This is a genomic window from Levilactobacillus sp. LN180102, from assembly GCF_050106635.1.
In the GTDB taxonomy this organism is placed as follows: Bacteria; Bacillota; Bacilli; order Lactobacillales; family Lactobacillaceae; genus Levilactobacillus; species Levilactobacillus brevis.
Genome location: NZ_JBNIIX010000010.1, coordinates 57,672 through 105,476 on the forward strand (window position 1 = coordinate 57,672; position 47,805 = coordinate 105,476).

Below are 47,805 nucleotides of genomic sequence, written 5' to 3' on the forward strand. Positions count from 1 at the left end.
TGGTAAATTGCTGATATCCAATCTGATAGTGAGATGGGACAGTGGTTGAATAAATAGCTATCATTTTGTCTGCTCTAAGGCAATCGCAGCTCTGTAGGTAGGCCATCAGGTGTAATGTCCAGATGCTGACAGATAGCCGTGAGAATATCCGTTGTGCGGGTTAAAGTGGTGAGACTCTTTAGGTGCAGTCGAAAGGCAATCTTTCGTTGCAACCAGGCTGGTACGGGAAGCTGACCGGCTTCCATTTGCCAGTAAGCCATCGGGGAAACATTCAACAGTGCACTGACTGCGGTGACTGATTGATCCTCAACCTGGGTGCGGACGCAGTATAAGACGTCCGCATAGGTGTGCTTGGCTAACGGGTCGGAGTTCGTAATCAACGGTGTTACCTGGGTGCTGTCCGGCCAGGGCTGATCTGGCAAGTCGTTAGGTGTCTCATACGTTCGATATTGCTGGATGGTCATATGCACAATTGCTTCGGGTAGGTCCGCAGCGGCGGACAACATTAACAACTGATCGACGGTTAGTTTATAACAAGAACAAATTAAGGTCAGCGTATCACCGTCAGCTACGGTAATATGGTCAGCTTCGAGTTCTAAAAGGTACCAAACTGGCACGTCAATGTCCTTTAAGACGGCTTCTGGCGTGGCATCGGCGGCCAAAATATGGCGCAAAGCTTTAAGGATGGTACCTAAACTGTGTGGGGGTGTCTGCATAAAAGGCCTCCTAGCCATTTTGTCCCATTATAGCAAGTGATTATGGGATAGACGTGAAAATATTATGAGAATATACGAATTATAAATAAATAAATAAAAAAATTATTCGTATATCAACCTGCAAATCATATTTGGTCAACATGATTTCATTGCGAATTTGTTGCGCAAATAAAGCGATCGGTGAATTAATTAGGTGATACGTCCTTCTTGCTATAATTCGTGTTTTGTGAGAATCTATAGCCGAATCAAAGAGGGGAAGACGGTAACTGAATGAGGGTGAGGGGATGTCAACCGCATGTTTGAACGGATTAACGGCGACGTATCGTCAACAAGTAGTCGCAACGAATACCGTTGATTTCACCAAATTACAGCCACAAGATGTCGAACGGCTGGTGCCAACGAATCAACTAGACATTGATTGGTCGGCGGTCATTTTTATTAAGAATTGTCGACGACGTAAAGCTATTGCCGATACCGTAGTTTGGACGGAGCAAGGTGGTTTTTATCGAACGCGTCAGTCGCCCCGAGCACTAATCAATCAAGTAGTCGAGACGAGCCTCGTGCAGTGGCTAGACATGCGGGCCATGGTGGATTATCTAGAATTGAGTGGACCATTGCCCTACGTGATGGGGCGAATCATGTTAGTCTCTACGGAGCGACCGGCCGATGGCAATCAGACCAGTTGGGTTGGCTGTTGGAGTGTGAGCCACATGAATCCGACCACCCGCCAGCATCAAGTGAGCTTGCTGTTAACAAATGGAATGACGATGATTATTCGCGATACGGTGTCACGTTTGCGTAAGAAGATCGCTGAAGCACATCAGATTTTAGTATTTCAGCAGGCAAACCAAGCATACGCGACGTATCAGTACCAGCCCATCTCGGACGTCTACCGACCGTTTAATCAGGAGCCATTGGCCTTTTGTCATTATCGAGATTGGCGGTTGGTTAGCGGTGTTTTACGTAAGGCAGGCTATTCACTACCGGATGAAGTCGTTAAACAACTGGTCACCGAAATTTATCGGGGAGATTGGCACCCACGACATTTAGATGACGAATGGGTGTCGTCACAGTATTGACGGTAGTTGGTATCCGTGGGAGAAGTCAAAAAATTAACAAAATAATATTAAATTCGCCCGACATATAATTTGTTTATAATATAGTCGTAAACATATGTTAGTATGAATATTGTAAGTGCGTTAGGGATTAACCTTTTTAACCCAGAACGAACTAATTCGCACGAGGACTATGTTAGACGCCTTGACGGAACATAGGCCGTTGAGATGTCACGAGGAGGAAGAGAATCATGATGGAAGCGAAAAAATTAGCGGTGGACGTTGAACGGATTCACCAGCTGAATTCGCTCTTACGGCCCTTCATCAAACGGCCAAGTGTTGGCGATACCATCACGTTTGAACAGTACCGGATTTTACATGAACTGGTTGCTGAAAAGATTAGTACCAGTGAGTTATCCCGGCGGTTAAACGTAGGTCAATCCATGGTATCAATTCAAATCAGTCGGTTATTAAATGGTGGATTCATTAAAGATGAAACCTTGCCGACAGATCGGCGCTATCACGTCTTTCAGATCACGACTCAGGGGCGACGGGTTGAAGAACACGTTAACGGTGCCCTAGAAGTTGAATTACCGGAGTTAATGAAGCAGGTCAATACGATCTTGAAATAACGAAATAGCTGTGATGAACCGTTATTAGCGACAGACAAAGAGGACCCCCAAGAATTGGTTAAAATTCTTGAGGGCCCTCTTTGAGATTAATAACGAGTTTTACGCTTATTCAGCGGCTTCTAATTCTTCTGCTGGTTCTTTGAGTGGATTACCCGCCTCGTCAACTAATTGCAGTTCACTCAAGCGAATAACAACCAGGTCGCCGAAAGAGTCAATCTTATCGGTTTCCTTCTTGGTGAGTTGGTTAGGTTCAACCTTAACCAAGGCCGCATGTTCGTAGATCTTAGTAATGGTTCCGTAAAATGAGTCAGAGAAGAGTTCAGTCTTCTTACAAAAGACCCGATTATTTTCGTGTAATGCCATTGGCGATCGTCCCCCATAAAAGTAATTTATAACAGAGTAAAGGTCATGGGCCGAAATGTCAAGAAGTTTCCACTAAAAATATTGTATCTGTGTAAAAGATTGTGGGTCTGGTTTAATAAGCGAGTAAGTAAACTAGTTGTGTCGCAGCTGATCAATCTTAGATTGCGTCGCAAAATTTTGTAATAATTCGTTTTGCTTGGTGACTTGAGTGGCAAATTCCGTAAGAAAATTAATGTCTAGATCGCGCAGGGGACGCTGTTGCTGAGCGGCAATGAGGAGGTCGTCAATTTGTTGGTTCAAGGACTGACTGGTTTGTTGCAATACGGCAAAAGCGGGAATGGCAGTGATTCCGGTTGAGGTGAAGGTCGACGTAACAGTCGGGGTACCGGTTGTGGTGATCGATGTCGTTGACACTGGTTGCATTTTTTCAGGTGTTGCCGTGCTGGCATCGAAGTAATAATAGACTTCGCGCGGTTTTAACGCAGCTTTCTTAATACGATGATCAATTGAAGGCGCGGCTGAGACGGCCCCCATGACGACGGTTGTGGCGAAGCCTAATTCACCTAACATCTGGCGTAACTTGACCGCCCGAATTCCGTGAATCCCTGGAAATTTTTCTGCCGAGACAGCCTCGGTTTCGTGTTCATCTTGTAGCCAAGTGATAATTTGCTGGCGAATCTTTGCCGCTTGACTGTTTTTAGTATTTGCCATGTCCATGCCCTCCATACGCGTTTTAATGATTAATTAAGTTGTTATTAATTATTGAAACATGTTTATTGTGGTAGTGACAAGGGCCAATGGAGAAAATAACAAATTTCTTAGGACTTTTACCCGCCACTAATCTTTTCAAGATAAGTATGGTACAATCAGGGTACATAGAGGAATAATTCTGGTGATACTGCCCATTACGGGTGGCCAGGCAAACATCACTGTGCGCATGAGGGTTAATCATTGGGGGTCTTCCCTGTGGTTGTCTTAGTCGCGGCGGAGTTTCGGACCCTTTGATTGAGCAAATGCCGATATCGAGGAAGAGGCGCGCTGGCGACCCTTCCTTTTTGTTTATCATCAGTGCGTCGGTGGCAGTTCTAATCAATATAGGAGTGAACAATTTTGCATATCTTTAGAGATGAAAACGGGATTCGGCTGGTCGTATCCCACCAGCTCGGACATTACGCCGTCCATTTCACGAACTACGCCCCAGAACAGGAATTCGTTAATTACGAATTAAAACGAGATCGGCACGGCCGTTATCATCTAAACATTGAGAAAACGAACCTGACAGAACTGGATCAACCAGTCTTTAAGCAGGAATTGGTTTTTGGTGACTTAGGTGACAGCTTAACGCCCATTGCCGGCGTAACCCTGATGCTGATCTAGTTCGGGAAATAGGTTGAAATTAATTACGGGAGTCTGGGACAGAAGTCTCAGGCTCTTTTTGTGTTCCCGGATATCGGGTGCTGAAATGAGCGTCAAAAGTGGTTTAACTTGATAAATGTAATTATAGGAGTTACAGTATAGGTGTTCATTTAAAACGAAGAGGTGCTTGTGATGACAAAAGTTTTAGTATTAGGGGCTAACGGGAAGATTGCGAAGCTAGCTACGGTGCAACTATTAAATAATCCTGACAATCAACTTACCTTGTTCTTGCGTAAGGCACAACGGCTGGCAGGGGCTGCCGGTCCCCGAGTGAAGGTCGTGGAAGGCGATGCTAGTCAAGTTGCTGATTTGACAGCGGCGATGGCTGATATTGATGTTGTGTACGCAAACTTAGCTGGTCGGAACATTGAAGACGAGGCGCAAGCAGTGGTCACTGCCATGCAGGCTAGTCACGTACAACGGTTAATTTGGATCTCAACGCTGGGCATTTATGATGAAGTTCCGGGCAACTACGGCAAGTGGAATCATCAGATGTTAGATGGCGGTTACTTGGAAACTTATGCAGCAGCGGCGAAGGTAATCGAAGCCAGTGATTTAGCCTATACCATTATCCGGCCAGCCTGGTTGACGAACCATGACGAGGTCAGCTACGAGACAACTCAAAAGGGAGAACCGTTCAAAGGAACGGAAGTCTCACGGAAGAGTATTGCGGCATTAGTGGCAAAGCTAGTCACTGATCCAACGCAAGCGGTACGGGCTTCGCTGGGCGTCAATAAGCCCAACACCGATGGGGATAAGCCAGCTTGGTACTAAACACCGGTACGTCGGCGTTTGGCGGTTATTTCTTAAATTAAGGATTCAAAAAGAGTGCAATGTCAGTGATTTCGCGGTATAACTAACGTGTGTGTTGAGTAGACTCCACACGACCTGTGTTCGGGCTTTTATTACCTTTGGAATCAATTTACTGAGCTCATTCTGTGAAACTTTTCCTCCAAACAAGAACCATGGATTTGCCTGGAATTGATTCATGTATCGTCAAATGCCGTCGACAGTTAGCCTGTCGGCGGTATTTTTATGGCCAATGAAAACCGGTCAAATTTAGAACATAATTTGGTGTATTTTGGTTGCAAACGCTTACAGTCGGTGTTATTATAATAGTGCGGAAAGGTCATAAAGGTTGTGACCGAGTTCCATGAGTTAGTATTAGATGTAAGTGTTTGTAACACCTGATTTCCGTTTTGCACGTAAGTCAGATTTACCAGCAAGTTTAAGATTCTGAAAGACAGATAGATGACAACTCCGATAAACCTTCTAACGAGCTCTGGTAGTTCTAGGTAACAGAATCAGATTTTCAGTTTTACAATTGAATAGTGTTTTGAAACATCATGCTTCTTGTAAGCAAGTGTTGATAGACTTGAAACAGTTCCAGGCAGTTAACTAGAGTTCGGATGTTGCGTCGGCAAGACCATGTGAGGATTTCAAGAAGAATCGTTAAAATGTGGCCGGTTAGATGTAATGAGGGAATTAAGATTTACAAGTAACACGCTGAAAACGGCAGCCAGAAATTGTCAATGAATGAATGTAGTGGTTGTGGCAGCTCAGCGAGAGAAATGTTCTAGTTATGAGGCGATTAAGAATTAGCAAGAAAACGAAACGGGAATTTTGCACGACTCACAACAGCCTTTCCGCGAGTTAGCAGACTTCAAGTTATTCGCAACTCAACTTGAAGTCTGTTTTTATGTCGCGACTACTCTTGTTGTTTGGCATAACTCAGCTTTAGCTGTTTTAGTTGGTACATAATCGGTTGGGTGGGTTGTTAGAAACTTACCTAACTTAGTGGTCTTCTGCCACGTCGTTGTTCTTTGAAATTAGGATATTTGTCGAAAGTAAATCCTTTTAGCAAGAAAACAGAATATTCAAAGATGTTCTGAATAGGCCGGCCCCTACAGGTGGTTCAGGGTGATAATGTTCGGAAATAGACTTTTTACGTTTTCCTTAAATCGACCATTTACAGGGCGGCTGGGAAAAGGTATATTATTACTAGACCGAAAAATACTTGGGGGATTTTTACCTAAATGTTTATCGAAGGAGTGAGCAACGGTGGCATTTCATCGCATTTTCGTGGTTGATTTTGCGGGAGTCGGATTGGGCGAAGCGCCTGATGCGAACCGCTTTCAATCAGTTGGCGCCGATACACTGGGGCATGTGGCAGTTAGTTGGCCAGATAAACTAAATCTTCCAACATTACAGCAACTTGGGCTTGGTAATATTCGGGTTGACCATCCTATTCCGGGAGTTGAGCCAATTGACCAGCCCAGTGGCTTCTATGGACGCTTGCACGTTCAAGCACAAGACAACCGACGAGCTACTGGATTACGCGAGATGTGGGACTTTACCGGTGAGAACCGGACAGAGACCGTGTTTGCTAGTCTACCAGCGGCGGGGTATGCCGTGAGTTTAGCGGGACCATTCCTGAGTTATCTGCAAACGCAGAGTGCGGCGCAACGCTTCCAAATCGGTAGTAATCAAGATGCATTTCGCGTGCTGTATGATCGTTTGTATCAACCAGCGTCCGGCTTGGCTTATGTGGTGCTCCCAGACTTCCGCTTTGCGGGCGAGCAGCAAGATGTTCATGCATTTGCTGAGGCGTTGACTAGTGCCGATCATTATCTGGCCCAGGTTCAACATGACTTGGGAGCCAACGATCTTTTGATCGTGACGGCCACACATGCTGATGATCCGACTGTTAGTGCAACGCCAACACGCGAGTATTTACCGTTATTAGCTTATTCGCCATCGCGGCCAGTTGGGCACGCCTTAGGCATTCGGCGGACATTAGCGGACGTTGGTGCAACCGTCCTTGAGAACTTCGGTTTGGCAGGTCATGCTGCCGGACATAGCTTTTTAAATGAGATTACACAATAGAAACTTGAACGAGCCTTGAAGGGAGGTGAGGGGGCATCAAGATTGAGATACTGGCTTGGGGTTGCAAAGGTCAGCGAGAGACAACGGATAGTTTCATCAGATATTATTTACCGTTTAAATTCACCATTTACCGTTGGCTGTCGTTGAAATTCCAAACAAGTAGATCGATAATCGTTCGTTCGTAACAGAAGTTATGCGATACATAATTTCTGCAGCCACATCGTGTCAACTTTTGTATGGCAAGTGGCCATACATCAAAGAATAATATCGGAAAGAGGTATTTTGACCAATGCTAGTCGCAGTCAATGTTTTAGGGGTAATTGTTTACCTCGCAATCGCTTTCTTATTCTCTAAGAATAAGAAGATGATCAACTGGAAATCAACTGGAATTGTCTTAGTTATTAACTTGATTTTGGCTTGGTTCTTTACCAGCTTCTCCATTGGACAAGACATCGTTAAGGGTGCCGCTGATGGATTCAACTGGTTAGTCCAAGTGGCTTACCAAGGAATCGTGTTCGCCTTACCAAACTGGGTAACCCCAGAATTTGGTGGGACGGCGAAGTCCATGAACTTTATTACAAGTTCTCTTCTTCCAATCCTGTTAGTTGTGCCAATGTTTGATATCCTGACTTACATCGGGGTTCTACCTTGGATCATCAAATGGGTTGGTCGTGGCCTTTCCTTCATTACCGGACAACCTAAGTTTGAATCATTCTTCTCTGTTGAAATGATGTTCTTAGGGAACACGGAAGCTTTGGCCGTTTCTCAATTACAATTGAAGAGCATGCGTAAGGAACGTAACTTAACGCTGGCTATGATGTCCATGTCATGTATCACGGCTTCGATTTTAGGGGCTTATACGCAAATGGTTCCTGGTCAATTCGTTTTGACGGCCGTTCCAATTAACATCTTGAACGCCATCATCGTTACCAACATGCTGAACCCAGTAGAAGTGACACCTGAAGAAGACACGATTGCTAAAATCGGTGGTTCTAGTGCCGTTGCTGCTGAAGAAGGCGAAGTTGAAGACGATGGTAAGAAAGAACCATTCTTCTCATTCTTGGGTGACTCCATCTTGGGTGCCGGCCGTTTGATCTTAATCATTGCTGCCAACGTTATCGCCTTCGTTGCTTTAGCTGCGTTGATCGATAAGATTTTGGCACTCTTCAACCCATGGTTATCTTTGGAACACATCTTAGGGATCATCATGTTCCCATTTGCTTGGTTAATGGGTCTGAACGTCCACGACGCTTTCGGCTTTGCCCAATACATGGGGACTAAGTTAGTTACGAACGAATTCGTTGTTATGGGTAAGATTTCATCTACCATTAACACCGGTGCTTTCTCTGCCCACTACCGGGCAATCTTGACGGTCTTCTTGACTTCATTCGCTAACTTCTCAACAACTGGGATGATTATCGGTTGTTTCAAGGGTATCGTCGATCGTGAAAACAACGAACTTATTTCTAAGAACGTTGGCTACATGCTCCTTTCCGGGATCCTGGTTTCCTTGCTATCAGCCGGAATCGTTGGCTTGTTTGTTTGGTAAAAATAATCGCCTCATGTTAGCATGAGACTAACGGTAGCCCAGGGGCGTTGTTCCTGGGCTATCCGTGTCGCTAGGGTATGTTAAACTAGTGATTGACTGACGGGAGAACCAGTCAGTCCGTACGGGTGCCGACCTTCCTGAACGGAAGTGAAACCCAGCCGAACGGGTGAAAGCGTCCGGTTGCAAAGCCCGTGAAGTCTGTGTATCGATTGATGATACACCGAAAGATAGGGATTTTTATGGATAAGCAACAATCGCAAGTGGACTTAGCCAATAAGTTGACGCTAAGAGAAGCTTTGCGGCATAAGGATGTCGTCCGCAACGAACTGATTGCTGGGGTAACTGGCTTCTTCGCCATCTCATACATCATTATTGTTAACCCGTTGATTCTGAAAGATGCGGGGATTCCAACTGATTTGAGTGTATTTGCGACCATCTTTTCTTCAGTGATTGGGTGTCTGATCATGGCTTTTTGGGCCAATGCACCGATCATTCTGACGCCAGGGATGGGGGTTAACGCCTTCTTTACCTACACCATTGTGGTGAACATGGGACTCAGTTGGCAAGAAGCGTTGGGTATTGCAGCCGTGGCCAGTTTTGTCTATATGCTGATTGCCTTTACGAAGGTGTCGACAATTTTATCGGAGGCAATTCCAGAGTCGCTGAAGAGCGGGATTACCGCTGGGATTGGGTTGTTTTTGGTTGAGATCGGTCTCGAAAAGGCTGGCTTAATTGTGGCTGGCAAGTCGTCACTGATCGTCTTAGGCGATTTGACCAAACCCACTCCGTTGTTGGCCTTGTTTGGACTAGTGCTCAGCTTAATCTTGTATATTCGCAAGGTTAAAGGGAACTTCTTCATTGCCATTATTGCCACCAGTTTGTTGGCATTTTTCCTTGGCGTGAAGGATAGTGATACGCCGAGTGTCGACTTAGCGCGGCTGGGACAGTATCACAAGATCGCTTTTCAAAACGATTTTTCCCATTTGCTGAGTACGCCATTTATTCTGGCAGCCTTCTCGATGACTATGATTTTGGTATTTGAGTCGATGGGCCTTCTACAAGGCTTATTGCCGAACCAAAAGAAGTTTAAGAAGACTTTTGAGGGCAGTTCGGTGACGACCTTCCTGTCCAGTTTCTTGGGGACCAGTCCAACGGTAGCAGCAGCCGAAAGTGCTTCTGGTATCGAAAGTGGTGGCCGCACGGGGATTATGGCACTAACCGCCGCCGTGTTGTTCGCCTTGTCGCTGATCTTTGTGCCCCTCTTGGCCTACGTGCCGTCTGCTGCCATTGCACCTGTGATTGTTATTACGGGGGCGTTAATGATGGCAGCCATCGGTAACATCAAGATGGCCGATTTTTCCGAATGGTTTCCAGCCTTCTTGATTATTGTGCTGATTCCATTTACCAATAGTATTTCCACTGGGTTAGCCTTTGGTTTTGTGTGCTACCCGATTATGAAACTCGCGTTAGGGAAGGGGAAAGACCTGACCTGGCCAGTTTACTTACTGGGCGTCTTGTTCCTATGTGACTTGGTCTTTAGTGCCATGTTATAAGCGGAACTTTTCGCTGGGTAAAAACGTAAGCGGTTTTACCGCACGTTAATTCAAAATTATTTGGGAGGAAATTACAATGACAATTAAAATTATTATGGATACTGATCCTGGGATTGATGACGCAGCTGCTTTGACGATGGCGATCAACGATCCTAAGTTAGACCTGAAGTTAATCACCACGGTGGCGGGAAACGTGACGGTTGATAAGACGACCATCAATGCCCAAAAGATCGTTCGGTTCTTCAATGCCGACATTCCCGTGGCAGCTGGTGCTGAACAACCCCTTTTCAAAGACTTTGAAGATGCTGCTCGGATTCATGGGGCCTCTGGAATGCCAGGTTATGAATTTCCAACGGACTTACCACGGCCTTTGAACAAGACGGCTGTTGAAGCTCTCCATGATGAAATCATGGCAAGCTCTGACCCAGTAACGTTGGTCCCAACGGGTTCATACACCAACATTGCCTTGCTCTTCTCAGAATATCCAGAAGTAAAGAGTCATATTGACCGAATCGTTGCCATGGGTGGTGCCTTGGGCAAAGGGAACATGACCAGTGCCGCTGAATTTAACGTCTTCACTGATCCAGATGCCGCTGCTATTGTGTACAAGTCTGGTGTGCCAATTGTGATGGTTGGTTTGGACATTACGATGAAGGCGCTCTTGACTCACGAAAGCATCGAAGAATTACCAAAGATTAGTGAAACGGGTAAGATGCTTCACGATATTATCGTCAATGATGGTGATAACAGTGACGATGGCATTGCGATGCATGATGTGAACACGATCTTCTACTTGTTGCACCCAGAAGCCATCAAGACGGAAGATATGTGGATTGACGTTGTCACTGACGGCCCAGCAATTGGGGAAACGGTCGGTGATATCCGTGGCGCTTACCACAATGGTAAAACCAATGCCAAGGTTTCAACAGATATTGACGCGGTAGCTTTCAACAAGTGGTTCCTTGAAGAAGTTCGCGCAATTAAGAACTAAATAGATTGAACAAAAAGGCCAGCAACGGCGATGTTGCTGGTCTTTTTGTATGAGTAAATCTGCGAAAATTTTACATAACTAAGGGTGATTCTATACGAAAACGATACATTCCCCTGCTATGATGAGGATAAATAGGGGAAGAAGATGATCACATGTCAGTAGCAGATTGGGAAACCTTAATGTTGTTAGTTGTGGTCTGGTTACCAATGATTTGGGTGGGGCGGCCACCTAAGCGGCATGGGTAGCCATCAAGGGGGCAGTATACCGCCCACTTTTATGCGAAAAATTGTAAAAAATTTACAAGATGTTGACAGAGATAACATCAATAATTTACATGAATCCGCTATGCTAGAACCTAACTTAGTAATAGTCGAGAACTATTGCCGGGGGCGCTTCCGGTGAGGGGTCTCGAGTGATGGGGGCATGGGGGATGAATCGATTTACAATTGTTCACATATCGGACATTGATTTGACGATGGATGATAATCAGCGATTGGCGACACAGCCGTTACAGCGGATTTTTGACGATCTTGAAGATCATCAAGTAGCGGCCGACTTAATCGTACTTAGTGGTGACTTACTGATTGGTGGTGACCAGCAGGGGTATCGGCAATTACACCAGTATTTACAACAACAAGAACGCCGATTACAAGTGGCGATTCAAGTGATGCTAGGTGATCGTGATGATCGGGAAGCCTTTAATCGGGGATATTTAGCAGTCGCACATCAGCCGTATTATGCCGATAAACAAGTGCATCAGAACATGGATTTTTATTTCTTAGATTCTAAGTGGGAATTAAATAAATCGGCTGGGTGGCTGGATCGACCACAGTTGGACTGGTTAAATAAGAATTTGCATTTAGCCCCGCGGCGACGGGCCTTCATTTTCCTGCACCATCCACTAGATGCGCCGGCTCTACGCGATATGCGTTACACCTTGTTGCAGAACAACCGGGAATTGTTGGCGATTCTACATGGACATAATATTGGGGGAATCTTTACCGGGCACCTGCATTTTGATGCCAATTACGTAGTGGATAGCGTTGTTCCGGTTACCGTAACTGGATCGGCAGCAACCTATATCAATTGTCAAGATCCGTACCAGCACGATGTGTATACAGGAACCACTTACAATGTGATTACTATTCAGCGCGGGATTGCCAGTGTCATTACCCATCCGCTGGCCCTCGGGCAGACAGTCATTCAGACGATTCCCGTCAACCGCACTGGCTTTGTTAAACATCGCCCCCGCGCTATACCAGTTCGCCGACCACTGCCTTAGGTAACGGGATTGGCGACCAATCTAAAAAGAATTCAGTATAGGCGATGCCCCGTCAACCAACGGGTATCGCTATTTTTGCGTAGTTGTTATTGGAATAGGCGTTTCATGTGGCCCTAATTTTCGGTATAATAGGAAACGTTAGTGCGAGCGTTCAGTTGCGTTTCGCCGGTAAGTAAGGTAAAGTATACTCAAACGTGAAACAATTGTGTTTCACAGAAACGAACTGGGAGATATTGCATGAATCCAGAAGAATTTCGGGCCGCGCTCGCTGCGCAAGGCATCGATTTAACCGCAACACAGGAACAACAATTCGCGGATTACTACCAATTTTTGGTGGCCACGAATGAGCACGTTAATTTAACCACGATCACTGCGGAGCCAGACGTCTATTTGAAACATTTTTACGACTCGTTGACCCCCGCTTTTTACGTCTCTGCATTACGAACAGAGCCTTTAACGCTCTGCGACGTTGGTGCCGGTGCCGGCTTTCCGTCATTACCCTTGAAGATCGTCTTTCCCCAATTACAGGTAACCATTGTGGATTCCCTGAACAAGCGGATTACGTTCTTAAATGAACTGGCGGCAAAGCTTAACTTGACGGGAGTGGCATTTCATCATGCGCGAGCTGAAGAATTTGGTGGCAAGCGTGCTGCTAACCGTGAAGGCTTTGACTTAGTGACGGCGCGGGCCGTGGCGCGGATGTCAGTGTTGAGTGAGCTGTGTCTTCCCCTAGTTAAGGTCGGGGGCCAATTTGTCGCTTTGAAGGCCGCACAGACAGAAAATGAATTGGCGGTTAGCCAAAAGGCCATCACGACATTAGGTGGCAAGTTGCAAGCCGATGAGGCCTTTAACCTGCCTGTTTCAAATGATCCGCGGCATATCGTCGTGATTGATAAGGTTAAGACAACGCCAAAGCGGTATCCACGTAAGGCGGGTACACCAAATAAAGAACCATTAGAAGATTAATGGGATGGGGGTAAGATAATTGCCATTTTCATTATTTGGAAATAATCGGGATAAGGCGGCACGACAACCAGCACATCCTGTGAAACAGACTGTGGTGATGATTCCAATCGCCCAGATCATTCCTAACCGATTCCAACCCCGGCAACGGTTTGACGCAACGGCGATTACGGAGCTGGCCCAAACCATTCAGGAACACGGGTTGTTACAACCCATTGTGTTACGTGAATATGAGCCGGATCATTACGAAATCATCGCTGGTGAACGTCGGTTTCGAGCAGTTTCTAGCCTGAAATGGGAAACCGTTCCGGCAATCGTTGAAAAAATGAACGATGACGAGACGGCTTCCATGGCCCTGATTGAAAACCTCCAACGTGAGGAACTTACGGCCATTGAAGAAGCGCACGCTTACCAACAATTGATGACGTTAAACCAGCTGACCCAAGCCCAACTGGCCCAGGGTATTGGCAAGAGCCAAGGCTTTGTGGCTAATAAGTTGCGGTTGTTGAAGCTAGCGGAACCAGTCCGAACGGCGATCTTGAACCGGGACATTTCAGAACGGCACGGTCGCGCCTTGCTGGCACTCTCGACAGACCAACAAGAGGCCATGTTGCAGACGATCGTAACGGATCACTTAACGGTTAAAGAAACCGAAGCGTTAATTGCCAAAGGTCACCAGCAACCGAAACGGCGGCGTAAAGTGACGAAGCACAGTGTGTCTGGTGACACGCGGGTGGCCGTCAACACGATTCGTCAGTCGGTGAAGATGGTGACGGACGCGGGCATGACGCTAACAACCAAAGAAGAAGAGACGGCGGACGGTTACCGCATTATCATTGACATTCCCAAAGAAAGTTAGAGGTGGAACGACATATGGGCTATATCATTGCATTGGCCAATCAAAAGGGCGGCGTGGGTAAAACCACGACCGGCGTAAATTTAGGGGCAGCTTTGGCCTCCGCGGGCAAGCGGGTCTTGCTAGTTGATACGGATGCGCAAGGAAACGCGACTAGCGGTGTGGGGATTCAAAAAGCAACGATCGAACGGGAAATCTATGATGTTTTAGTCAACGAAACGCCGATTAAAGAGGCCATTTTGCAAACGGAACATCCTGATTTGGATATCGTGCCAGCCACTATCCAACTCTCCGGTGCGGAAATCGAATTGACGCCAATGATGGCACGGGAGACGCGCTTGAAAGCAGCTCTCGATGAGGTGCGGGATCAATACGATTACATATTAATCGATTGCCCACCATCGTTGGGCCTGCTGACGATCAACGCGTTTACCGCAGCAGATTCCATTTTAATTCCCGTGCAAAGTGAGTACTACGCTTTGGAAGGACTGACCCAGTTGTTGAACACGGTCAAGTTGGTCCAAAAGCACTTCAATCGTAACTTGAAGATTGAAGGGGTCTTGCTAACGCTGTACGATGCCCGGACTAATTTGGGGAAGCAAGTTAACGAAGAGGTTAAGAAGTATTTCCAAAACAAGGTCTATGCGACGATCATTCCGCGTAACGTTCAGTTAGCGGAGGCGCCGAGTCATGGGATGCCGATCATTGACTATGCGCCAAAATCTAAAGGTGCTGAAGTTTACTCTGAACTCGCAAAGGAAGTGCTAGCTGCCCATGGCAAATAAGAAAGAGAAAAGTTTAGGACGGGGGATTGACGCCCTGTTTGCTGAAAATGGGGTGGATACCGCCGAAGAAAATGTAGTGGATTTGACCTTGGCCGATATTCGGCCCAATCCATACCAACCCCGGCAGAAGTTCGATCAAAAGGGGCTGAATGATTTGGCAGCTTCCATTGAAAAAACCGGTGTTTTCCAGCCAATCATCGTTCGGCAACCGGATAAGACGCTAGAACGCTACGAAATTTTAGCTGGTGAACGGCGTTTCCGGGCATCTAAATTAGCTGGCAAGACCACGATTCCGGGCATTGTTCGTGACGTTACGGAAGAACAAATGATGGAAATCGCCGTCTTGGAAAACCTCCAGCGGGAAGATTTGACCCCATTGGAAGAAGCCGAGGCCTATGATACCTTAATGACCAAGCTGACGTTGACCCAAGCCCAAGTCTCTGAACGACTGGGTAAGAGTCGTCCCTACATCGCTAATTACTTGCGGTTACTGGGGCTGCCTAAGGCGGTTAAGGATATGTTGCAGCACAACGAGTTATCTATGGGACAAGCCCGAACATTGCTATCCTTGAAAGATAAGACGAAGCTGGTGGCTTTGGCTAAACGTGCCGTTGAGCAAGGTATGACGGTGCGCGCCTTAGAAGCTGAGGTTAGCAAATTAAACGGTGCCGCGAAGAAATTGGCCAAGAAACCGGCGAAGAAAAAGTCGCCATTCTTGCGGTCAACGGAAAACCAATTGCAAGAACGCTTTGGCACGCAAGTCTCTATCAACGAGAGCCAAGGTAAAGACCAACAAGGTCGCATTGAGATTGAATATTTATCCAACGATGATTTGAATCGGATTTTGGACCTATTGGATATCCACTTAGATTAACGGACATTGGAGGAAAGCATATGTACGATTTAGGTGATTTGGTTGAAATGAAGAAGCCCCACCCATGTGGTACCAACCGCTGGGAGATTACCCGAATGGGCGCGGATATTAAGATTAAGTGTACCAACTGCGGCCATGTCGTTATGCTGTCACGCCGTGAATTTGAGAAAAAATTGAAAAAGGTGCTGGTTAAGGCCGACGCCAATAATGGAAAGAGTGAATAATTGTTATGTCATTAACTGCAGGAATCGTTGGGCTGCCTAACGTCGGTAAGTCCACGTTATTTAACGCCATCACGAAGGCCGGCGCCGAAATGGCCAACTACCCATTCGCCACGATCGATCCAAATGTGGGCATGGTCGAAGTGCCTGATAACCGGTTGGATCGGATTCAAGAACTGATCCCAGCGAAAAAAGTTGTGCCAACCACCTTTGAATTTACGGATATTGCCGGGATCGTCAAGGGGGCCAGCAAGGGTGAAGGACTGGGTAACCAGTTCTTGGAAAACATTCGCCAAGTGGACGCCATCGTTCACGTTGTCCGGGCCTTTGATGACGACAACATTACCCACGTCTCCGGTAAAATTGATCCCATCGATGATATTGAAACCATTAATTTGGAACTTGGTTTGTCTGACTTAGAAGCCGTTAACAAACGGTTGGCTAAGGTTGAACGGGCTGCTAAGGGGAGCGACAAGGAAGCTAAGGCTGAATTGGCCGTTTTGCAAAAGATTAAGCCGGTTCTCGAAGCCGGCGGTGCCGTGCGGACAATTGACTTTGACGAAGAAGAAATGAAGATCGTCAAGGGCTTGTTCTTACTGACATCCAAGCCAGTCTTGTACGTGGCTAACATTGCCGAAGACGACATGGCTGATCCCGAAGACTCTAAGTACTTTGGGTTAATCAAGGACTATGCGGCTAAGGAAGGCGCCGAGGCCATTGCTGTGGCCGCTGAAGCTGAAGAAGAAATTGCACAGTTAGATGATGACGAGAAGCAAGACTTCTTGGAAGCTGAAGGCGTCGAAGAACCCGGCTTGAACCGGCTAATTCGGGCGTCATATCATCTCTTAGGCTTACAAACGTTCTTCACGGCTGGTGGTAAGGAAACACGGGCGTGGACGTTTAAAACGGGGACTAAGGCCCCTCAAGCGGCTGGTATTATTCACTCCGACTTCGAACGAGGCTTCATTCGTGCCGAAGTCATGGCCTTTGCGGATTTGGATCAATTTGAATCCGAAGCAGCGGTGAAGGAAGCCGGTAAACTCCGAGTTGAAGGGAAAGACTACGTGATGGAAGACGGCGATATCGTCGAATTCCGATTCAACGTTTAGAAGGGAATTCAAGAGTAATGAGTGATAACAAGCAGACGCCACGGAATGCGGGCGTCCACCAAAGTCGCAATACAGTAGCGGTTAACGAGCGGGCAGCTTTCGATAATGTTGGACTGACCAAGCGGAACGCCGATTACATGTATCGCTTTAACAAGGCATTAGAGAAGACGAAGTTGACGCCAGAAAAGAAAGCCAAGGCCGTCCAAGAGATGGTCGATGAATTGGTTGAAGGTCAAAAGAGCGGGAAGACCGCCAAGAACCTTTATGGGGATGTTGCGGATCGCGTTCAATTTGTCGTTGAAGGCCCGAAAGTTCAAGGAACCGGTGTGGTCTTTGGCGGCCCCAATTATTGGCCGAACATGATCTATAACGCCTTGACGTTCTTCATGATTTTCAACCTGATGTTTGGGTTAATGTATCTCTTCAGTCCGAAGCTGATGACGACTAGTCAACCAGTGGGGATTACCGCCATTACGGTGAGTGCTTTGGTAGCTGGATTTATCTTGCCAATCATGCCACGGCTATTTGATCCTAAAGTTAAGCACAAATACAACGGTTGGATTCGCACCGTGTTCGTATTACTGGGCTTCGTGGTCTGGATGGCGCTGTTCTATCTAGCCCAGATGTTGCCAAACGTCATCAACCCAGTGCTGATGCCATGGCCAAGCATTATCTTGGGCGTGCTATCAATTGCCGCGATGATGTGGATTCGCCGGACCTACAAGATCCGGGGCGGCTTCTTTGGTTAATTAAACGATACTGGTGGAATACCAGTGAGCGAGCGTGGTGCTTAGGGCGCCCGCTCGTTTTTCTTTATTGAGAAAAGGGGTGTGTCGATGACAGTCGTATTAGTGGTTGCCATTATGATTTACTTTATTCAAGACCAGTTTGAGTATAGTCCGGTTCATCGGTTGACGTTCTTATTGGTCCCCTTGTTTACGTGTTATATGTTTATGAAGGCCTTTGTGTGGACACCGTTAAATGGCGGCATATTGGTGTTACTGGTGCTCTTTGCTGCATGGGTGAGTCACTATCAGGCGAAAGCCACGCAGATTCGTGAGGAACATCGTCCCGTGTCTTATTTTCAAGATGCGACGGGACATGAGGTGCCCATCTATCGCAAACGCGTGACGAGCCAGGGCGGACACGGTTATTTACGGGGGTGGGTGCTCGTGATTATCGCACAAGTGATTATTGAGGCCACGTACCTCCATGAGACCATAACAACTCATAAGATTTGGGAAGTGGTCTGGGAAGAAGTGCTGGCTGACCTATTAACACCTTACCGATTTGTCACGTCTGGCGCCCATACCAGTTGGATTTTATGGGCATTGACTGGCTTCACGAGTTTGGGATATACGTTATGGTTATCTCACCAGTTTCCCAAGGTTCGTCAAGCGGTGTTTGGCGCTAAGGATGATTAAAAGTCCACTTGACGATTTATAGGCCTAGGTAACTTAAACACTAATAGTTCGATGAGAAACCTTGACCATCGCAGTTTAGACTGGTAAATTAAGAAACAATATCTCCCAGGATTCCTAACCGAGCCTGAGACTAACTAAGAGGAGCGAGATCAACTATGTCTAATTGGGACACGAAGTTTGCTAAAGAAGGATTCACTTTTGATGATGTTTTACTAATACCTGCCGAAAGTCACGTTTTGCCGAATGAAGTCGATCTGAGTACCCAATTAGCACCTAACTTAAAGTTGAACGTTCCATTTTTAAGTGCCTCCATGGATACCGTCACGGAGACGAAGATGGCCACGACAATGGCCCGTAACGGGGGCCTCGGGGTCATTCACAAGAACATGAGTGCTGATGATCAGGCGAAGATGGTAGCTGCTGTGAAAGCTATCGAAAACGATGCCAGCCAGTATCCTAACGCAGCGGTTGATGCCAACAACCACTTGTTGGTGGCGGCAGCTGTCGGCGTGACATCGGACACCTTTGATCGGGCCAGTGCTTTATTAAATGCCGGTGCGGATGCGATTATTATTGATACCGCCCATGGCCATTCCGCCGGGGTATTGCGTAAAGTTGCTGAGATTCGTCACCAGCTTCCAGATGCTACATTGATTGCGGGCAACGTGGCCACGGGCGAAGGAACACGGGCCCTGTTTGAAGCCGGTGTTGATGTTGTGAAAGTGGGTATCGGTCCTGGTTCCATCTGTACCACGCGGGTAGTTGCCGGTGTCGGTGTGCCGCAATTAACAGCAATCTATGACGCTGCCCAGGTGGCTCGTGAATTTGGCAAGCCGATTATTGCCGATGGTGGGATGAAGTATTCTGGCGATATCGTTAAGGCGTTAGCTGCTGGTGGTAACGCCGTGATGTTTGGGTCAATGTTCTCCGGAACAGACGAAGCCCCTGGCGACATCATCGAAGACGGCGGCAAGAAGTACAAGACGTACCGTGGCATGGGGAGTTTGGCTTCCATGTCTCATGGTTCAGCCGACCGATACTTCCAAGGCGGCGTTAACGAAGCCAACAAGTTGGTACCGGAAGGAATCGAAGCCCGCGTCGAATACAAGGGAAGCGTCAATGACATTATCTTCCAAATGGTCGGTGGCTTGCGTTCCGGAATGGGTTATACGGGGAGTGCCACGATTCAAGACTTGATTGATAACGCGCAGTTTGTGCGGATTTCAAATGCCGGGTTGATTGAATCTCACCCGCATGATGTGCAAATTACCAAGGCTGCACCTAATTACAAATAAAGTTGTTGGAGCCGGTTTAGACTTGACCAAAAATTAGTATCCAACAGTTCTGCCGTCCCGTAACTCGCAAAGTTACAGTGGGCGGCTTTTTATTTGTGATTGTTGATGGGGGGGTCATGGCTCAACATGAACGATGAGATATGACTTGGCGTGTTCCCGTTAAATAGTGTAAAATTAAGGAATGGTAAAGTGGCTTACAGCCACCTAAAGGTTCGGGTTTTCCGACCGCAGACCAGCGTTGATTTGTTAAACTAGATTTAAACCTACCGGGAAAGACCGCTAGTGAAGTTGCCTAGCTGGTAAAGGAGACTAGCACTTATGAAAATTTTAGTTGTTGATGATGATAAAGAAATTGCCCAATTGTTGGAAATTTACATTAAAAACGAAGGGTACGAACCCATTACGGCTTACAATGGGAAAGAAGCCCTAACCAAGTTACACACGACGCCTGATATTGCACTGATGATTTTAGACATTATGATGCCTGAAATGAGTGGGATTGAAGTGGTGAAGGAAGTTCGTAAAGACTCACAGATTCCAATTTTAATTCTGTCGGCGAAGACCGGGGATATGGATAAGATTCAAGGGTTAATCACGGGGGCTGATGACTACGTAACCAAGCCATTTAATCCACTTGAAGTGATGGCGCGGGTGAAGTCGTTGTTACGGCGAAGCCAAGATCAAGTAACGGATGATAGTCCAGACATTTTGGATATTGGGACGCTCACAATTAACAAGGACTCGCATGAGGTTAAGACAATTGCGGGGCTGACGATTTCGCTGACGGCCTTAGAATTTGGGATTTTGTACTTGTTGGCGAGTCACCCCAACCGGGTCTTTTCCGCTGATGAGATTTTCGAACGGGTTTGGCGGCAAGAAAGTATTGTGTCGGCGAAGACTGTCATGGTTCACGTGAGTCATTTACGGGATAAGATTGAAGAGGCCACGAACGGCGAAAAGGTTATTCAGACCGTTTGGGGCGTGGGTTACAAGATCGAATCACATTAAGCAACGAGGGGTAGATAGGAGTCAACATGGTCAAACGACAGCAAGCGCAATTGAATAAATGGCAGGGGGCCCACATATGAAGTTAACCACGCGCGAAAAGAGTGCCCTATTTATGGAAGGCGTCGTGACGGTGATTCTCTTGCTGATGATCAATTTGGCTTTGTTGGTAATGATCAGCCAAGCCATCGAGAGTAATCCCGGTTTGCGGGACGGAATCTTTATTATCAAACGTTCAGTTGTGTTCGGTCCCAATCATTTCCAACTCTGGAGCTGGGAGAATGTTTTCATTAGCTTCTTAGGACTAGCTGACATCCTGGTCGTTTGGTGGCGGTTGATTCGGCGCTACCGGCAAATGCAATTACACCACATCATTGATGAATTGCATTATATTGCCAGTGGCCATTTTGACCACCGGGTGCCGTTTCGGGTGACTGGCGACGTGCAACGGGTAGTGGATTCGGTGAACGCACTGGTAGATTCAGTTATTCACTCGATGGATGAAGAACGGGCGATTGAGAAGTCGAAGGACGAATTAATCACGAACGTGAGTCATGATATCCGGACGCCGTTAACCTCAATTATTGGCTACTTAGGGCTGATTGAGGATAAGCAGTATCATTCACAAGCGGATCTCTTAAAATACACGCACACAGCCTTTTTGAAATCTAAGCAAATGAAATCATTGGTGGAAGACCTCTTTGAATACACGAAGGTGCGGCAGACTGATACGCCGTTGAGTCTAACCAATATTGATCTGGCAGCGATGCTGGAACAGCTAGCAGCTAGTTTTGAATTAGAGGCTCAAAAAAAGGGGATGACGATTGGGGCTAGCAGTACGCCCAGTGTGTTGATGATGGAAGCTGACCCTGAAAAGTTAGTCCGGATTTTCAATAATCTAGTGGCTAATGCCTTGAAGTACGGTGATGGGGGCAAGCAAATTAACCTGATTGCCAAACAAATTAATGACAATGAACTGGAAGTCCGGGTCACGAACGATGGGCCTAAAATTCCTAAAGAGTCTTTATCGATGATTTTTGAACGATTCTATCGAGTTGAAGAATCTCGTTCTAAGGAAACCGGTGGAACTGGGCTGGGGTTGGCGATTGCGCAGAGTATCGTTGCACTCCATGGCGGCTATATTTATGTAGAATCGGATGATGATTTAACGAGTTTTGTGATTCATTTGCCGGTTAAACATGACCAACCACTAGCCATTCCACAACGCTTAAAAACAACCAATTAAATCCAGCGGGGAACCGCTGATTACATAAGACAGAGGAGTTTTAACATGAAACGTTTGAAACAACTAATGGTGGGCTTGGTCACAGCGATGACGTTGGTTACCGGGGGCTTCAGTACGTTAGGGGCGACGGTAACGGCCCACGCGGCTAGCAGTAACAGTACAACGGTGAACTTGCAGGCGAAAGCCGGAATTGCCGTTGATGCTAAGACGGGGCAGATCCTGTACGATAAAAATAGTGATCAGTCACTACCAGTGGCATCGATGACGAAGCTGTTATCGGTTTACCTGGTTTTGGATGCGATTCATGATGGTAAATTAAAATGGGATCAAAAGATTACGGTCAATAAGGCGACGGCCAAAGTGGCCCAAAATACGAACCTGTCCAATGTTCCTTTGCGTGCCGGTCACAGTTATACCGTTAAGTCGCTGTATCAGGCGTCATTGATTTATTCAGCTAACGGTGCGATTGAGGCGTTAGGGACAGCCGTTGCGGGATCGCCACACGCGTTTGTGACGAAGATGAGAGCAGAAGCTAAGACGTTAGGCATGACGAATGCCAAGATTTATAACGCTTGTGGGCTGACTAATAAGCAAGTAGGTAAATTGGGTTACAGTAACGTTAAAGGCTCAACTGAAAACGAATGGTCAGCAGCCGATCAAGCTAAGTTGGCGGTGGCTTTGGTGAACAAGTACCCCGAAGTTCTAAAGACCACCAGCATCAAAAAGATGTGGTTTGAAAAAGGGACGTCAGATGCGACTAAGATGGAAAACTGGAACTGGATGTTAAAGGGGCTATCAGCTTCTTACAGCAAGTTACATGTTGATGGGCTAAAGACCGGGACGTCAGACGCCGCCGGTGCCAACTTCACGGGGACGGCTAACAATAATGGCAACCGGATTATCACGGTCGTGTTGCATGCCGCTCACAAGTCGGATACTGACCCAGCTCGTTTCAAGCAAACGCAAAAGATGATGTCTTACGTTTACAATAATTTTAAGACGGTGACTTATAAGGCTGGGAGCCAAATTACTGGTAGTAAGACGGTGAAAACCCATGATGCCAAGCAGTTAACCGCTAAGACGGCTTTGGCCAGTGGGATCAAGCTGTGGATTCGTGATGACCAAGTGGCCAGCAACGTTCACGCGACGACCCAATTAAAGTCGAAGTTGACCACTAAACAGGCGTTGGAAGCACCCGTTGCGAAGAACACCCAAATCGGAACGGCAAATATTTCTTTGAAGGGTGATCAACTAGGGTTCTTAGGCAATACGAAGACGACGAAGGTACCACTGAAGGTTACCCAGTCTGTTGAAAAAGCGAACATCTTTGTGCGTGCTTGGCGCGCAATCGTGGCGTTATTCTAATTTGAAAAGCGTTAACTGGTCATCAGCCCTTGAGGTTGGTGGCTTTTTAATTGTCCAACGAAAATCAAGTGCTGACTATAAAAATAATTTCAAGGATTGTGAACAGCTTAAACGTTGCTACTAGGCAAGTTAGCAGCGTATTGAACATGGTTGAGGGCCTGTTGTTTTTTTGACAAGTCAAGCATTAATGTGCGAAGATACTTTTATTATTAGCCAGAACACGCAATTTTTAAGATTATTTTGAGGATAAAGGGAGTTGGCATTTGTGAATATGATTAAAGGCGAATGGAATTACATTCGGCATAATCGGTTGATCTTAATCTCCGTATTAGCCATTATGTTTATTCCGTTCCTCTATTGTATCTTCTTTCTGAAATCGGTGTGGGACCCGTACGGAGAGACTGGTAAGTTGCCGGTCGCGGTGGTTAACCAAGATCAGGCCGTGACGTATCAGGGGCAAAAACTAAACGTTGGGGATCAAACGGTCACCAATTTAAAGAAAAATCATCAGTTGGGCTGGCGCTTTGTTTCTGCTAAAACGGCGGCTGATGGGTTGAAGCACCATAAGTACTATACGGTGATTACAATCCCGAAGAACTTCTCTGCCAATGCGGCCACAGCGCTGGATACGCATCCGAAGAAGATGACATTTTCCTACAAAACCAATGGTTCAGCTAACTACATCGCCCAAGTAATGAGTGAAGTGGGTTCAGACAAGCTGAACAGTGAAATCCGCGCCAAGGTGACGAAGGCATACGCCCAAGCCACGTTTAAACAGATTTATGCGGTTGGTAAAGGGATGAACAAGGCCGCTAAGGGTTCGGCTCAGTTGAAAGACGGGACGGTCACCTTAACCGATGGCTTGAACACCTACACGACTGGGGTTCATAAACTGAATAATGGATTGCAGCAGATGAAGACGCAAGTACAGCCACTGGCTACTGGTATTCAGAAGCTAGCAACGGGATCAGCTTCGCTTCAGAGTGGTTTAGTGAAATACACCGCAGGAGTTGACCAATATGCTACTGGGGTGGATGCCTATACGAGTGGTGTTGGTCAATACGTTAATGGTGTTAACGCTTATACAAATGGTGTTAGTCAGTTAAGCGCTGGGATGCCTAAGTTAACTGCTGGAACTAGTGAATTAGCCAGTGGTGCCAACTCATTAAAAGATGGGACTTATAAGTATGTAGACGGTGTCTACACGTTGAACTCAGGTGTGAAATCCTTGGGCAGTGGTGCGACTGCACTGGCTAGTGGTGTAACACAATTAGCTAACGGTAGTTCAACACTTAATTCAGGTTTGGCTACATTGAGTGGAAACTCTGGTACGCTTAATAGCGGCGCCAGTGGCGTTGCTAATGGTGCTAGTCAGGTAAGTGCTGGTGTTCAAGAGTTACAATCACAATTGAACAGCTTGATGGGTGGCAACACTGTATCTGATTTACAGCAAGCCCAAGCACTTATTTCTAATTTACAGGCTATTCAGAATAATGCGCAATTAACAGCACTGAGTACTAGCTTATCACCGGCCTTAAAGAATTTAATTGCGGCTGAGGCTCAGTTAAATCAGGCCATGTCAACAGAAAAGTCCGTAGCTTCTAAGTTAACATCTGATGCTTCATCTGGAACGACGACTAGTTCAACGACAACTAATGGCACTGCGAAGTCAGCGGTAGCAGACGCAAAGAACGCTACTGCTGCGGCTCAAGCAACGGCTGATAAAATTGCCGCAGCCGCAGGTGATAGTTCAAAGGTTGCAACGTTGACCAAGACATTAAAGAGTGAACTGGCGGAAGTGCAGAGCCAAACTGGGAATATTAACACAGCAAATTCCGAAACTACAAGTACGTCTCCTAATGCTAATGTTAAGGCGGATGCTAGTTCTTTAGTCGAGGCTCAGAAAACTGTAGCGGCGGCGACAGCTGCTTTTCAGACCGCTATGACTAATGTAATGACAGCGATGAATCAAACTGGATTAGATGCCACAACTGTTTCAGAACTGTCTCAATTAACGAGTGCATCAAGCAGTATTAACTTAAATGACCTATCGAAAAAGCTGACCAGCTTAGGTGCTATGGCATCAGATACAACCCAATTACAAAGGCTAATTCAAGGCGCTAATGACCTGAGTAAAGGTGCAACTCAACTCAGTACGGGAGTTAATGATTATACTTCTGGTGTTGATAAGGCCTTTGAGGGATCTAAAGTTCTGAATACGGGCTTGTCTAAGTTAAACAGTCAAGTTCCAACGTTGACAAATGGCGTTACACAAATTGTTAATGGAACTGCAAAGTTGGCTAAGAATGGATCAAGTTTAAAGAGTGGTTCAAAGTCATTAGCTACCGGAGTATCAACTTTGAATTCTGGCATTCAAGCAGCTGCATCTGGTGTTAGTCAGCTAAATGCTAATACACCAAAGTTAACCGCTGCTGGCGCCAAGCTAAACGCCAACACACCGAAGTTAACCGCTGCTGGTAACAAGTTGATGAGTTCTTCAAATCAACTGAATCAGGGGGCAGCACAACTCAGTTCTGGGTTAACTACTTTGAATAGTAAGGTTCCAACCTTAACAAGTGGGGTTAACCAGTTGGCTAATGGTTCACAGCAACTTGATGACAGCAGTGCCAAACTTATGGCTGGTGCCAACAAGCTCCAAAAGGGTAACGGCAAGCTTGCCAAGTCCTTGAAGAGTGGTGCAGATGAAATTAATGCGCAACCATTGACCAGCAAGACAGCTGATATGTTTGCTGCGCCAACTAATTTGAAGCACGAAAGCTATAGCTACGTACCAAACTACGGGCATGCCTTAGCACCATACGTGTTGTCTGTGGCCCTTTATGTGGGGGCGTTGGTCTTCAACTTTGCCTTCCCAATTCGGAAGGTTTCCATGGCGGGCGGTTCTGCTACCGGCTGGTACTTGAGTAAAGTCTCGATTGGGGCATTTGAAGCCTTAGCTATGGGGTTGATTGAACCAGCCTTAATGATGTTGGGTGGTTTGAGTGTCGATCATCCAGGATCCATGTTCCTGGTATCGGTCATGTTTGCCGAGGCGTCGATGTTCATTGTCATGTTCCTGTCGATGCTACTGGATAACCCTGGTCGATTCATTGCCATGGTTCTCTTGATGCTCCAACTCGGTGGTTCCGGTGGGACCTTCCCAATGGAAGTCACCAACCACTTCTATAACGTGGTTCACCCATTCCTACCAATGACTTACTCAATCCTCGGATTCCGGCAAGCCATTACTTCTGGGATGAGTGGCATGGTTGGGCAGGCCTTCTGGATGCTACTGCTCTTCACGGTCATTGGTTTAGCCTTACTTTGGCCAACGATGATCTGGCTGCAGAAGAAACATTTGATGGGCTTATCACAACTTGATGATAACCAAAAATTGCAAGCGGTAGAGGACCCAGAGTCTAATTCCCATTCATAAACAGTTAAAATAAATCCCGTCTCATCACAATTCTATGTGGTGAGACGGGATTTTTAATTGTATAAGTAGCTATTTCTTCAAGACCAATGTTTTATTGGCAGTAATGTAAGTTCCATTGGTTAAAATCAGGCGAGTAGTGATGCCGTGTTGCTTAATAGCCTTAATTTTAAGAACGATTCCTTTGCGATAGTGCCGCACCTTGCTGGTGAGATTAACTTTGCGGTAAGCGTTGATTCCTTTGTCACTGATAACCATAATCTTTTTGGGATTCGTTTGATAATACGTATTAACAACATAGTTGGTGTTGGCCGTAATGTAGCCTGTCTGTCCGGAAGTGGTTTTCACTTTGTAGCGAAGAGTGCCCGCTTTTGTTCGCGCGTAGCCGATGACAGTGAATGTAGGCCGTTTTGTACGCGGTTGTTTTTGGTACCAACGAATACGATTATTTTTAGTGAAGTTAACGGTTTTGTATAAACCGATCTTACGAGTAGCGTAGACTGAGATTTTGCTTACAGATACTTTAGTAGCTGTTGAATCGCTGATGCTATCGGTGGTACTAGTAGTGGAAGAACTGGTGGCAGAATTTACATTGCTGGATGCGGGACTACTAGACTCTGAGCTACTAGAATCAGTAGCACTATCTGCATCAAAACGATATGTAATGGTTGGGTTGCCTTCCGTATCAGTTGTCAGTGTGGCTTTATTGAAAGTGTAGCCCTTAACAGTTGGTGTGGCCTCAAGCAGTGCCGCTTCGATAGTTTGAGCATAATTGGTTGTCTGCACGCCATCATTATCGTCAGGAACGCTAAGGAACATGCCAGTGTCAATAGATTTATTATTGTCGTCTACAAAATTAATTGTGAGGGACTTGGTTGCATACGGAGTGGTGTATAGTGCCTTAAAATTCTTCACGTCGGGTATTTTGAAGTAAACGTTCGCAGCGGATTCCATGAAGTAGGCTTCTTTTTGGGCCAAATTGATTCTAAGTTCGCGTAAGAGACCGCTGAATGGTGAGTCTTTGGTAGCGATTTTGTTACCGTCAGCGTCATAGTAGTCATAAGTCCCGGAGTCAAAACTAGTTACTATAAACGAACTTGATGGATATTTGATCCAAGCAATGTCACCACTATCAACGCCGTAAGTAGTTCCATCACTGGTAGTTGTTGAACTGGAAGAATCGCTGCTGGTAGTAGTTGTAGCGGCACTAGTCGTTGGTGTGCTGGTATCTGCGTGGCTGGTAAGGGGGTAGCTTAATGCTAAACCAGTCAGCAAAGTCGTGCTAAGCAGTAAGACAGTATTAAAATATTTTCTACGCATGTAGGCATTCATTCCTTTGAAGTTTGACTTAGCTCTAGCATAGATCGCGAAACTTATACTAACTTTATCCATTAACTATTACATTCTTTAATGCATGCATTAGCACATGACATAATACAATCATTATAGGTTAATACTATTCCGAAAAGAAGGTCTCGATCGAGTATTTACGGAAGTTTACCTGACAAATTGGTGAATGAAAGGGGAATTGGTTGCATTTTGGTGGCAAGTTTACTAGACTAAAAATAGTTGCACACAACCTTTTTTTGCGAACCAAGTCAAGGAGGAATCTGAATGTCAGTGGAAAATTACGATTACGATGTCTTGTATCTCGGAAGTGGCCATGGAACGTTTGACGGTGCAATTCCATTAGCGGCCAAAGGGGTTAAGGTTGCGGTGGTTGAAGGTGGCCTTATCGGCGGAACCTGCCCCAATCGGGGATGTAACGCCAAGATTACCTTAGATGCGCCCGTTGCCTTACAACGACAATTGGCGGCTCTAAATCCCGTTATTACCGGCAATACCACGATTAACTGGCCGGCCAATATGGCGCACAAACATGAAGTTATTGACGGTTTGCCGAACTTTATTGGTGGTCTCTTAAAGGACAACGGCGTTGAGGTGATCACGGGTTATGGTAAGCTAACCGCGGCTCACAGTGTTCAAGTGGGAGATCAGACCTATACGGCTGATAAAATTGTGTTAGCGACGGGCTTACATTCTCACCGGTTGGCCATTCCGGGTAGTGAATTAGCCCACGATAGTGAAGATTTCTTGAATTTGACCAGCCTACCGGCCCGGATGACCGTGATTGGTGGCGGGTACATCGCCTTAGAACTAGCCACTATCGCCAATGCGGCTGGTAGTGACGTGACCATCTTATTGCGGGGGCAACAAGCCTTACGTCAATTCCACCAGCCATTCGTTGAAACGGTGCTCAGTGATTTAACTGACCGGGGAGTCCAGATTCTGAGAGAAACGCAAGTCACGGCGTTAAAGCAGGCTGATAACGCGCTACAGGTCGTCACGGACACGCAGGGGACACTGGTGACCGATTGGGTTTTGGACGCCACTGGCCGGGACCCGAACACCCAAAACCTCGGCCTAGAAGATGTGGGGGTCGCCTACACCGATCATGGGATTACCGTAAATGACCATCTACAAACCAGCGTCCCTAATATTTATGCTTCCGGAGACGTGATTGACAAGGAACAACCAAAATTAACACCAACTGCCATTTTTGAATCGATGTATCTCAGTCAGACTTTCGCGGGCGAGACGACCGAGCCCATCGACTATCCGGCGATTCCAACGGTGGTCTTCACTTCGCCACGCTTGGCGCAGGTCGGGGTGAGTGTTGCTCAAGCCCAAAAGGACGGCGCTACGGTTGAGACCAACCATGTGCCAGACGATTGGTACCGACAGGTGGGTAAAGAAAGTCAGGGTGACAATGCCTTGATTTTTGATGCCGAACATCATTTGATTGGTGCGACTGAAGTGAGTGAACAAGCAGCGGACGTGATTAATACGTTGTTGCCGGCCATTGAGTTTCAGTATGGTCCGGCTGAAATTGGTCGGTTAGTACACCTCTTCCCAACAATCGGTGCCTCAGCGTGGGGCCAATTATAGACAGACAATCGGGATTGTGACCTTGGTCACGGTCCCTTTTTTGCGTATAATGAAGGGCATTATCAGAAAGAGGGAATGGCTATGCCAGCAATATTTCGATTGATCACAGCTGCCGATGAGGCCCAAGTCGTCGCCATTTATAACCAAGCAATTGCGACTAAGGGGAGTACGGCAGATTTAACACCATTAACCGTGGCTCAGCGTCAACCATGGTTTCAGGAGTTTTCACCGGACCATTTTCCATTGTGGGTGATTGAAACCACGGCAGGCATTGTGGGGTACGTCGGGTTAGAACCCTACAGCGACCGGCAAGCTTATGCGCAAACGGCCGAAATTGCCATCTACTTATCGGCTGATGCCCAAGGACAGCATTTGGGAACGCAAGCACTCAACTGGGTTGAGTCACAGGCACCAGCACTGAAGGTGACTACGATTATTTCCCGAATTTTTGGACACAACCAAGCCAGTCGGCATCTCTTTGAAAAATTAGGCTATGACCATTGGGGGCATCTTCCGGCAATCGCTGATATGCAGGGATTCGTCGCGGATTTGGAAGTTTACGGCAAGCATCTGTCATGAAAATCCGCTGTACATTTTCACAAGCCTTTAATTAAAACAGATAAAATCGCGGTTTTCCTTTGCTAAATATCGCATCTGTTGTATGAAAATGGCATGAAACATGTTAAAATATCATCGTGTGGTTTTATCGCTAACGGATAAACCTGTTAACTTGCTTCATATCTCAGAGTATTCAACGGAGGCAAACATTCTTGAATAAACGACGGCCAAACCCCAAGCAAGTGCCTGACCCGGATGAACCGTTATGGCGGTCGACACTGCGGGTAGCCATGCCCCTTAACTTGAGTTACATTCCGATTGGGCTGGCTTGTGGGATTTTGCTACACGCGGCAGGGTTCAATACCTTATTGACGGGACTCGTCTCACTTTTGATTTTTTCTGGTGGGGCTCAATTCCTGATTGCCACGATGTTAACCATTAATTCCCCACTACTTTCAATTGTCTTGATGTTGTTCTTTTTGGAATTACGGTATGCATTATTGAGTTCGAGTTTATCACCGTACTTAAAGGGTCAGTCGAATCGCTTTTTATTTATTTTCGCCATTTCGCTAAATGATGAAAACTATGCGATCAACTACTTAAAGTTCGCAACGGATAAGAAATGGACCGGTAAGGAAGCCTTAATGGTGGAACACTATTCCTTGCTGTTCTGGGCGGTCAGCAATGTTATCGGTAGTTTGATCGGTAGCGCGTTAAAGATTGACCTCAGCATCGTTAATTTCGCATTGACGGCGTTATTCTTATACATGATTGTGATGCAGATCAAGAATCGCTTGACGATTGTGATCTGTTTGATTTCGGGTGTGCTGGCGGCAGTCTGCATGATGGCCACCAAGAGTACCCTAGGATTGGTTATTTCAACACTGATTGCTTCGTTGATTGGCTTTTTGCTTGAGTCAACGTTACGTAAAAAGTTACCGGATAGCCATTGGCTGTGGAAACTTCGAAGCCCGGGGGCGAAAAAGTCAGCAGTTGAAAATTCGAATGAATAGGACACAGGAGACGCTATATGAGTACAGTTAATACGTGGACCAGTATGCAACATTTTTGGTTAATCATCCTGGGCTTCTTCGTGGCTTTTATTCCACGATTTTTACCCCTAATGCTGTTTACCAAACGCGCAATTCCGGAATGGTTCAATGAATGGATGAAATACGTGCCGGTATCACTATTTACGGCGCTAGTGGTCAAAGATATCTTTATTGATAGTGCCACTTACCAATTGGTATTCGGTCATATCGCGGAAATGTTGGCGGCGGTGATTGTAGTGGTGATTGCCTACCGAACCCGTTCAATGGCGATCTCAGTCATTGTGGGATTGATCGCGGTTTTTCTGCTGTCACTGGTTGTTGCGTGAATTTAATTAAGTAAATGAAGTTAGGCCGTTGTGAAACGGCCTTTTTTAATCCCACTAGAAAAAATCGCTATCCATCGGTGATCAATCCGATAGGTAGCGGTTTTTCTGTGAGGCCATCCGCGGTGGCCCACACGTATTGAGTTGATTACCTAAGCATGAACATGGGTATCGTCATACATATATGCCCGTGTCATTGGTAACATCCGGGCTGAAGGGCCCTTTGAAATCAAATACTGAATCACGTCAATATTACCAGACTTGAAGGAAGCAGCGCAAGCCTGTAAATAAAGATCCCACATCCGAACGAAGCGTTCGTCAAACATCTCAGTCACTTCGGCGCGGTGTTCGTTGAAATTCTTATCCCAGATTTCGACCGTCTTCTGGTAGTGGCGGCGCAGCGGTTCCATATCATCGATCTGCAAACCGTTCTCAATGATATGGGTGGTGTTTTCCACTAAACCGGGCACATAGCCACCAGGGAAGATCCATTTGTTTAGCCAACCATTATTGGCACCGCCTTGTTGCCGGGTAATCCCATGGATCAAAGCAACACCGTCATCCTTCAGGTACTTCTGAACGCAGTTGAAGTATTGGCCCAGATTTTCTTGACCAACGTGTTCGAACATACCGACAGAGGTGATGTAGTCCCATTGTTCTTTACCCAGTTCCCGGTAGTCTTCTAGCCGAACTTCGGCTACGTCTTCTAACCCATCTTCTTTGATGCGGGCGTTGACGTAGTCGTATTGTTCTTGACTCAAGGTAATCCCGGTAACGTGCAGGCCATAATCCTTGGCTGCCGTCAGCATCAAAGTTCCCCAACCACAGCCAATGTCCAGTAAGGTTTTGCCAGGTTGTGGGTCGAGCTTCTTGATGATGTGGTGAACTTTGTTCATTTGTGCCGTGTAGAGGTCATCTTCTGGCGTTTCAAAGTAGGCACAGGAATAAGTCATGGTATCGTCTAACCAGAGCTTGTAGAAGTTATTACCGATGTCGTAGTGGTTCTGAACATCGGCTTTACTTTCCTTTTCAGTGTGCTTTTGTTTAGGCAGGACATTGATGAATTTCTTGTTATGGAAGAAACTCTCGGCATTTTCGTAGGCCGCGGTTAAGAGGTCTTCGATACTACCGTCAATTTCAATGGTGCCATCCATGATGGCTTCTCCCAACGCAATTGAGGCGTTACGAGATATTTTCTTGACCGGAATGGCCTCGTGAATAGTAATGGTGATGTCAGGAGTGCCAGTCCCATAGACATCGGTGGTGCCGTCCCAGTAGTTAACGCGGACGGGAATGTTGAAAGTGTGACTCAGAAACGTTTTGTAGAATGTTTTTTCAAGCATGTCAGGGGTCCTTTCCGGTTTTTCTTAAATAAGATTTCAAGAAAACAAAATTTACTACGCCATTATACGCCTTTCATCGGGTAATAGGTAAGGGGGAACGCTCAATGTAACCGCTTAAGTTTAAAACGTCGGTATTTCTCCCAGCAAAAGCACAGGAATCCATCACTAGGCATGGTATAATAAAGGTATAATTTACCAGCGGAGGTCTTCATTTTGAAAAAATGGGTATGGGTCGTGGCGACAATCGTTGTGGCACTGCTGATTGGTGGTTACGCGTATTCAAATCATCACGCAACAGCCAAAGAGTACCAAGCGGCAATGGCTAACGGGCGTACTGCCATTCAAAGCAAACATTATACACAAGCCGAAAGCTACTTCCAGAACGCTTTAAAGCGCCGGTTGAACGATAAGACCGCTCAACGGTACCTGACGCAAACGCAGCGATTCGTTTCGGCGGAAGACGCTTTAGATGATCTGCATTTTGCCAGTGCGCAAACGCATTATCAAACCGTTCGAGACACGAAGAATGGGTCACAAATCTTAACCAAGCGGGCACAGGATCGGTTAAAACAAGTTAAGACCATTCGAAGCAACGTTAAACAATTCAAGAAGTTATTAAGCCAGGCGCAGGGCCAAAATGAGGCTTTGAATTATGGGCAATCAAATACGACCTTGGATGAACTCTTTAACAATAGTAAATTCCGGCAACGTTACTACAAGAACTTGTACAGTCAAGCGTTGGCTTTACGTAAAGCCAATAATGCCGGTCAAACGGCTTCATTGGCTAGCAGTGCAAGTAGTACGGCCGCAGCCTCATCCTCAAGTGAGAGTAGCGCTACGAGCAGTAGTACTGCCACGAGTAGTTCTAGTGCATCACTGACGTCATCAGAACAGGCGGCGGCAAAGAATTACTCGGGAAGTAACGAGTATACGGTAACAAAGAAGCAAAAGGAACTGAACGGCAAGACCATCACGGCGGATCAAATCGCTAGTGCCCGGAAGACCATTAATGCGGCAGGAGTTCAAGCAGACGCAATGAGTGATCAAGACGTGCGGGTTGCTTTACAACAGGCGAATAAGAAGGATATGTCGTTATCGGCATACGCCAAACAATATCTGCAATGAACCGGAAGATTCGAGAGTGATACTCGAATCTTTTTTATTTGTCAGTAGGTGAGTCAACCCAATAACCTTACCTTTTCTAACGGGTTAGTTATAAAAGTTAACATGTAAGGGAGGTCAATAAACTAATCGTAAAAGAAAAACATCAGCTAAATAACTGATGGTATTAGGTAATTGTGGGTGCTTAAACCCGGTATTATAACCTTTTTCTTTCAAAAAATTGAATATTGTTACGAAAAATAAGCAAGTCATTATTCATGCGAAATTGGTAAGGACGTTTTACTATATAAGTAGAATCAGAATCTACAAAGGGGGTTAGGTGACACAGCCCTCGAAATAGCGGGTGAGCCAATCTTGGGGGATGGGGCGACCTAAACTGATTTGATTCCCAAATCACCAGAAGCTATTGGGGGAGCTATGTTACCAAGAAAATTATGATTATCAACAAACACATTATGCGCACCACCAATGAGAAACAGGTTTTGCAGCAGATTGTGAATGCGGGTCCGATTTCTCGAAGTCAGATCTCACGAAATCTCTGTTTGAATAAGGTCACAGTGTCTGATATTTATAGTCAATTACTCCATGAAGGGTTGATCCGTGAGGTTGGTCACGGTGTTAGCACGCGGAATGGTGGGCGAAAGCCGGTGATGGCATTACTGAACGTGGGGTATGGTTATGTCATCAGTATTAATATTCTTCGGTCACGCTTCTCGATGATTACCTGTAGATTGGACGGGCGGTCGGATAATTATGAAAGCGTCTCAACCCGGGATGTCGATTTGACGACGGTTCTGGATATGATTGATGAACGAATTGCCAATACGATTGCTGCAAGTGATTCACGATTATTGGGAATTGCTTTCGGACTGGATGGCGTCATCTACGAGAATCAAATTCTAAGTGCGGCTTTAAAGGGCTTTAAGAGTTTTGATTTAGCGAAATATTTTAGTGATAAATTTCAAGTACCCGTAGTTTTAGAGAACTTAGCCAATGAATCCGCCATTTATGAACGTGATTTTGCGGGTGAAGGCGTTTATCAGGATCTGATTTCAGTCACGATTCGCGATCAAGTGGCCGCTGGAATTGTGGCCGATGGGCATCTCTATCGGGGCCATAACGGTGAAGCGGGGAATATTGGAACTTGTCCTCTAGCCGATCGCTACCATGAAGGCAGTTCATCAACAGTGAATCACTTTGTCGCCGAAGGTCCGGTATTACAAAGGATTATGGCTTATCAGCATATCGACCGGGTGGATGTGAACCGGATTCGGCGTGATTATCTGGGGCACCGACCAGAATTGATCGCCATTTTGGACGAGTTTGCTTACTATTTGGGGAAGGTCTTGGGCGATTTGTCGAACACCTTTGCTCCGGATGCAATCGTAGTAAACGCACCGATTCTAGAATTGTTGCCAGAGATTATGGATCAGGTCCGAGGGCACGTTGATCGCTTATCAATTCGCCGCAAAGCACCATTGCTATTGAGTAAGAATGCGAAGGAAGCGTCTTTAACGGGTGGTGCCTCGGCAATTATTCATAAGGCATTGGGCTTAGATGATTTGCAACTAACTTTTAAAAATGAGCGTTCGGCGGTGCTTGAAGAAGTGGAATCGTAATGAACGCGTAAAATTGGGAACTGGGCCCACGCCCGGTTCCTTTTTAGTATTTCCGGCAAAACTACTAGGGAATCATTAAAGTTAAGGTATAATGAACCTAACAAGTGAGATAGGGGGAGGTTCACCAGTGAGTTTATGGCAACGCTTTGTTGAAAACGTTCAGCTTCGGCGGTTTACGGTGCTAGCACTAATTATTTTTGTGCTCTGGCTGATTCGCGCGGAAATGAATATGATTCTGTTGACGTTCATCTTCACATTTCTCGTATTGCAGTTGGTCAAAGCGGTTCGGCGAGTCGTCAAGCTACCACCGGCTTTGATTGTGACGGTCACGTATGTGGTAATTATAGGACTATTGTATTGGGCGGTGACCACGTATCTACCGCAGATATTAACCTCATCCATTCACGGAATTGAAAACTTATATAAGTTCTATCAAGATCCGAAGAATAATAGTAACGAGATTATTAGTTATGTAACGAATTACATCAAGACGTCAGATATCGTTAATCAGTTGCAAAATGGGGCTAAGCTCGTGCTGACGTACGTCTCGACGATTGGATCGTTTGGGGTCACGCTATTTATGTCGATGATTCTGAGTTTCTTCTTTACGATTGAAAGTAAACAGATGGCGGCCTTTTCCAAGCGCTTCCTAACCAGCACGTATGGCTGGTTCTTCGAAGACATTAACTTCTTTGCGACGAAGTTCGTGAATACTTTTGGTGTCGTGTTGGAAGCACAGTTCTTCATTGCACTGTGTAATACGGTGATCACCACGATTGTGTTAGCAATCATGCAGATGCCCCAGTTGCCGACGCTGGCCATTATGATTTTCATTTTGAGCCTGATTCCGGTGGCCGGTGTGATCGTCTCGATTATCCCACTAGCTATTTTGGGATATTCAGTGGGCGGCTTCCGCTACATTGTTTATATTCTAGTGATGATTGTGGTGGTCCACGCACTGGAAGCCTATGTGTTGAATCCGAAGTTTATGTCGAGCAGAACGGAGCTGCCAATCTTCTATACGTTTGTTGTGCTATTGGCGGGTGAACAGCTTTTCGGCGTCTGGGGATTGATTGTGGGGGTTCCCATCTTCACGTTCTTCCTGGATATCTTAGGGGTACGACCGGTTCATGGCCTACACCCGACGCCGCACGTGGATGTCAAGAAAATCCGCGAGTACCGGCGAAATCATCATCCAGATGATAGGAATGATGAATAAGACCAAATTAAAGAGGGCTTCGCGAGGTATTGTTATCCTTGCGAAGCCTTTTTGGTTAGCTGGCAGGTAAGCAAATGTTAGTGATGCAACCCTTTAGAGACTAATCTAATTAGTTAGAAGGAGACATCACTCTAACTGGTGACGGTTGATTAGTTTGAAAGCCTCCTGATGGCGGTGAGGGCGTAAAATACGGGCGAAGAAAAAGTTGTTGTGTCATTCAGGGAAGGTGTAGTGAGGTGAGAATAGATGAGGAGTTGTTCATTGGCTGTGTGAGGAGGAGAGTTCAATGCGGAAATTAATCTATGCCATCCTCATTGGGATAGCGGCGCTACTCGTTGGTGTTGGGCTGACACATCCAGTGGTGGGACATGCCGCGGAAGTGCCAGTTACGGGACTATCTGCGGGGGATGCCGTTATCAAGGATGCTAATGGTAAAGTTGTGACGGGACAGGGGCCGTTTGATCGTTATCAGAGCTATAGTGTGAATTATGACTGGCAAATTCCGGACGGGGTTAAGCTAGCGGGGAATACGTCAACCGTTTCGGTTCCAGCAGGGTTGGAACCCAATGCAGATATTTCGTTTGATATTACAGATTCAACCGGAACAGTCGTGGGTCATTTTAGTATTAAGGCGGGATCGTCTACCGGGACGGTTACCTACAATGAAAATGCGGATTCCGCTGTGAACCGGCACGGAAGCCTATCGTTTCATGCGAGTGGGACCAGTGACAACAATAATCAGGGGAATGGGTGGACGGTTAATAAAATTGGGTGGATTTCAGGAATGGAACCACAGGGTGCGCCCAATGAATTGACGTGGAACGTTGCCTTTAACTCGGCCAGTGCCAATATCGGCACCGTGACAATTACTGATACGCTAGGACCGGGCCAAACTTATATACCAGGGAGTGTTTATGCCCCTACAGGTTCCTATGGTGCTAAGGGAAACTTTATTCCAGATAGTGGAACGCTGACACCAACAGTCAGTGTCAATGGGTCTGAGATTACCTTTACTTTCAGTAACGTGACTAAAGCAGTCGATATGACGTACAAGACGAAACCAACACTGACGAATAACGAAGGTAAATGGACGAATACGGCCAGTGCATCCAACGGTGGGTCAGTCTCTGCGACCGTGACCTGGGGTGGTAGTGGTACTGGAACCGGTGAAGAACCTAGTGAGGTGACTTTGACCAAAACGGCGAGTGATGGAACCAAGTTGCCCGATGCTATTTATAAGTTGGAAGATAGTTTGGGGCAGGTGATGTTTTCTGCGTTGAAGACGGATGAGAACGGTCAAATTAATCTGCATATGCTGACGCCAGGCGATTACACTTTGACGGAAGTGACCGCACCAGATGGCTATGAACTTAATACAACACCGATTAAGTTTACGGTTGTGGCTGGTCAAAAGCCAATTCAGTTAAATGCTGTTGACCCGAAGACAACGCCAACGGTACCAACGCTGGACAAGGGAAGTTTGCTCATTAAAAAGACTGGCATGAATGGTGTTGCTTTACCGGGAGCGGTCTTCACACTGAAGGCGGCTAGCGGTGAAGTTATCAAAGAGGGACTGGAAACAGATGCCAATGGTGAAATTTTGCTACCGGATTTGGTGGCAGGAACGTATACGTTGATTGAAACCAAGGCACCAGAAGGGTATATGGTCAACTCGGCACCAATTACCGTTGAAATTCCAGCGGATGGGCATGAGGTGGTCGTGCCAATTAAGGATCAGCAGGTAACGGGCGGTTCCGAGACGCCGACACCGAACCCACAAGAACCACAGGTGCCGGGCGTAACGCCACCAACGAAACCAATCGAGCCAACTACTCCGGGCGTGACACCACCAACAAAGCCAGGTGTGACGCCGCCAACGAAACCGACGAAGCCAACCACACCGGGTGTGACAGTACCAACGAAACCAATTAAGCCAATAAAACCGGGTGTGACGCCAGTGACTAAGCCGACCACGCCACCGACTACTGGGACTATTAAACCAGGTGTAACGGGGTCAACGTCTACTGGGACCACAACGCCTGGTGGCATGGGAACTGATAGTCGCAGCAATGCCCGTTCGGTTGGACATGCTGGTGGCAGTGGCATAGTTGGACAAGCGCGGAACGCTAATGGGACAGCCGGTATGGGGGCACACGGTCAGACAATGACCCGGTTGCCACAAACCAATGAGCAGACATCGCCATGGGCGGCAGTGATCGGCCTGGTAGTCTTGTTGGGAGTAGGCCTGTTTGGTCGAGTATATCGGCATCAAGATTAAAGAAAACGCGCGACTGGCAACGGTCGAGCATTTTTGTAAGCTCAAAGATTGTGAAAATAGGGAATATAGCTGAAATTTAGCGGCAGATGGTGTAAAATAATATGGATAATATGAGAAAAGAAAGAGGTCATAACTGATGGCAAAATTAGTACTGATTCGCCACGGCCAAAGTGAATGGAACTTGGAAAACAAGTTCACTGGCTGGGTTGACGTTGATTTGAGCGAAAAGGGTGTCGAAGAAGCAAAGGCAGCCGGTAACAAGATCAAGGAATCTGGTTTGAAGTTCGACTACGCCTACACTTCAGTATTGAAGCGGGCAATCAAGACGTTACACTACGTTTTGGAAGAATCTGACCAACTTTGGATTCCAGAAACCAAGACTTGGCGCTTGAACGAACGTCACTACGGTGCTTTGCAAGGCTTGAACAAGGCTGAAACGGCTGAAAAGTACGGTGACGACCAAGTGCACATCTGGCGTCGGTCATACGACGTTTTACCACCACTTTTGGACGCTGACGCTGAAGGCTCAGCTGTAAAGGACCCTCGTTACGCCAACTTGGACCCTAACATCGTACCTGGTGGCGAAAACTTGAAGGTTACTTTGGAACGGGTTATGCCTTTCTGGGAAGACGAAATTGCTCCTAAGTTGCTTGATGGCAAGAACGTCATCATCGCTGCCCACGGTAACTCACTCCGGGCACTTTCCAAGTACATCGAACGGATCTCTGATGACGATATCATGGATCTTGAAATGGCAACTGGTGAACCAGTGGTCTACGACTTCGATGACAAGTTAAACATGACGAACAAGACGAAGATGGGTAAGTAATTACCTGGCTTTAGATGAGCCGCTCTGTATGTGGGGGCGGCTTTTTCGTGGGGAAAAATCGGCGTACAGTGAAGGACGGTTAATCGGGATGAGCAATGATTGTTATTTAAGACCCTATGCACCGACTGATTTTCCGGCTGTGCGGCGGTTATTTAAGACAACCGTTGAGCGCATTAATTGTCGGGATTACTCGGCAGAACAACTGGCCGTCTGGATTGGTGATGACAGTCCGCTAACGCAGCAACGCTGGCAGGAGAGTTTGTGCCAACATCAGACTTTGGTGGCAATCAAGGATGATCAAGTAGTGGGATTTGCAGATATGAGTGATACCGGATATTTGGATCGCTTGTATGTGCACGCTGCGTACCAGCGCCAGGGCATTGCGACAGCGCTGGTAACCGCGCTGGAAGAACAGATGGTGACACCTAGGTATACGACGTATGCGTCAATCACGGCTAAACCATTTTTTATGCAGATGGGTTACCACGTGGTTCGTAAAAATACGGTTGTCCGGGCTGGTATCGATTTGATAAACTTTGAAATGGTAAAAATAAATTCGGAAGAGAAGAGAGAGTAAATTTTGGCAGACAAAGACGTTACGCAAGTAGAAATGATGAAGATTATTGCCTTGTTCCGCAAAGAAGGCTACAAGGGAGAATACGAGGATTTCCAGCGGGTCAGTGGAACTGATCGGGAGTTTTTTGTGGTGATGAGTAACGAACAAGGTATTAAGGCATTGTTCCGGGCAAGTTTGATGTTGAACGCTGTGCAGTTCCAGTATGTGCTCGATGATAAGCATACCTTTGTGCAAGAGGACGCGGATGCCGGATAATTCAGAACTACTGGCGTTGATTAAGAAACGGGTTTGCTATACAGATTTGGTTTATCAGCGCGTTAATACGAAGTTAAAGGTAGATTTGTCACGGGCTGAGATCGAGACGTTGGTACAAGCTATCTTGGGTGACGAGCAAACGATGCTTGAAAAGCGGGGGAAGAATTACTACGTCACCAGCTTAGCTCGCCACACAAGATTGACGATAAATTCGTTTAATTTTCGGCTGATTACGGCGGATCGTATCTGATGATTTAGAACTAAAAGAGGTAACCTAGCTAATCAGCTGGATTACCTCTTTTAGTTCGGCATAAAAAATTCAGATCGACCGTTTAAACTGCGACTGTAAGCGCCGGGCTGCAATAACCGCTCCGACTAACAGCAACAAGCAGACTAGAAAGCCGGCTTCAATACCGATGTGGCCGTTACCTGGGAAGGTGCGATTAACCAATGCGACTACTGCGATGATAATGGCCGTTCCAAATGAGGCCGCAACTTGTCGAATTGTATTGAAGGTTGCGACACCATCTGGCACCATTTCGTAAGGTAGTAGGCCCAGTGCGTGAGTCTGCAATGGAATTAACATGGTGACCAAGCCTAGCTGTCGGACAGCCTGGAAAATAGCCAAGATGACGGGTGAACTACTCGTACCAATCAATGCTTGAAGTAGCGTTCCAGCACAGTCGATACTTAAGCCAATGGCAACGAGCCGTTTGACTGAAATTCGGTCGTACAATCGACCGCTCAACCGGGATAGCGTTCCCGTCAACAGAGCACCAGGGAGAATCACCAACCCCGAAACCAAGGCACTACGGTGCTGAATCGTCTGAATCAACAAGGGCAACAGAATGGTATTGCCATACATGGTCGCCACGATTAGCATGTTAACCAGTGTCGCCGTGACGAATTGTCCATGGTTGAACACGTGTAAATTAATTAGCGGGTCAGCGTGGCCTAATTGTGATTTAACAAAAATCAGACTAAACCCAACCCCAATCAATAATAACCCACCGACTTGCCAACTCAGAAAACTAGCGGTTGAAATGTTAGATAACCCCATCAAAATACACCAAAGACCGACGCTGACCAGTACGAAGCCGCGGGAATCGAAATGCGGTGATTCGTTGTGAGGAATTTTTGGCAGGATAATTAGAGAAGCAACTAAGGTAATGAGGATGAACGGGATGATAATAATGAAGAGATAACGCCAAGATAGGTAGTCTAGGATAACCCCAGAGACGGTTGGGCCGATAATGGGGGAAAAGTTAAAGGCCAGGCCAATGATCCCCATAATGGTGCCTTTTTTAGCAGGCTCGGCGTAGCGAATGGCCAGCACGTTGACTAGCGGCATCATCATGCCGGCTCCCACCGCCTGAATCATGCGCGCCACGATGACCAAGATGAAAGCGTGGCACAGGGCGCCTAATAACGTCCCAGCCAGGAAAATAAGGGTCGCTAATATGTAAAGATTGCGGAACAAGAAGCGTTTAATCAGGTAGGCACTCACCGGAATCATCAGCGCGTTGACCAGCATGTAGCCGTTGGTCACCCACTGAACCTGGGCCTCCGAGATATGAAAGGCGGTCATTAGCTGGGGCAATCCCGTATTCATCAGGGTCGAACACAGAATGCCGAAGAATGTCCCAAATACCATAACTATTAGGGAGCGAGAGATGCGTTTATTCGTCATTGACCAAAGTCCTTTCTAAATAGTTGAAACAAGCAACTATTTTACCGTATCATACGGGCAGATTTTGTCAACTTGGATTTGGGCTATCTGTGTACTTTGGAAGCCAGGAAAATTATAAATGGGAGTATTGACGATTTATGATAGTCAACCGGTATTTTAGTCGACGGATGAGTTTAAGTACAGATCATGAGTTTAGTAGCATGGCAATTTGCCAGTTTACTAAATAATCAGATTAAAGTGGTATGTAAAAAGGGCGTAACCGCAGTTTGGTTACGTCCTTATGTGCTATTTAGCAGACGTTAAATAGTTTGCTTGAAGTTGTTTTAATTGCGTGTTGGAGATATCTAACCCCTTGTGTAAGAAATTATCCATGTTGCCGTATTTGGCATCAATAGCTTTGTACATCGTGTTCAGGTAAGCCATCTTAACGGCATTTTGTGCCTTAAAGTTTTCGACGACAATTGGGGTAACTTCTTTACCTTGGGCCTTCCAGCCAGCTTCCATCTTCTGCAGGTTTTCCTTATTTGTTTGGGCTAAGTACGTGTTGGACTTTAAGTAATCTTGAGCAATCGCTTTTTTGTCAAACTTGAGGGCGGACAGAACTAAGGCAGTTCCCATACCGGCCCGATCCTTACCAGCTGAGCAGTGCCATAGGACGGCCTTGCCTTTAGGATTAATCAAAAGTTGGTGGAATAGTGACTTGTAGGCTTTTCGGCCTTGAGCCGTGGTTACGGCGTCGTGGTAGGATTTTTCCATCATCTTAGCGCCAGCGCCCTTTTTAGAAAAGTCTGGGAAGGCACCGAAAGATTTAAAAACATTGGCTTTAACGAGTTTGACGCCGGCCATATGCACGTCAGGACTCATTTTTTGTTCAGTAGTGGTTCGTAAGTCAACATCGGTAGCAACGTGGTAGGTCTTCACTAATTTCGTTTGATCTGCCTTGGTCAAGTGTGACAGGCTATTTGCACGAATGAGGCGATGGGCTTTAATCTTTTGACCGTGCCGGTTGACATAACCGCCGAGATCGCGGGCATTGCTAGCCCCTTGTAACTTAATGTGAGTGGATGTTGACTTAATGGCTTTAGCCTTAGCCGCTTTGGTCTTGGCTGCCCCAGTGGTCTTGACCGTCTTAGTCGTTTTAGCGTGCGTAGCTGCCGAGACGTTCATCAGGGGTTGTTGCCATCCCAATGTGGTTGCTAATAATAGAGCCGTTACTAAAGTGCTTGTGCGTTTGTTCATATCACAATCTCCTCCTCTGATTTGGTACATACTTAGAATACTAAGTTGATGTAAAAGGATGATGTTGATTGTGTAAAAATCTGATATTGTGGGACAACTAAATAGAAATATATTTGTAAATAGTGGTTGTAGTTGGTTTAAACACTATTGATACTGGACAACTTGTTGGGGTTAAATGCGTTGGTTAATCGTTCTTGCCAATCTGTTTGATCCAGTTCCAGGTATCTTTTGTAAGTTATCTATTAGTCGTATAATCAGGACAATAACTGGAGGTGTCGGCGATGAAGCAAGCGTTGGTGATGTTGTATCCAGATTTCTGTTATTTTGAAGTGGCGGCTTTAACTGAAATTTTGGCGTTTAAAGAAGATGAGTGGATCGTCACAACAGTGGGGACGGATCGGCAGAATTATTTGGGTGAAGATGGGTTACAGGTCCTAGCTGAAAAGTCCTTTTCTCAGGTTGATCTGCTAGCCGTTGATTTACTGATTTTGCCGGGGATTGACAATTATCACGTACCGTTAGCTGATTCGCGGAATGTTGCCTTTCTACGCCAACTAAATGCGACCAGTCGACCAATTATTGCGGCCATGTCCAGCTCACCAGTGTTGTTGGCCAAGGCCGGGTTATTAGATCAAACCCAATTTACCGGTGGTCTCTTTGAGGAGACTTATACGAAAAACCCGTTTATCCCGAAGCAGAATTTAGTGCGGCAACCGGTGGTGGTGGATAATGGCATCATTACGTCGAGTTTCCAATTCTTTCGGGAATTTGCGATTGCAGCGGCCCGGGCTTGTGGGATCCAGGTAGGCGATACGGCGTTTAGTCCCGCCCGAACGGATCGCCCCTATACACCGGCAGAGTTAACCTATCATTATCCGGATTAAAAAACTGGCTAGTCCCAACTATGTGGGATTAGCCAGTTTTAAGTCGGGTTAATCTGGTTGTTTAATCCACCCAGCAGTCCCAGTTGCGATAAGCACCTCGATACGGTCTAGCAACATTAATAACCAACCGAAGGAAATAACAAAACCAATCATTTCAAAGGCGGTTAAGGAAAAATAGCCAAACACTTGAAATAAGAGCGCGGCGACCACTAGCGCAATTCCGACCCCGTCTGACAACAGCAAGAAGTCTCGTGTAATTTGGGGCAGTAGCCACCGAACACCAACGATTAGAGCGATGATTAAGTATACTAAAAAGACGGCAAAATGGTCATGAAGAGCGTGTGAATTGGCATTGTTGGGAAAAACGCCCACTAATCCTAAATCAACAGCAGTTAGCGTCAATAAGCCACGTAGCACCCATAATCGACGGGAGCGAGGAAACGATTCTTGCAGACTAACAAACAGGTAGTCGATGAGGGCAATCATCAGCAATGCTGAAAAAATCAGCGTGGCGTTAAATTGCCAACCGCCACTGGAAGCACCAGTGGTGCCAAGAAAGCTAAGATTGTGTTGCCACCAATATTTTTGATTGTTAACCGCCATCGCGATGACGACACCGCTAATGATTACGAGGGTGAGGACGGTCGATAAGACACTGGCGTCGATCATTAAGGCGAAGTAACTCATAGCTGTGTTGGTGACACTGCTAAACGCAAATAAGATAATACTGGCGGTTGCTAATCCAAAGCTGGCGCCGTTAAACAGCGTCCCAAGTAGCCACATGCTTCCGGTCAAAATTAGACCAAGAATCAGGGTGAACGATAGGACAATGACGGGGAAGTTACGCCAGTAGATATTTTTAGTAAAATGGTTCTGCGGATTATGGCGGTCATGGATAAAAAAGCCAGCGAATAAAATGGCGCCCATGATCACCCCGAGAATGATAATGGCGGTAGCTAAGGAATAATTACCTACGAGTTTTAGGGTATGTAGTCCTTGGTGAATGCCATAACCGTAAAACAGCAGACTGATTATCAGGGCCGTGGCGAGGGGCCACAGGAGTGATTGGTGCTGAAAAAATTGGCGTCGTGGTTCTTCTAATTGAACGACAAGCCGATCCCGTTTGACGACCAGTCTAACGGGCGTGTCTTTATTTAATTGTAGTTGTTCACTAATATCAGCCGGGATATTTAACTGAAAATCTTTTTGTGCCATAATGCCCTCCAAATCAAGCTATTACAATGACTTTCATTATAGCAAATTTTGAGCAGGGTGATTGTGAAAAGCAGGGGATGCTAGCAGTATCTTTGGATAACGGCGATCGCACAAGCGGGCTGGTGGTGTATGATGAACATGGAAAGTAGGTGGCATGAAACCATGCGTAAGGGGATTTATGGATTAACGGGGATTTGTTGGATAGCGGCTGTGGTGATAATTGTTGTGGCAGCACGGCAACATCACTTATTACAATTAGCGCCGATTTATGCTTATAATCGACCGCAGGGGTTGCTGGGATGGACCTTAGCCAGTGCGATTGTGCTGTCGATAACAAGTGGGCTCATGCATCGTGAGGCCAAGCGACAGTCACGGTAAAAATATCGGTGTAATCAAAAAGCTTCGGCCCAAGATGGCTGAAGCTTTTTGATTACATTAGATAGTCTTAATCTGTACAAAGCCGCCGAATAGCTTCGGCATAAATATCCATCGCTTTATACATGCGACTGAGTTCCCAATTTTCATTGACCTGATGCATGAAGTCGGGAGTTCCCGGGAGCATCGCGCCAAAGGCAACACAGTTGTGCATCGTGCGAGCAAAGGTGGCACCACCTGAAATTTGGGGTTGGGTATCGTCGCCAGTCAGGTCGTGGTAGGTACTCATCAAGACACAATGTTGCATTTTCAACAAAAACCATTATGATAGAGGCAAGGTCTTGATTTGGTCAAAGATGAAAGGGTGTTGAATGCATGACAATGAAGCAGGTCGTAATTGATAAGAACTTTTGGACAACTTTTCCGGATGCACAGATTAACTTGATGTGGATTAGTGATTTTGATAATCATGATACGGATGAAAATAAGGCAGAGCGACAACAATTGTTGCACGATGCCACAGTGGCTTCTAAACAATTTACAAAGATTGACCCATTCCGCGATAATCCCGTGGTGGCAGAATGGCGGAATGCCTATCAACAGTTTAAGAAGCGGAAGGGTGCCCGTTCATCAATCGAGGCATTATTAAAACGAGCTAGTCAAGGTCATGAGTTTATCCCGATCGAACCACTAGTGGACGTCTATAATAGTATCTCCTTACGCTATGGGGTTCCGTTGGGCATCGAAGATCGTGATAAGATTGCGGGGGATTTACATTTAGGCCTGGCCCAAGGCGGTGAATCATTTTTCCCTTTGGGGGCTGAAGCTGATGACCCTGCTCGTGAAGGTGAAATGATCTATTATGATGACGAAAGTGCCGTTTGCCGAAGCTTGAATTGGCGGGAGGCGCAACGAACGATGCTGACAGAAGAAACAACCAACGGTATTGTGGTGATGGAGTCAATGAATGCTGATCAAGCAGCACGGGCAACTGCCGCTATGGCTGAGTTACAAAAGTTGATTCAGTATTACTTTGGGATTGAACCGGGAGAAATTAAAACCTTAACCAAAGACCATCCAACTGTGGATTAACAAAATGAGTGCCGCTGTCATTGAGACGGCGGTTTTTTATAAAAGAGGCTGTGACATAAGTCTCCACAAATAAAGCGGTCCAGTGAGAATCTTCGGATTCTCACTGGACAGCCTTTTGATATAATAGAAAATAAAAAAGGCATCGGTCACACCCGATACCCACAGAT

45 protein-coding genes and 1 pseudogene are annotated in these 47,805 nt (G+C 46.3%); 37 read left to right on the forward strand and 9 right to left on the reverse strand.

Annotation, left to right across the window (positions count from 1 at the left end):
- Window positions 1-74: 74 nt before the first annotated feature.
- Window positions 75-716 carry a hypothetical protein gene (locus ACP4IT_RS07410; protein WP_426855430.1) on the reverse strand — a complete coding sequence of 214 codons (642 nt, stop codon included), beginning with the start codon at window positions 714-716 and terminating at the stop codon, window positions 75-77.
- 284 nt (window positions 717-1,000) lie between these two features.
- Between ACP4IT_RS07410 and ACP4IT_RS07415 the strand changes: the two genes are divergently transcribed.
- Both ACP4IT_RS07415 and ACP4IT_RS07420 read left to right on the forward strand, forming a co-directional pair.
- Complete coding sequence (locus ACP4IT_RS07415) at window positions 1,001-1,795, forward strand: hypothetical protein (RefSeq protein ID WP_128491929.1); 795 nt, start codon at window positions 1,001-1,003, stop codon at window positions 1,793-1,795.
- Window positions 1,796-2,022: 227 nt separating this feature from the next.
- Complete coding sequence (locus ACP4IT_RS07420) at window positions 2,023-2,403, forward strand: MarR family winged helix-turn-helix transcriptional regulator (RefSeq protein WP_011668857.1); 381 nt, start codon at window positions 2,023-2,025, stop codon at window positions 2,401-2,403.
- 105 nt (window positions 2,404-2,508) lie between these two features.
- Here ACP4IT_RS07420 and ACP4IT_RS07425 read toward each other — a convergent pair whose 3' ends face one another.
- A complete protein-coding gene (locus tag ACP4IT_RS07425; protein WP_011668856.1) occupies window positions 2,509-2,766 on the reverse strand; it encodes a hypothetical protein in 258 nt (85 codons plus the stop codon).
- A gap of 132 nt (window positions 2,767-2,898) precedes the next feature.
- The gene (locus ACP4IT_RS07430; protein ID WP_024855384.1) at window positions 2,899-3,477 is read right to left on the reverse strand and encodes a hypothetical protein; all 579 of its coding nucleotides are present in this window, start codon (window positions 3,475-3,477) and stop codon (window positions 2,899-2,901) included.
- Between the two features lie 399 nt (window positions 3,478-3,876).
- On the opposite strand from ACP4IT_RS07430, the gene ACP4IT_RS07435 reads away from it, so the two are divergent.
- The 20 genes from ACP4IT_RS07435 (at window position 3,877) to ACP4IT_RS07530 (ending at window position 27,022) form a co-directional block, all read left to right on the forward strand.
- Window positions 3,877-4,143, forward strand: a complete 267-nt coding sequence (locus ACP4IT_RS07435) for a hypothetical protein (RefSeq protein ID WP_011668854.1) — start codon at window positions 3,877-3,879, stop codon at window positions 4,141-4,143.
- 171 nt (window positions 4,144-4,314) lie between these two features.
- Entirely contained in the window at window positions 4,315-4,956 is a 642-nt protein-coding gene (locus ACP4IT_RS07440; RefSeq protein WP_156646690.1) for an SDR family oxidoreductase, read from the forward strand.
- Between the two features lie 1,287 nt (window positions 4,957-6,243).
- Window positions 6,244-7,068, forward strand: coding sequence for a phosphopentomutase (locus ACP4IT_RS07445; RefSeq protein ID WP_015474344.1), 825 nt, complete (start codon window positions 6,244-6,246; stop codon window positions 7,066-7,068).
- A 289-nt stretch (window positions 7,069-7,357) separates the two neighbouring features.
- The gene (locus tag ACP4IT_RS07450; protein ID WP_011668850.1) at window positions 7,358-8,617 is read left to right on the forward strand and encodes a NupC/NupG family nucleoside CNT transporter; all 1,260 of its coding nucleotides are present in this window, start codon (window positions 7,358-7,360) and stop codon (window positions 8,615-8,617) included.
- A 239-nt stretch (window positions 8,618-8,856) separates the two neighbouring features.
- A complete protein-coding gene (locus ACP4IT_RS07455) occupies window positions 8,857-10,170 on the forward strand; it encodes an NCS2 family permease (protein ID WP_011668849.1) in 1,314 nt (437 codons plus the stop codon).
- 76 nt (window positions 10,171-10,246) lie between these two features.
- The gene (gene rihC, locus ACP4IT_RS07460; protein WP_011668848.1) at window positions 10,247-11,161 is read left to right on the forward strand and encodes a ribonucleoside hydrolase RihC; all 915 of its coding nucleotides are present in this window, start codon (window positions 10,247-10,249) and stop codon (window positions 11,159-11,161) included.
- 430 nt (window positions 11,162-11,591) lie between these two features.
- Window positions 11,592-12,443 carry a metallophosphoesterase family protein gene (locus ACP4IT_RS07465; RefSeq protein ID WP_225364394.1) on the forward strand — a complete coding sequence of 284 codons (852 nt, stop codon included), beginning with the start codon at window positions 11,592-11,594 and terminating at the stop codon, window positions 12,441-12,443.
- 237 nt (window positions 12,444-12,680) lie between these two features.
- Entirely contained in the window at window positions 12,681-13,409 is a 729-nt protein-coding gene (rsmG, locus tag ACP4IT_RS07470) for a 16S rRNA (guanine(527)-N(7))-methyltransferase RsmG (protein WP_011668845.1), read from the forward strand.
- Between the two features lie 19 nt (window positions 13,410-13,428).
- On the forward strand, window positions 13,429-14,265 hold the full coding sequence (gene noc / locus ACP4IT_RS07475; protein ID WP_426855437.1) for a nucleoid occlusion protein: 837 nt from the start codon (window positions 13,429-13,431) through the stop codon (window positions 14,263-14,265).
- A gap of 14 nt (window positions 14,266-14,279) precedes the next feature.
- On the forward strand, window positions 14,280-15,047 hold the full coding sequence (locus tag ACP4IT_RS07480; protein ID WP_011668843.1) for a ParA family protein: 768 nt from the start codon (window positions 14,280-14,282) through the stop codon (window positions 15,045-15,047).
- Window positions 15,037-15,921 carry a ParB/RepB/Spo0J family partition protein gene (locus tag ACP4IT_RS07485; RefSeq protein ID WP_011668842.1) on the forward strand — a complete coding sequence of 295 codons (885 nt, stop codon included), beginning with the start codon at window positions 15,037-15,039 and terminating at the stop codon, window positions 15,919-15,921. The genes ACP4IT_RS07480 and ACP4IT_RS07485 overlap by 11 nt, the downstream gene beginning before the upstream one ends.
- Window positions 15,922-15,941: 20 nt before the next feature.
- Window positions 15,942-16,145, forward strand: coding sequence for a DUF951 domain-containing protein (locus ACP4IT_RS07490; protein WP_011668841.1), 204 nt, complete (start codon window positions 15,942-15,944; stop codon window positions 16,143-16,145).
- Window positions 16,146-16,150: 5 nt separating this feature from the next.
- Complete coding sequence (gene ychF / locus ACP4IT_RS07495) at window positions 16,151-17,251, forward strand: redox-regulated ATPase YchF (RefSeq protein WP_011668840.1); 1,101 nt, start codon at window positions 16,151-16,153, stop codon at window positions 17,249-17,251.
- A gap of 17 nt (window positions 17,252-17,268) precedes the next feature.
- A complete protein-coding gene (locus ACP4IT_RS07500) occupies window positions 17,269-18,000 on the forward strand; it encodes a DUF1129 domain-containing protein (protein WP_011668839.1) in 732 nt (243 codons plus the stop codon).
- An 87-nt stretch (window positions 18,001-18,087) separates the two neighbouring features.
- Window positions 18,088-18,675: a hypothetical protein gene (locus ACP4IT_RS07505; protein ID WP_065201718.1), complete on the forward strand. Its 588-nt coding sequence runs from the start codon at window positions 18,088-18,090 to the stop codon at window positions 18,673-18,675.
- A 155-nt stretch (window positions 18,676-18,830) separates the two neighbouring features.
- Entirely contained in the window at window positions 18,831-19,970 is a 1,140-nt protein-coding gene (gene guaB, locus ACP4IT_RS07510) for an IMP dehydrogenase (RefSeq protein ID WP_011668837.1), read from the forward strand.
- Window positions 19,971-20,288: 318 nt separating this feature from the next.
- Window positions 20,289-20,978 carry a response regulator transcription factor gene (locus tag ACP4IT_RS07515; RefSeq protein ID WP_011668836.1) on the forward strand — a complete coding sequence of 230 codons (690 nt, stop codon included), beginning with the start codon at window positions 20,289-20,291 and terminating at the stop codon, window positions 20,976-20,978.
- A 76-nt stretch (window positions 20,979-21,054) separates the two neighbouring features.
- Window positions 21,055-22,221, forward strand: coding sequence for a sensor histidine kinase (locus ACP4IT_RS07520; protein WP_011668732.1), 1,167 nt, complete (start codon window positions 21,055-21,057; stop codon window positions 22,219-22,221).
- A gap of 45 nt (window positions 22,222-22,266) precedes the next feature.
- A complete protein-coding gene (locus ACP4IT_RS07525; protein ID WP_172757535.1) occupies window positions 22,267-23,586 on the forward strand; it encodes a D-alanyl-D-alanine carboxypeptidase family protein in 1,320 nt (439 codons plus the stop codon).
- A 271-nt stretch (window positions 23,587-23,857) separates the two neighbouring features.
- On the forward strand, window positions 23,858-27,022 hold the full coding sequence (locus ACP4IT_RS07530) for a YhgE/Pip domain-containing protein (protein WP_035465530.1): 3,165 nt from the start codon (window positions 23,858-23,860) through the stop codon (window positions 27,020-27,022).
- A 69-nt stretch (window positions 27,023-27,091) separates the two neighbouring features.
- On the opposite strand, the gene ACP4IT_RS07535 is transcribed toward ACP4IT_RS07530, so the two are convergent.
- The gene (locus ACP4IT_RS07535) at window positions 27,092-28,339 is read right to left on the reverse strand and encodes a DUF5776 domain-containing protein (protein ID WP_051053387.1); all 1,248 of its coding nucleotides are present in this window, start codon (window positions 28,337-28,339) and stop codon (window positions 27,092-27,094) included.
- A 294-nt stretch (window positions 28,340-28,633) separates the two neighbouring features.
- Between ACP4IT_RS07535 and ACP4IT_RS07540 the strand changes: the two genes are divergently transcribed.
- From ACP4IT_RS07540 to ACP4IT_RS07555, 4 genes are all read left to right on the forward strand, one after another.
- The gene (locus ACP4IT_RS07540; RefSeq protein ID WP_015474332.1) at window positions 28,634-29,968 is read left to right on the forward strand and encodes a dihydrolipoyl dehydrogenase family protein; all 1,335 of its coding nucleotides are present in this window, start codon (window positions 28,634-28,636) and stop codon (window positions 29,966-29,968) included.
- An 81-nt stretch (window positions 29,969-30,049) separates the two neighbouring features.
- A complete protein-coding gene (locus ACP4IT_RS07545) occupies window positions 30,050-30,547 on the forward strand; it encodes a GNAT family N-acetyltransferase (protein WP_024855392.1) in 498 nt (165 codons plus the stop codon).
- 269 nt (window positions 30,548-30,816) lie between these two features.
- Entirely contained in the window at window positions 30,817-31,539 is a 723-nt protein-coding gene (locus ACP4IT_RS07550; protein WP_225350053.1) for an AzlC family ABC transporter permease, read from the forward strand.
- A gap of 17 nt (window positions 31,540-31,556) precedes the next feature.
- Window positions 31,557-31,904 (forward strand): AzlD domain-containing protein, encoded by a 348-nt coding sequence (locus ACP4IT_RS07555; protein WP_011668725.1) that lies wholly within the window; start codon window positions 31,557-31,559, stop codon window positions 31,902-31,904.
- 149 nt (window positions 31,905-32,053) lie between these two features.
- Here the strand turns inward: ACP4IT_RS07555 and ACP4IT_RS07560 are convergent, their stop codons facing one another.
- Window positions 32,054-33,244, reverse strand: a complete 1,191-nt coding sequence (locus ACP4IT_RS07560; protein WP_141268160.1) for an SAM-dependent methyltransferase — start codon at window positions 33,242-33,244, stop codon at window positions 32,054-32,056.
- Window positions 33,245-33,457: 213 nt separating this feature from the next.
- Between ACP4IT_RS07560 and ACP4IT_RS07565 the strand changes: the two genes are divergently transcribed.
- The 8 genes from ACP4IT_RS07565 to ACP4IT_RS07600 all read left to right on the forward strand — a co-directional run bounded on the left by ACP4IT_RS07565 (window position 33,458) and on the right by ACP4IT_RS07600 (window position 41,393).
- Window positions 33,458-34,369 carry a hypothetical protein gene (locus ACP4IT_RS07565; RefSeq protein WP_015474327.1) on the forward strand — a complete coding sequence of 304 codons (912 nt, stop codon included), beginning with the start codon at window positions 33,458-33,460 and terminating at the stop codon, window positions 34,367-34,369.
- Window positions 34,370-34,800: 431 nt separating this feature from the next.
- A complete protein-coding gene (locus ACP4IT_RS07570) occupies window positions 34,801-35,985 on the forward strand; it encodes an ROK family protein (RefSeq protein ID WP_024855393.1) in 1,185 nt (394 codons plus the stop codon).
- 127 nt (window positions 35,986-36,112) lie between these two features.
- Entirely contained in the window at window positions 36,113-37,204 is a 1,092-nt protein-coding gene (locus ACP4IT_RS07575; protein WP_035464152.1) for an AI-2E family transporter, read from the forward strand.
- A 286-nt stretch (window positions 37,205-37,490) separates the two neighbouring features.
- Complete coding sequence (locus tag ACP4IT_RS07580) at window positions 37,491-39,482, forward strand: SpaA isopeptide-forming pilin-related protein (RefSeq protein ID WP_172757536.1); 1,992 nt, start codon at window positions 37,491-37,493, stop codon at window positions 39,480-39,482.
- Window positions 39,483-39,618: 136 nt separating this feature from the next.
- Window positions 39,619-40,311, forward strand: coding sequence for a 2,3-diphosphoglycerate-dependent phosphoglycerate mutase (locus ACP4IT_RS07585; protein WP_011668719.1), 693 nt, complete (start codon window positions 39,619-39,621; stop codon window positions 40,309-40,311).
- An 88-nt stretch (window positions 40,312-40,399) separates the two neighbouring features.
- A complete protein-coding gene (locus tag ACP4IT_RS07590) occupies window positions 40,400-40,888 on the forward strand; it encodes a GNAT family N-acetyltransferase (protein ID WP_035465536.1) in 489 nt (162 codons plus the stop codon).
- A 3-nt stretch (window positions 40,889-40,891) separates the two neighbouring features.
- Complete coding sequence (locus tag ACP4IT_RS07595) at window positions 40,892-41,143, forward strand: hypothetical protein (protein ID WP_011668717.1); 252 nt, start codon at window positions 40,892-40,894, stop codon at window positions 41,141-41,143.
- Window positions 41,133-41,393, forward strand: a complete 261-nt coding sequence (locus ACP4IT_RS07600; RefSeq protein WP_024855397.1) for a DUF3781 domain-containing protein — start codon at window positions 41,133-41,135, stop codon at window positions 41,391-41,393. The genes ACP4IT_RS07595 and ACP4IT_RS07600 overlap by 11 nt, the downstream gene beginning before the upstream one ends.
- Window positions 41,394-41,462: 69 nt before the next feature.
- Here ACP4IT_RS07600 and ACP4IT_RS07605 read toward each other — a convergent pair whose 3' ends face one another.
- Both ACP4IT_RS07605 and ACP4IT_RS07610 read right to left on the reverse strand, forming a co-directional pair.
- Window positions 41,463-42,833, reverse strand: a complete 1,371-nt coding sequence (locus ACP4IT_RS07605) for a DHA2 family efflux MFS transporter permease subunit (protein WP_024855398.1) — start codon at window positions 42,831-42,833, stop codon at window positions 41,463-41,465.
- Window positions 42,834-43,118: 285 nt separating this feature from the next.
- Complete coding sequence (locus tag ACP4IT_RS07610) at window positions 43,119-44,072, reverse strand: tyrosine-protein phosphatase (RefSeq protein ID WP_108477387.1); 954 nt, start codon at window positions 44,070-44,072, stop codon at window positions 43,119-43,121.
- A 281-nt stretch (window positions 44,073-44,353) separates the two neighbouring features.
- Between ACP4IT_RS07610 and ACP4IT_RS07615 the strand changes: the two genes are divergently transcribed.
- Complete coding sequence (locus tag ACP4IT_RS07615) at window positions 44,354-44,956, forward strand: DJ-1/PfpI family protein (protein WP_024855400.1); 603 nt, start codon at window positions 44,354-44,356, stop codon at window positions 44,954-44,956.
- A 48-nt stretch (window positions 44,957-45,004) separates the two neighbouring features.
- Here the strand turns inward: ACP4IT_RS07615 and ACP4IT_RS07620 are convergent, their stop codons facing one another.
- Entirely contained in the window at window positions 45,005-46,171 is a 1,167-nt protein-coding gene (locus ACP4IT_RS07620; protein ID WP_047021173.1) for a DUF998 domain-containing protein, read from the reverse strand.
- A 162-nt stretch (window positions 46,172-46,333) separates the two neighbouring features.
- Here ACP4IT_RS07620 and ACP4IT_RS07625 point away from each other — a divergent pair, with 162 nt between their 5' ends.
- Window positions 46,334-46,549 carry a hypothetical protein gene (locus ACP4IT_RS07625; protein ID WP_047021172.1) on the forward strand — a complete coding sequence of 72 codons (216 nt, stop codon included), beginning with the start codon at window positions 46,334-46,336 and terminating at the stop codon, window positions 46,547-46,549.
- Window positions 46,550-46,616: 67 nt separating this feature from the next.
- Here the strand turns inward: ACP4IT_RS07625 and ACP4IT_RS07630 are convergent.
- Window positions 46,617-46,838, reverse strand: a pseudogene (locus ACP4IT_RS07630) (hypothetical protein); the annotation flags it as partial.
- Window positions 46,839-46,927: 89 nt separating this feature from the next.
- Between ACP4IT_RS07630 and ACP4IT_RS07635 the strand changes: the two are divergent.
- Window positions 46,928-47,638 (forward strand): B3/B4 domain-containing protein, encoded by a 711-nt coding sequence (locus ACP4IT_RS07635; RefSeq protein WP_172757542.1) that lies wholly within the window; start codon window positions 46,928-46,930, stop codon window positions 47,636-47,638.
- Window positions 47,639-47,805: the final 167 nt, after the last annotated feature.

Coding starts and splice junctions, on each gene's coding strand:
- ACP4IT_RS07490 (WP_011668841.1), top strand. CDS start 15,942: ATGTACGATTTAGGTGATTTGGTTGAAATGAAGAAGCCCCACCCATGT.
- ACP4IT_RS07535 (WP_051053387.1), bottom strand. CDS start 28,339: ATGCGTAGAAAATATTTTAATACTGTCTTACTGCTTAGCACGACTTTG.
- ACP4IT_RS07540 (WP_015474332.1), top strand. CDS start 28,634: ATGTCAGTGGAAAATTACGATTACGATGTCTTGTATCTCGGAAGTGGC.
- ACP4IT_RS07550 (WP_225350053.1), top strand. CDS start 30,817: ATGCCCCTTAACTTGAGTTACATTCCGATTGGGCTGGCTTGTGGGATT.
- ACP4IT_RS07465 (WP_225364394.1), top strand. CDS start 11,592: ATGAATCGATTTACAATTGTTCACATATCGGACATTGATTTGACGATG.
- ACP4IT_RS07420 (WP_011668857.1), top strand. CDS start 2,023: ATGATGGAAGCGAAAAAATTAGCGGTGGACGTTGAACGGATTCACCAG.
- ACP4IT_RS07555 (WP_011668725.1), top strand. CDS start 31,557: ATGAGTACAGTTAATACGTGGACCAGTATGCAACATTTTTGGTTAATC.
- ACP4IT_RS07625 (WP_047021172.1), top strand. CDS start 46,334: ATGCGTAAGGGGATTTATGGATTAACGGGGATTTGTTGGATAGCGGCT.
- rsmG (WP_011668845.1), top strand. CDS start 12,681: ATGAATCCAGAAGAATTTCGGGCCGCGCTCGCTGCGCAAGGCATCGAT.
- ACP4IT_RS07610 (WP_108477387.1), bottom strand. CDS start 44,072: ATGAACAAACGCACAAGCACTTTAGTAACGGCTCTATTATTAGCAACC.
- ACP4IT_RS07500 (WP_011668839.1), top strand. CDS start 17,269: ATGAGTGATAACAAGCAGACGCCACGGAATGCGGGCGTCCACCAAAGT.
- ACP4IT_RS07600 (WP_024855397.1), top strand. CDS start 41,133: ATGCCGGATAATTCAGAACTACTGGCGTTGATTAAGAAACGGGTTTGC.
- ACP4IT_RS07455 (WP_011668849.1), top strand. CDS start 8,857: ATGGATAAGCAACAATCGCAAGTGGACTTAGCCAATAAGTTGACGCTA.
- ACP4IT_RS07580 (WP_172757536.1), top strand. CDS start 37,491: ATGCGGAAATTAATCTATGCCATCCTCATTGGGATAGCGGCGCTACTC.
- ACP4IT_RS07415 (WP_128491929.1), top strand. CDS start 1,001: ATGTCAACCGCATGTTTGAACGGATTAACGGCGACGTATCGTCAACAA.
- ACP4IT_RS07450 (WP_011668850.1), top strand. CDS start 7,358: ATGCTAGTCGCAGTCAATGTTTTAGGGGTAATTGTTTACCTCGCAATC.
- guaB (WP_011668837.1), top strand. CDS start 18,831: ATGTCTAATTGGGACACGAAGTTTGCTAAAGAAGGATTCACTTTTGAT.
- ACP4IT_RS07410 (WP_426855430.1), bottom strand. CDS start 716: ATGCAGACACCCCCACACAGTTTAGGTACCATCCTTAAAGCTTTGCGC.
- ACP4IT_RS07515 (WP_011668836.1), top strand. CDS start 20,289: ATGAAAATTTTAGTTGTTGATGATGATAAAGAAATTGCCCAATTGTTG.
- ACP4IT_RS07440 (WP_156646690.1), top strand. CDS start 4,315: ATGACAAAAGTTTTAGTATTAGGGGCTAACGGGAAGATTGCGAAGCTA.
- ACP4IT_RS07590 (WP_035465536.1), top strand. CDS start 40,400: ATGAGCAATGATTGTTATTTAAGACCCTATGCACCGACTGATTTTCCG.
- ACP4IT_RS07545 (WP_024855392.1), top strand. CDS start 30,050: ATGCCAGCAATATTTCGATTGATCACAGCTGCCGATGAGGCCCAAGTC.
- ACP4IT_RS07620 (WP_047021173.1), bottom strand. CDS start 46,171: ATGGCACAAAAAGATTTTCAGTTAAATATCCCGGCTGATATTAGTGAA.
- ACP4IT_RS07585 (WP_011668719.1), top strand. CDS start 39,619: ATGGCAAAATTAGTACTGATTCGCCACGGCCAAAGTGAATGGAACTTG.
- ACP4IT_RS07430 (WP_024855384.1), bottom strand. CDS start 3,477: ATGGCAAATACTAAAAACAGTCAAGCGGCAAAGATTCGCCAGCAAATT.
- ACP4IT_RS07605 (WP_024855398.1), bottom strand. CDS start 42,833: ATGACGAATAAACGCATCTCTCGCTCCCTAATAGTTATGGTATTTGGG.
- ACP4IT_RS07635 (WP_172757542.1), top strand. CDS start 46,928: ATGAAGCAGGTCGTAATTGATAAGAACTTTTGGACAACTTTTCCGGAT.
- ACP4IT_RS07425 (WP_011668856.1), bottom strand. CDS start 2,766: ATGGCATTACACGAAAATAATCGGGTCTTTTGTAAGAAGACTGAACTC.
- ACP4IT_RS07485 (WP_011668842.1), top strand. CDS start 15,037: ATGGCAAATAAGAAAGAGAAAAGTTTAGGACGGGGGATTGACGCCCTG.
- ACP4IT_RS07615 (WP_024855400.1), top strand. CDS start 44,354: ATGAAGCAAGCGTTGGTGATGTTGTATCCAGATTTCTGTTATTTTGAA.
- ACP4IT_RS07505 (WP_065201718.1), top strand. CDS start 18,088: ATGACAGTCGTATTAGTGGTTGCCATTATGATTTACTTTATTCAAGAC.
- ychF (WP_011668840.1), top strand. CDS start 16,151: ATGTCATTAACTGCAGGAATCGTTGGGCTGCCTAACGTCGGTAAGTCC.
- ACP4IT_RS07530 (WP_035465530.1), top strand. CDS start 23,858: ATGATTAAAGGCGAATGGAATTACATTCGGCATAATCGGTTGATCTTA.
- ACP4IT_RS07520 (WP_011668732.1), top strand. CDS start 21,055: ATGAAGTTAACCACGCGCGAAAAGAGTGCCCTATTTATGGAAGGCGTC.
- ACP4IT_RS07560 (WP_141268160.1), bottom strand. CDS start 33,244: ATGCTTGAAAAAACATTCTACAAAACGTTTCTGAGTCACACTTTCAAC.
- ACP4IT_RS07525 (WP_172757535.1), top strand. CDS start 22,267: ATGAAACGTTTGAAACAACTAATGGTGGGCTTGGTCACAGCGATGACG.
- ACP4IT_RS07570 (WP_024855393.1), top strand. CDS start 34,801: ATGATTATCAACAAACACATTATGCGCACCACCAATGAGAAACAGGTT.
- ACP4IT_RS07480 (WP_011668843.1), top strand. CDS start 14,280: ATGGGCTATATCATTGCATTGGCCAATCAAAAGGGCGGCGTGGGTAAA.
- rihC (WP_011668848.1), top strand. CDS start 10,247: ATGACAATTAAAATTATTATGGATACTGATCCTGGGATTGATGACGCA.